Raw genomic sequence first — 57,671 nt, forward strand, 5'->3', positions numbered from 1 at the left:
GCTACTGTTGCCATAGGCGAGGGGTTGGCTACCGCTACGCCGAGTTTCAGGAACAGGAATATACCGGTAAAGCCAATCAGCAAGCCGCTGATGATGTATTTATTAGAAAAATATCGCGACCAGTTTGCCCTATCTAATATTAAAAATATAAGTGGCTCTGTTGCAACCAATATGGCTGCCTGGCCGGAACTGATGTATTGCTCGGCCCAGGCTATCATGCCCGTGCCGCCAACCAGCATTAGGGTGCCGCTTATGGCGTGGCGAATTACCAATTTTTTTTCTGGAAATTTCTCTCGTTTGATCTTACACCAGGCCAGCATTAGTAACCCCGCGCTTAAATACCGCAAACCAACTAATATAAATGGCGGGAAGCTTTTTAGCCCGTAAGCCACCGCCAGGTAGGTTGAGCCCCATATGATGTATATGTTGAAGAACGCGAAGGCAACCAGTAGGGGCGAAGCAAGTTTCTTAGTCATTGCGTATTGCAGCTTAAGTGTTTAACAAAAAAGGCGCACCGTTGTGGTGCGCCTTTGTATAATTTATCGGGTTAGATTGTTACAAACCGAAGGCGCTTTTTACTTTATCTACATAGTCCAATTTTTCCCATGTAAACAATTCTACTTCACGGGTGATGGTGCTGCCATCGTGCGCGTTGAATGATTTGGTAACAACCTCGCTTGGGCGGCCAAAGTGGCCGTAAGCAGCGGTTTCGCTATAAATAGGGTTACGCAATTTAAAGCGGGTTTCAATAGCGTATGGCGTCATGTTGAAGATCTCTTCTACCTTTTTAGCTATCTCGCCATCGTTTAAGCCAACCTTAGCGGTACCGTAAGTATTTACATAGATGCCCATTGGTTTTGCAACACCAATAGCGTAAGATACCTGTACCAAAACTTCGGTACAAACACCTGCAGCTACCAGGTTTTTAGCGATGTGGCGGGTTGCGTAAGCAGCAGAGCGGTCAACCTTTGATGGATCTTTACCTGAGAATGCACCGCCACCGTGGGCGCCTTTACCACCGTAAGTATCCACAATAATCTTGCGGCCGGTTAAGCCGGTATCGCCATGCGGGCCACCAATTACAAATTTACCGGTTGGGTTAATATGGTAAGTAATCTCATTGTTAAAGAAGTGGGCGTATTTTGGATATTTAGCCTTAACACGCGGAATCAGGACCTCCACAATGTCTTTGCTGATCTTTGATAGCATCGCTTCTTCCTCAGCAAAATCATCGTGCTGGGTAGAGATCACAATCGCATCGATACGGGTTGGCACGTTATCATCACTGTACTCTAAAGTAACCTGGGATTTTGCATCCGGGCGAAGGTACTTAATGTCAGTATTTTCGCGGCGGATAACGGCAAGCTCGCGTAACAAAGCGTGGGCAATATCTAAAGCCAAAGGCATATAGTTATCAGTTTCGATGGTGGCGTAACCAAACATCATACCCTGGTCGCCTGCGCCCTGCTCTTCTTTCGCCTTACGGTCTACACCCTGGTTAATATCCGGCGATTGCTCGTGGATGGCCGATAGCACACCACAAGAGCTGCCGTCAAACATATATTCGCCTTTGGTATAACCAATACGGTTAATAACATCGCGGGCAATTTTTTGTACGTCTAAATAAGCTTTTGATTTTACCTCGCCCGCTAAAAAAACCTGGCCTGTTGTAACCAAAGTTTCACAAGCTACCTTCGACTCGGGGTCGAATGCTAAAAAGTTATCAATTAACGCGTCCGATATCTGGTCGGCAACTTTATCCGGGTGCCCTTCAGACACGGATTCCGATGTAAATAAGTATGGCATATTATTATTTGTAATAAACGTTAAAACCGAAAGGCAAAGATTTACTTTGAACGTTGTAAAAGGGGCAGGGTTTAGCACTTTTTTACGTGGTTGCAATCCAGTCCCGTTGTATGTTTATCAACAATGGGGCATTAAATCAGTCCACTTTCGGGAAGCGAAAATAAAACAATTTTTCACAAAGCCGAAAATACATTTACTTTTGCCCCCTGTAAACTTATATAGTTGAAAAGGAAAGCGTTATTTATAATAAACCCGGTATCGGGAGGGAAGAATAAGGACGGTGTGCCGGAGCTAGTACAGAAATACGTTGACACAACTATTTTTGATTACGACATTGAATTTACCACCGGTATTTTTCACGCGAACGGTTTAGCTAAGGCAGCGGTAGGCGAGTACGATATTGTTGTTGCCGTAGGCGGCGATGGTACCGTTAACGAGGTAGCATCGGGCATTGTAAATAGCGATACCACGCTGGGTGTTATCCCTTATGGCTCGGGCAATGGCTTATCTAGGTTCTTGAACATCCCGATGAATGCAGAGGACGCCTTTAAGACGCTTAACCTGGCAAGGGCAATTACCATTGACGCCGGTAAAATGAACGGGCAATGGTTTTTTAACATGGCCGGGATGGGTTTTGACGCCCACATCAGCCATGTGTTTGCACACGGTAGCGACAAGCGCGGCTTTGTAAGCTACTTTAAATCGTCTATTAAAGAGATCTCTACCTATCAATCCAAAAACTACCATATCGAAATTGACGGTGTGCCTTATGACCGCGAAGCATTTATGCTGAGTATGGCCAACTCCTCGCAATACGGCAACAACGCGCACGTATCGCCAACGGCGTCTGTGCAGGATGGTTTGCTGGATGTTTGTATCATAAAACCTTTCCCGCTATGGCGTTTCCCGGAGATGGGCTTGAGGATGTTCACCAAAACGGCAGATAGTTCTAAATACGTAGAGATTATCAAAGGAAAGCATATCCATATCACCCGGCATCAGGAGGGCCCTATCCACCTGGATGGCGAACCGCAGGTGGCAGGCACAAATATTGATATAGAAGTAGTGCCAAACGCGCTGAATGTGATTGTTGGCGCATCATATAAAGAATAGGCTTCGCCCCAACCCCCTCTCCGGGGGGAAAGGGGCTTTTAATATTAAGGGAGCAAATAAAATTCAAAACAAAAAAACAAAAGCCTCCCCTACCGGGGGAGATTTAAAGGGGACTTATGGCAAAGAAAAACTTCACCGGCATTATGTACTCTACCGACCCTGATTTTGAATACCGGGAAGAGGGTGGAAACGAGCAGCAAACCCTACCGCCACAGCAGCAAAACTTAAAGATCTACCTCGACAGGATAAAAGGCAACAAACTGGTAACCCGCGTAAGCGGCTTTATTGGGTTAGATACCGACCTGGAAGCTATTGGCAAAAAAATGAAAACCAAATGCGGCGTAGGCGGCTCGGTTAAGGATGGCGAAGTGCTTTTACAGGGCGATTTTAGGGATAAGGTGCTTACCATGCTGCAAACAGATGGCTACAAGGCAAAAAAGGCCGGAGGATAGTGTATCGAAATTAATAATACTAACTCTATTTAGTTATTGATAATCAATTACTTAAATGGTGTGTATAATGTACATTATGTAAATAAATACTTAAAAACGCTTGGTTCTTAGTGTATCAAAAAGGTAGTTTTGTAGCAACCAATTATAAAATATCTTCCTGATGAACACCACTGCTAACCGGATACCCAATTTAGGGTACCTAAACCTGGCTAATAGCCCCGCTATTTACTACCAGTTAACCCCGGCACAACTTGTTGAGGCTGCAATTAAACGTAACGAAGGTGTACTGAGTGATACCGGCGCCCTCGCTATTGACACCGGCAAATTTACAGGCCGATCGCCAAAAGACCGCTTTATTGTTGATGACCACATAACCCATGATGCGGTATGGTGGGGTAGCATCAATTATAAGTTTGATGGCGCGAAATTTAACGCCTTATATAATAAGGTAGCAAAATACCTTGCCGGCAAGGAGATCTTTGTGCGCGACTCCTGCGCCTGCGCCAACGAAAAATATCATATCGACATCCGCGTGGTCACCGAAACAGCTTACCAGAACCTGTTCGTGCACCACCTGTTCATCCGCCCCGAAGTGCTGAACCCCGGGGGTGAGCCGGAGTGGACCATTATTGCAGCGCCCGGATTTATGGCCGAACCGGAGAAGGACGGTACCCGCCAGCCCAATTTCTCTATCATCAACTTCAGTAAAAAAATAATACTGATAGGGGGTACTGGTTATACAGGCGAGATCAAAAAGGCCATCTTCTCGGTGCTGAACTTTATACTGCCGCATGATAAGCAGGTGCTGTCGATGCATTGCTCGGCCAATACCGGAGCCAAAGGCGATACCGCTATATTCTTTGGCTTATCCGGCACGGGCAAAACTACCCTCTCTGCCGACCCGGAGCGCAGCCTTATCGGCGATGATGAACACGGCTGGAGTGATTATACCATATTCAACTTTGAAGGGGGGTGCTACGCCAAATGCACCGGCCTTACTGCCGAGAAGGAGCCACAGATCTTTAATGCTATTAAATATGGTGCGCTTTTAGAAAATGTGAACTTTAACCCCGGTACGCGCTGCGTTAATTTTAATAATATAGATAAAACGGAAAATACCCGTGTGGCTTATCCTTTATATAATGTAAGCAACGCGGTAATTCCATCTATAGGCGCATCGCCTAAAAACATATTCTTTTTAACCGCAGATGCCTTTGGGATATTGCCGCCAATAGCAAAGCTTACGCCAGAGCAGGCTATGTATCACTTCATCTCCGGCTACACCGCCAAGATTGCAGGTACCGAGGCAGGTATCACCGAGCCAACCACCACGTTTTCGGCATGTTTTGGTGAGGCTTTTTTGCCATTGCACCCGGTAGCTTATGCTACACTGCTGGGTGAAAAGATAAAACAGCACCAGGTTAATGTATGGTTGGTTAACACCGGGTGGACAGGCGGAGCGCATGGTGTAGGCCAGCGCATGAAGCTATCGCATACCCGTGCAATGATAACCGCAGCCATTAACGGAGGGTTGGATAATGTAGATTATCACCGCCACCCTATATTTAATATAGCTATACCATACAGTTGCCCTAATGTGCCCGATGAAATTTTAGATCCTAAAAACACCTGGGCCAGCGCCGATAATTATGAAGATAGCGCAAACAAGCTGGCAGCGGCCTTTGTTAAAAACTTCGATAAATACGCCGCTTACAGCACTCCGGAGATAATAAATGCAGGGCCTAACGTAGCTTTAGAGGTATAATTAGACGCTACTATATCAGTTTAGTTACATACTTTTTATGTGTTATAACTTGCTATTCCAAAAAAAAATGGGTTGTATTGTAAAAAATTGTCTGCATCGCAGACAATTTTTGTGTTTCTAAGCGTTATGTAAACACCAATTTTATAATGGTTTAGCATCCGTACATTAAATAATTATAAAGAATTACATAAAAAGTTTTTTTATTTCATTTAAATTCTATTTTTGTTATTCGCTTAAAAGGCACACATTTTATTAACTTATATTATAAACAAAACGAAAACTAAAAATTAAAAAGTAATGGCAAACGCACCAACAAAACCAACTACTCCTGTTAAAGAAAGCTCAAGTGCATCGGGCGCATTTGCAACTTTGACCATCCCTATCTGTATAGTAGTGGCAATTTTGATATTTGTATTCATCTTAGGTCACCCAAGTCACTACAAAGGTGGCGATCCTGCAAACGAACCAAACCCAGGCGATTTATTCGGTACCGTACACAAAGGTGGCGTTATTGTGCCTCTGATCATGTCATACCTGTTAATGGTTATCGTGTTTTCAATTGAAAGGTTTGTAGTTATTGGCAAAGCATCTGGTACAGGTAATGTTGACACTTTCGTTAGAAAGATCCAATCTTTATTAAATTCAGGTAACATCGACGGCGCAAGTGCTGAGTGCGACAAACAAAAAGGTTCGGTAGCAAACGTTATCAAATCTGGTTTGAAAAAATACAAAGAGATGGAATTTGATCAAACTTTAGACGTTGAGCAAAAAGCTTTAGCTATCCAAAAAGACATCGAAGAAGCAACAGCTTTAGAAATGCCAATGTTAGAGCAAAACTTAACCATCATCGCTACTTTGGTATCAATCGGTACATTAACCGGTTTGTTAGGTACAGTAATCGGTATGATCAAGGCCTTTGGTGAGTTAGCTGCGGCTGGTGCTCCAAATCAATCAGCGTTATCAAACAGTATCTCTGAGGCACTTATCAACACTGCGTTAGGTATCGGTACTTCAGCTGTATCAATTGTAATGTACAACTTGTTTACTTCTAAAATTGATAAACTGACTTACGCGATTGACGAAACTGGTTTTAGCATCGTTCAAACATTCGCTGCATCACACAAAAAATAATTTTTGTAAAATATTAGTGCGCAAATATCTATTATAACAAAATATAATTCTGACAACTGCGTTAATTAACTATCTTTACATTATTATATTAAAAAAGGAATAAGATGCCAAGAGTAAAAGTCCAGAGAAAGAGCACCTCGATAGATATGACCGCCATGTGCGACGTAGCCTTCCTTTTGCTTACTTTCTTTATATTAACAGCAAAACCCCGTACAGAAGACCCTGTACCGGTAGATATACCTGCATCATCAACCACTCAGCCAATACCTGATGATAATGTGTTGATGCTAACAATAGCTGAGCAAAAAGTTTTCTTTACTGTAGATGGTAACGACATTCGTATTCAAACGCTTAAACAAATGGGTGAGAAATACAATGTACAATTCACTCCGGAAGAGCAAAAAAAATTCTCAGGTACACCAATATTTGGGGTGCCGATGAATCAGCTTAAAAGCTTCCTTTCCTTAGACGCCGCGCAGAAAAAGGAGTTCAAACAACCAGGTATCCCAGCGGATACGACAGCTAATAACGAACTTTCCGACTGGATCCGCGAAGCGCGCAAAGCTGATGTGGCCTTACACAACAAAGCCTTAAGGATATCTATCAAAGGAGATAATAAAGAAGAGTACCCGACCATTAAAATGGTTATTGGGATACTTCAAAAACAAAAACTTGACAAATTTAGTCTAATTACTACAATTAGAGCTGCACCTAAAACAAATTAAACATGGCAGAATTAGACACCTCCGGCGGGGGTAAAAAAGGCGGGAAAGTAAGAAGTAAAAAAGCCTCAACGCGTGTGGATTTAACCGCGATGGTGGATTTGGCCTTCTTGTTAATAACCTTCTTCATGCTTACCACTACGCTTTCTAAACCGAAAGCAATGGATGTAACCATGCCCAATAAGGACGAGAAAACCAAAGAGCAGTTACCAGTAGCCGCTTCACGATCTATGACAATTTTGTTAGGTGCTAACAATAAATTGGAATGGTTTATTGGCGAGCCGGGTAAATTGCAGCCTACTACCGAAGGGTACGGCAAAGATGGTATCCGTAAAACGCTTATTGAAAAAGGCAAAGAAATTCAGGCAAGTTTTGGTAACTATATGGTTGTGTTGATCAAACCAAGCGACAAATCAAACTATAAAAATTTGGTTGACATTTTGGATGAAATGAAAATAACAAACGTACAATCTTACGCGATTGTAGATATACTACCGGTTGAAGTAGAATTGCTTAAGCGCGATGGCAATTATTAATGAAAAAATTACAGTAATTTAACGTTATAACATAATGTTTGGATCAAAATTAGACATACTAAACAAGCAGTGGATTGACGTTGTTTTTTCAGGCCGTAACAAAGCTTATGGTGCTTACGAACTTAGAAGGGACAATCCTCGTAATACAAACAAGGCCCTTATAATTGGTGTAGCAGCATTTGTTTTACTTATATCTTTTAAAACAATCCTCAATGCAATAGAGGGATTTATCCCCAAAGCTGATGAAAAGGTGAAGGTTACCGAAGTGTTACTGCCTCCACCTCCCGTAAATGAAGCGGTTAAAACACCGCCACCGCCACCAGAACCACCTAAACCAAAGGTTGACCAGGTGCGTTTCCCTCCTCCTGTTGTAAAACCGGATAATGAGGTACGCGAAAAAGACCCGCCAACCGTAGAGGAATTGAAAGTTGCTGATCCGGGCCAGAAAGATCAAAAGGGTGACCCTAACCAAGCTATCACAATTGATGAGCCGGTTGGTAACTCTGATGTTAAGCAGGTAGTAGAAGAAAACCCTAACCAGATCTTTGCCGCGGTAGAGCAATCTCCAACGTTTCCTGGTGGTGAATCTAAATTCTACTCATACTTGGGTAACAACATTAAATATCCTTCTATCGCGAAAGAGAACAACGTTCAAGGACGTGTAATTTGTACATTCGTTGTAGAAAAAGACGGCTCGTTAACAGATATTAAAGTTGTGCGTGGTATTGGTAGCGGGTGTGACGAAGAAGCAATTCGTGTATTGAAAAAGTCACCCAGGTGGAGACCAGGTATACAAAACGGTCGCCCGGTTCGTGTACAATACAGTATCCCGGTAAACTTTACACTGACGTCAGAATAAAAATTAATGTTATCAAATAACAATGAGAAGCAAAAATCGCCCAAAAGGCGGTTTTTGCTTATTTTAGGAGTTACTGCATTTATTTGCTTTATAGCTTTAGGGCTCATGATCATCTTTTGGGATAGTTTTTTGAGCCAGCTACCAAAGCCGCAAAAAACCATTTTTGGTTGTATTATAATTATTTATGCAGTTTTACGCTTTTCGCGTTATTTAAGAAAGGACCCCAATGAAGCTTAGTACTAAATTGTTTTTGGGTGTAGCCTTTTTGGCTGTATTACAAAGCTGCCAGCAAAACACAGCCAAAAAGGCACCACTGGACGGGTTTACTTTTGGTACAGCGCAATTTTATGGGGACGAGTCTTTTTCGCCCATAGTGGACGAAGAGTTGTATGTTTTTAAGTCAAGTTACCCCCAGGCTAACCCTGTAATTACTTATAAACCCGAAAGCGAGGTTGTAAATAATTTAATGAATGATAAAGCAAGGGTAGTTATTATGGCGCGCACCCTGGATACTGCCGAACTTGGCGTATTAAAAAGGCGCTCATTGATACCAAACGTTAATAAATTTGCGATAGACGCTGTTGCGCTTATCGTAAATAATGTGTCAAATGATACCACGATCTCGGTAAATGAGATCAAAAGCATGCTGAACGGAAAGTCGAAAACAGATAAAAGTATAGTGTTTGATAACCCTAACTCAAGTTTGGTAAGGTATTTGAAGACCTTATCTGGCAATAAAGCGTTAAAGCAAAAAAATATTTATGCGTTAAGTTCAAGTAAAGAGGTTATAAAGTACGTAAGTACACACCCTAATTCGATAGGGATAACGGGCTTTGCATGGCTAAACGACCCTGATAAGGACTATGCGGATGCTGTTGGTAAGGTTAAAATTGTAGGCGTTAAGGACGAAAGCAGTAAAACTGCACCCAACGAGTACTTTAAACCTTCGCAAACAACTCTTGTCCAACATACGTATCCGTTAAGCAGGTCGTTATATATAATAGATTGCACAGGCAGGAAGGGTTTAGGCTCGGGCTTTGCATCGTTTTTAGCAAGCGAACGCGGACAACGAATAATACTAAGATCGGGCTTACTCCCTGATTCTATCCCGCAACGGGAATTACATATAACACACTAACTATATACATAACAAACTAAGGATGAAAATGATCAGTAAGATAAGTAAGATAGTATTAGCCCTGACACTTGTTGGCTCTTCAGTTTTTGCGCAGAGCATAGCCGATGCAAAAAAAGCGATAGATGCAGAACAGTATCAGAAAGCAAAATCGATGCTTAAGAATTTAACCGTAACCCAGCCTACTAAGGACGAGAACTTCTTTTATCTTGGTTGGGTGTATATTCTTCAGGAATATCCCGATTCAGCAAAAACCAATTTCCAGAAAGGTATTGCTGTAAATCCAAAATCGGCATTAAACTATGCAGGTTTAGGTGCTGCCGCGTTCTTAGATAAAGACAAAGCAACCGCTATAACAAATTTTAACCAGGCAGTAGCTTTGGCAGGTAAAGACAGTAAACCATATTTATACGTGGGCAAAGCTTACTTGTTAAATAATGTTGACGGTAAAGTACCTGCTGCAGATGCAAATGCTGCTATTGCAGTATTAACAAAGGGTAAAATTGTTAACGCTAAAGACGCCGAAATTTTGGTTGCCTTAGGTGATGCATTGCGCACCCAAACAAAAAACACCGAAGCATTGGGTAACTACCAATCGGCTTTAGACCTTGACCCTAAATTGGCTCATGCTAAAGTAGCAACCGGTGTTATTTGGAAATATGCTAATAACTTCGAGAGTTCAGAAACGGAATTCAAAGCAGCTTTAGCTATAGATCCTAACTACGGCCCTGCTTACCGCGAATGGGCAGAAACCGACGTGCGTTGGGCATTTGCCGATCCAAAAATGGCTTCAGCAAAAATTAAAGAAGCTACTGAGCAGTATAAAAAATACCTGTCGTTAACCGACTTGTCTTTAGAATCACGCTTACGTTATGCCGACTTCTTGTTACTATCGGGTGATTTTAAAACCTTACAAACAGAGGCCGCTGCTTTATCAAGCGCAGCTAACAGCAACTTGAAAATTTATCGTTACCTGGCGTATTCTGCCTATGAGAATAAAGATTATCCTGCAGGTTTAACTGCAATGAATACCTGGATTACTAAGGCCGACCCTAAACGTGTGATACCTCGTGATTATGTTTACCTGGGCCGTTTGCAAATTGCTTCTAAGCAAGATTCATTAGGTGTTGCTTCATTGCGTAAAGCTATCGCGATTGATACCACACAGGTAGATGTTTATCCGGAAATTGCGAAAGCGCTTTACGGGCAAAAGAAATACGCTGAGGCTGGTGATGCTTATCACGTTTATACTCAAAAAGGCAGGAATGTGAAATTATTAGATCATTTCTATGAAGGAGTTAGTTACTACTTCTCTTACAACGAGAAAAGCCCTGATGCAGAAGCTACTATTGCAAAAGCAGATTCTGCATTTAGCTATGTAACGCAAAAAGCACCAACCGACCCTAACGCGTATTTATTCCGTGCCCGTGTAAACGAGTTAAAGGATAAAGACCGTAATAATATTGTGGGTTATTCTAAGCCTTTTTATGAAAAATATATTGAGACAACTACCGCTAAAGGTGGTACACCTACCGATAAAGTAAAGAAAGAATTAGCTGAAGCTTATGTTTATATAGCAACCTTTGCTGAGTTTAAAGAAAAAGACATGGCCAAGGCTACTGAGAACTATACAAAAGCAAGAGATAATGACCCTACTAATAAACAGGTAGTAGCGTTTTTCTCCCGCAAAGGCGGCGCATCTAGCAGAGGTAAATAATCATATTGTTTTATAAATAAATTAAAAAAGTCTCCGTTAACTAACGGGGGCTTTTTTATTATGTACTCATTTGTATATTTGCACCATGGAATTAAAAAGTTTACCTGTCAACTATCTGCCCATCATATTCCAGATGATGGTGGCTATGGGGTTTGTTGTTACAACCATGGTTGTAACCCACAAAATTGGCCCTAAGCGTAAAACTAAAGATAAACTTACCCCATTCGAGTCGGGTATCGAAGTGGTAGGTAACGCCCGTTCACCAATGTCAATCAAATACTTCCTGGTAGCTATACTGTTTGTGTTGTTTGATGTAGAGGTGATATTTATGTACCCCTGGGCGGTAAACTTCCGCGATCTTGGTTCCACCGGGATGATAGAGATGTTCATTTTTATGGGCACGTTACTTGCCGGTTTCTTCTACATCATAAAAAAAGGCGCTTTAAACTGGGATTAAAGAAGTTCCACCTAAGCCCTCTGCGGTATGGAGTGCTTATATAAAAAGTCTCTCCAGCAAGGGGAGATATAGAGGGGGTTACAGGTCATTAGTTTAGACTGATTCTAAATATATTCCCGGGGCTTCATAGTGTATCTGTTACATCGTAATTATTGTAAATTTGCACGTCAGTTATAACTGAGCATTTAATATTATTTGATAAGGAATATAATGAGCGATATTCAAATAGTTGAAGCCCCTGCGGGTGTTGAAGGATCGGGGTTTTTTGCCACCAAGCTTGATCAGGCAGTGGGTTTGGCACGTTCACACTCTTTATGGCCGTTACCATTCGCAACATCTTGCTGCGGCATCGAGTTTATGGCTACCATGGGTTCGCATTACGATTTAAGCCGTTTTGGCGCCGAAAGGCTTAGTTTTTCGCCCCGCCAAGCCGATCTTTTGATGGTAATGGGTACTATATCTAAAAAAATGGGCCCGGTATTACGCCAGGTTTACCTGCAAATGGCCGAACCACGTTGGGTGATGGCTGTAGGCGCTTGTGCATCAAGCGGTGGTATATTTGATACATACTCTGTACTGCAGGGTATTGATGAAGTTATCCCGGTGGATGTTTACGTGCCTGGTTGCCCTCCGCGCCCCGAGGCTATTATTGATGGTTTTATGGCAATCCAAAAACTGGTACAAACCGAAACTTTGCGCAGGCGCGAGGAGCCTAAGTACCAAGAATTGATGGCTAAATATGGTATCCAATAATGGCTAAAATATCTAACGAAGAATTACTACAAAGGCTTAATGATAATTTTGCCGGCCAGGTTACCCAAACAGGTGCCGATTTTGGCTTGCTTACTGTTGAGGCCAATAAAGAAAATATTAACGAAGTATTAAGTTTTCTGAAAACAGATGATGTATTACAGTTCATCTATTTAACAGACCTTACCGCAGTACATTACCCCGAGCTGGAGAAACAGATCGTGGTAGTTTACCATTTACATAGCTTAACAACAAATACACGCATTCGCATAAAAGTGGGTCTTACTTTAGAAGACTTGCATATCCCTACGGCATCCGCCATTTGGGATGGCGCCAACTGGATGGAGCGTGAAACATACGACTTTTTTGGGGTGATATTTGACGGCCACCCGGACCTGCGCAGGATACTTAATGTTGATGACATGACGGTATTCCCGATGAGGAAAGAATTCCCGCTGGAAGATCCAAACCGTGTTGATAAAAAAGATTACTTTTTCGGGAGATAATATAAATGCAGAACCACCCGGTATATACTGATAACGATCCGCAAACGGAGTATTCCACGCTAAATCTGGGCCCAACACACCCTGCAACACACGGTGTGTTCCAGAATGTATTGCAGATGGATGGCGAACGCATTGTAAGCGGCGTATCAACCATAGGCTACATACACCGTGCGTTTGAAAAAATTGCCGAGCACCGCCCATTTTACCAGATAACCCCACTTACGGATAGGCTTAACTACTGTTCATCACCCATAAACAACATGGGCTGGCACATGACGGTTGAAAAACTGCTGGACATACAAATGCCAAAACGTGTTGATTACATGCGTGTAATTATCATGGAACTGGCCCGTATTGCCGATCATATTATTTGTAACGGTGTGTTGGGTGTTGATACCGGCGCTTTTACAGGCTTCCTGTACATGATGGAGCATCGCGAAGAAATTTACGAGATCTATGAAGAAATTTGCGGCTCGCGTTTAACAACAAATATTGGCCGTATAGGCGGTTTCGAACGTAACTTCAATCCTATAGCATTCGCCAAGATTAAAAAGTTTTTGGTTAGGTTCCCGGTGGTACTGCGAGAATTTGAAGCCTTGTTTAACCGTAACCGCATCTTTGTTGATCGTACTAAAGATGTTGCGGCCGTTACCGCAGCCGATGCATTAAGCTACAGCTGGAGCGGCCCAATCTTGCGTGCTACAGGTGTTGATTATGATGTGCGCGCCATGGAGCCGTACTCATCTTATGAAGATTTTGACTTTGAAGTACCAGTTGGCGAGAACGGCGACGTTTACAGCCGCTTTTTGGTACGTAACGAAGAAATGTGGCAAAGCCTGCGCATTATAGAGCAAGCGCTTGCCAAAATAGAAAAAGAACCAACCGATATATTCCACGCGGATGTACCGGCGTTTTACCTGCCTCCAAAAGAGGAAGTATATAATAACATGGAAGCTTTGATCTATCACTTTAAAATTGTGATGGGAGAGGTAGATACCCCTAATGCCGAGGTTTACCACGCGGTAGAAGGTGCAAACGGCGAATTAGGCTTTTACCTCATCAATGATGGTGGCCGCTCGCCGTACCGCTTACATTTCCGCAGGCCAAGTTTCATCAATTACCAGATGTATGCGCCAATGAGCAAGGGGATGTTATTATCTGATGCTATTATTAACATGAGTAGTTTAAACGTTATAGCCGGAGAGTTAGATGCTTAGTGTACAGGATACCAATACCCCGGTAACATTTTCGCCGGAATTGCTCAGCAAGTTTGCTGATGTAGTTAGCCGTTACCCTGCGGGGAAACAAAAATCGGCCCTGTTGCCTATTCTGCATTTAGTGCAGGCCGGGTTTGGCTGGACCAGCATACCCGCAATGGATAAAGTTGCCGAGTACCTGGATATTCAACCGATAGAGGTTTATGAGGTGGCATCATTTTATACCATGTACTTTTTAAAGCCGCAAGGCAAGTACATGTTAGAGGTTTGCCGTACCGGCCCTTGCGAAATTGTAGGCGCAACGCCAATAATGGAACATATTGAAAAAACGCTTGGTGTACCCGAAGGCGACGTTACCCCCGATGGCTTATTTAGCTGGAGAGGCGTAGAGTGCCTTGCTGCATGTGGCTTTGGCCCGGTGCTGCAAATTGGCCCCGAGTATACTTTTTACGAAAACTTAACTACCGAATCTGTTGATAAACTGATTGGTGACCTAAGGCAAAAAGTTAATAATTAACATGAAGGACAGAACAAGGCTTATTACCTGGGACATTACATTATTAGCAGGCATCCTGCTTTATATATTGGTGCAAATGCCCGAGCGATACAGCCTGATAATTGGCCTATCAACGGTTATGATACTTACAAACTGTATTAAAAATCATATAGTTGCTTATAAATTTAGTAATAAAATATATTAGTAATGGCACGTAAATTACTTTTAGAACATATAAACGTACCGGGCATAAATACATTTGATGTTTACCGCTCAAAAGGCGGTTACGCGGCTGTTGAAAAAGCCCTGAAAACCTTAACACCCGATGAAGTGGTGGAAGAGGTTAAAAAATCGGGCTTGCGCGGCCGTGGTGGTGCAGGTTTCCCTACCGGGATGAAATGGAGCTTTTTGGCTAAACCCGAAGGTGTTGAGCGTTACCTGGTTTGTAACGCCGATGAATCTGAACCCGGTACTTTTAAAGACCGTTATTTAATGACCCATATCCCTCACTTGTTAATTGAGGGGATGATAGTAGCCAGTTTTGCGCTGGGTGCAAAAACATCATACATATACGTACGCGGCGAAATGATGCCGCAGATCCGGATCCTGGAAAAGGCAATTGCCGAAGCAAAAGCAAAAGGATTTTTAGGTAAAAATATTTTAGGTACCGATTACAGCCTGGAGCTTTATGTACAACCGGGTGGTGGTGCTTACATCTGTGGTGAAGAAACCGCTTTGTTAGAATCATTAGAAGGTAAACGTGGTAACCCAAGAATAAAACCTCCGTTCCCGGCTATTGCGGGTTTGTATGGCTGCCCAACGGTAGTAAATAACGTAGAGTCAATAGCAGCTGTTGTGCCTATTATTAACGAAGGTGGCGACGAGTATGCGAAATTAGGTATTGGCCGTAGTACCGGTACAAAACTAATCTCTGCAGGTGGTAACTTACGTAAGCCCGGTGTTTATGAAATTGACCTCGGCCTGCCGGCTGAAGAATTTTTATATAGCGACGAATATTGCGGTGGTATTGCCAACGGCAAACGTTTAAAAGCGGTTGTTGCAGGTGGTTCATCTGTACCTATCCTGCCTGCTAGCCTGTTCCTGAAAACCATTAATAACGAACCACGCCTGATGAGCTATGAATCATTAGCTGATGGTGGTTTTGTTAGTGGCACCATGATGGGTTCTGGTGGGTTTATAGCTTACGATGAAGACCAATGTATTGTACGTAACACATGGAACTTCGCTCGTTTTTATCACCATGAAAGCTGCGGACAATGTTCGCCTTGCCGAGAAGGTACCGGTTGGATGGAAAAAGTTTTACATCGCCTGGAATATGGCCACGGTAAAATGAGCGATATGGACCTGTTGATTGATGTATCAAAGAAAATTGAAGGTAATACTATTTGTCCGCTTGGTGACGCGGCAGCATGGCCTGTAGCCAGCGCGATCCGCCACTTTAGGGATGAGTTTGAATGGCATGTAACTAACCCGTCGGCAGCGTTGAGCGGTAATTATGGAATTGCGCATTACGCAGACCCATTACCTAAATTGGAAGTAGCAACGAGTTAAGTAGTCTAATAAACTATGTTATTGCGAGAAACGAAGCAATCTCATAGTACAAGCGGATATGCTGAGATTGCCACGCTACGCTCGCAAGGACATACTGAATAATAATTGCCGCAGGGTGACAAAAATATAAAAAGACGAAAGTCAAATGAAGGTAACGATAGACGGATTTCCTATTGAAGTAGAAGCCGGGACAAGCATCCTGAACGCCGCGAGGCTGATTGGGGGTGATATTGTTCCGCCTGCTATGTGCTATTACTCCAAGCTGGAAGGCACCGGCGGTAAATGCCGTACCTGTTTGGTGCAGGTAACTAAAGGGTCTGAAAAAGACCCTCGCCCTATGCCAAAGCTGGTAGCAAGCTGCCGCACAACCGTAATGGATGGTATGGAAGTGAAAAACATCACTTCGCCGGAGGTTATTGAGGCGCGCAAGGGCGTGGTAGAGATGTTATTGATCAACCACCCGTTAGATTGCCCTGTGTGCGACCAGGCAGGTGAGTGCCACCTTCAAGATTTGGCTTACGAACACGGCGCGGCTAAAACCCGCTACGAGTTTGACCGCCGTACATTCGAAAAAATAGACATTGGCGATAAAATTCAACTGCACATGACGCGCTGCATCCTTTGCTACCGTTGTGTTTTTGTAGCTGACCAGATCACCGATCACCGCATCCATGGTATTTTAAACCGTGGCGATCATTCAGAAATTTCCACTTACATCCAAAAAGCAGTTGATAACGATTTCTCAGGAAACGTAATTGACGTTTGCCCTGTAGGTGCTTTAACCGATAAAACTTTCCGTTTTAAAAATCGTGTTTGGTTTACCAAGCCGGTTGAGGCACATCGCGAATGCGAGAACCCAAAATGCTGTGGCAAGGTTACCTTATGGTATAAAGGCGAGGATGTTATTCGTGTAACTGCGCGTAAAGATGAGTACGGCGAAGCAGAAGAATTTATTTGCAATACCTGCCGTTTTGATAAAAAGAAAACCAGCGACTGGGTGATAGAAGGCCCGCGTAAAGTTTCTCACAAATCTGTTATCAACTCAAACCACTACGATACGCTTCACCCGCTGCCGGTTGTTAAAACCAACCCTGTATTGATGGAAGCGAATAAAGAACAATTTGAAAGGGAGACACGCCTGTAATGGAATTAGCAGACATTGCCATAAAATTTGGCCTCATCATTATTATATTCTTGATAAGCCTGGTAGTAGCCATGTATTCTACCTATGCCGAGCGCAAAATTGCGGCTTTTTTCCAGGACAGGATTGGTCCTAACCGCGCAGGCCCGTTTGGTATTTTACAGCCACTGGCTGATGGTGCCAAAATGTTCATGAAGGAAGAGATCATCCCTACGAATGCAACACCATTCCTGTTCATAGTTGGCCCTTCGTTAGCTATCCTTACCGCATGTATTGGTTCGGCAGTTATTCCTTGGGGACAAGATCTTGTTATCGGCGGTAAAGTTATCCCGTTACAGGTTACAGATATTAACGTAGGTATCCTTTATATATTTGGTGTAGTATCATTAGGCGTTTACGGCGTAATGATAGGCGGCTGGGCATCAAACAATAAATACTCTTTATTAGGCGCTATCCGCGCGGCCTCGCAAAACATCAGCTACGAAATTTCGATGGGGCTTTCTATCATTGCCCTGTTATTGGTTACCGGTACATTAAGCCTTGGCGAAATTGCCCAGCAACAACATGGCTGGCACTGGAACGTGATCTACCAACCGGTAGGTTTTATCCTGTTCCTGGTTTGTGCTTTTGCTGAAACTAACCGTACACCTTTCGATTTACCGGAGTGTGAAACTGAGCTTGTTGGTGGCTACCATACCGAGTATTCGTCGATGAAACTTGGTTTTTACCTGTTTGCCGAATATATCAACATGTTCATTTCATCGGCAGTGATGGCAACTCTTTACTGGGGGGGGTATAACTACCCGGGGATGGATTGGGTTACCGCGCATGTTGGCCCGGTTATAGGCCCGCTAATTGGTACAGCTGTATTTTTTGTCAAGATCTTCGGGTTCATCTTCTTCTTTATGTGGGTACGCTGGACAATCCCGCGTTTCCGTTACGATCAGTTGATGGACCTGGGCTGGAAGATATTGATCCCTTTAGCCATCGCTAATATTGTTGTTACCGGTATTGTTATTACTTTATTTAATTAGAGAGAGGTTATTTTCAATGGAATCATTAAGTAATAAAAAGAAGCAATTAAAAGTTAAGCCGCTCAATTTTTGGGAGAGGGCTTACCTGCCTGCTATAGTGAGCGGCTTAGCCATCACCATGAAGCACTTCTTTAAAAAACCGGTTACTATAGCCTATCCTGATGTAAAACGCGAATTTTCTGAAAACTATCGTGGCCTGCACTCGCTTAAGCGCGATGAAAATGGTGCCGAACGTTGTACCGCTTGTGGCCTTTGTGCGCTATCGTGCCCTGCCGAAGCGATCACGATGCAAGCTGCAGAGCGCCAGAAGGGTGAGGAGAACTTATACCGCGAAGAAAAATACGCTGCCGTTTACGAGATAAACATGTTGCGTTGTATTTTCTGCGGATTATGTGAAGAGGCCTGCCCTAAAGAAGCAATATACCTGGACGGCGACATTGTACAATCAGATTACCTGCGTAAAGACTTTATTTACGGCAAAGATAAATTAGTAGAGGCACCTTTAAATCAATAACAGAAGTTTTATACCTTTGCCCAGCTATTTAAGCAAGCAAAAGTATATTGTAAAATATAAACATGAGTACATTTTACTTCATCGCGTTTTTATCCATATTCTTTTCAATACTGGTTATTTCTGCAAAAAACCCGGTGCATAGCATATTGTACCTTATACTTACCTTTTTTACCTTCACCATCCATTATATATTAATGAATGCCCAGTTCCTGGCTATCGTAAACTTTATTGTTTATATGGGTGCGATACTGGTATTGTTCTTATACACGCTGATGCTGATAAACCTGAATAAGGAGAGCGAGCCCGTTAAGCCATTTATGGTGAAGATAGCCGCGGTATTTGGTGGTGGCATACTGGCAGTAGCATTGGTATCTTCATTAAAATCATTAGGCGTGTCAGACCCGGTGGTATTAAAGAACCCCGAGCTTGGCCTGGTGAAAAACCTAGGTAAAGTATTATTCCACGAATTTTTGTTGCCATTTGAGGTATCGTCGGTATTGCTGTTATCGGCAATGGTAGGCGCTGTATTGCTGGCCACAAAAGACCCTAAAGAACCAAAAGCAACCATCTGATGGAAAGTTTAACCCAAACCATTCAAGCGGTACCGCTTAACCACTACATTTTATTAAGCACTATCATATTTTCGATAGGCGTGATGGGTGTTTTATTACGCCGTAACGCCATCGTTATATTTATGTCGGTTGAGCTAATGCTTAACTCGGTTAACCTGCTGCTTACCGCTTTTTCGGTTTACCGTGGCGATGCAGCCGGCCAAGTATTTGTATTTTTTATTATGGCCCTGGCCGCTGCAGAGGTTGCAGTAGGGCTAGCTATAATCGTAATGATATACCGCAATACCAACAGTATCGATATTAACGTACTGAACAGGTTGAAGTGGTAGGCCCCACCCAAACCCTCCACGGAAGGGAGGGCCTTAGAAAAGGCAAGCGATTTTTAAAACGAGTATTATACAATTTAAAAAATAAAAAGTCTCTCCGCTAACCAGCGGAGGAGATTTAGAAGGGGCTTATGGACAATTTGATCTGGCTTATTCCTGTACTACCCTTAGCCGGTTTTGTTATTAACGGACTGGGGCGCAATACCCTGTCTAAAGGTATTATCGGTGCTATCGGTAGCTTATTGGTATTGATTGCATTTGGTTTAAGTGTTGCTGCTTTCTTCCAGATAAAAAACTCGGGCGTGCCTATAGAGGTAAACCTGTTCGATTGGATCTCGGTTGGTAGCTTCCACATTCCTTTTGCATTCCTGGTAGATCAGCTAAGCTCCATTATGCTGCTAATCATTACAGGTGTGGGGTTCCTGATCCACCTGTATTCAATTGGCTATATGCATGATGATAATGGCTTCGGTAAGTTTTTTGCTTACTTAAACCTGTTCGTTTTCTTTATGCTGCTGCTTGTAATGGGTAGCAACTATGTGGTGATGTTTATTGGTTGGGAAGGTGTAGGCTTATGCTCGTACCTGCTTATCGGGTTCTGGTATACCAACCCAAGTTATGCGGATGCTGCTAAGAAAGCATTTGTGATGAACCGTATTGGTGACCTTGGCTTTTTGCTGGGCATTTTCTTACTGGTAAACACATTCGGCAGCACAAACTTCGCTGACATTTTCCCTAAAGCACCGGTTGCGGTTGCTGCAGGCGCACCAATAGTATTAATTACCTTATTGTTATTTGTAGGTGCGGTTGGTAAATCGGCACAGTTACCTTTGTTTACCTGGTTGCCCGATGCGATGGCCGGCCCAACCCCGGTATCGGCCTTGATCCATGCGGCAACAATGGTTACAGCAGGTATCTACATGATAGCCCGCTCAAACATCCTGTTTACGCTTGCGCCACATACCATGGAAGTTATCGCCATCATCGGCTTGGCCACCGCGGCGTTTGCAGCATTGATCGCCTTAACCCAGACTGATATAAAGAAAGTACTGGCCTATTCAACCGTATCGCAATTAGGTTATATGTTTTTGGGTTTAGGCGTTGGCGCTTACACCGGTGCATTCTTCCACGTGTTAACGCACGCGTTCTTTAAAGCACTACTGTTCCTGGGTGCGGGTTCTGTTATCCACGCCATGAGCGGTGAGCAGGACATGCGCAAAATGGGCGGCTTAAAAAGCAAGATAGGTATTACCTTTTGGACCATGCTGGTTGGTACTATTGCTATCGCGGGTATCCCTCCATTCTCGGGTTTCTTTTCAAAGGACGAAATTTTGGCCGCGGCCTTTGCGCATAGCACAACGTTTTATGTAGTAGGTGTTATTACTGCGGGTTTAACCTCGTTCTACATGTTTAGGATGATGTACTTAACCTTTTGGGGTAAATTCCGCGGCACACATGAGCAGGAACATCACTTGCACGAGTCACCTGCAAACATGACCATCCCATTGATCGTGTTGGCTATACTATCTGCCGTTGCAGGTATGATAGGCGTACCGGCAGTTATGGGTGGCCACCACGAATTAGGCGCTTACCTTGCACCTGTATTTGAGGCATCACACAAAATACTTGGCGAACACGAACTAAGCCACAGCACCGAATGGATTCTGATGGCAGTATCTGTAGGCATTGCGTTGGTAGCCTTAGGTTATGCCTACAGCAAATACGTTAGGGGCGCGCATGTGCCGGTATCTGATGAAGAAGAACGCCCTACATTGGGAAACCTGTCCTACCATAAATTCTATATAGACGAATTATACGATAAGATCATTCGCAAGCCATTGGATGCCATTTCGGTATTCTTTTATAAAGTGGTTGAGCTTTTGGGTATAGATGGCTTTGTGAACGGCTTGGGTAAAGGAACATTAGAAACGAGTAAAGGCCTGCGCCTGTTGCAAACAGGTAATGTAGGTTTCTACATATTTATGATGGTGGTGGGTATTATTGCTATTTTGTTGTACAGTTTAATTAAAATATAAGCGCTTAGCGTTTACCATATAAAATGACGGTTAGTATTTTACTTTTTTTACCGGTTTTGGCAGCACTATTAGTGCTGTTAGTTAAGAACGAGGCTGCAAAGCACGCGGCATTATTTTTCGCTGTAATAGAGCTTGGCCTGGCCGGCTATTTCCTTGCTGGGTTTGTGCCCGATGCATCTGTACAGTATGGCCTTGACCTACCGTGGATTCCTCAAATGGGTGTTTACTTTAAGGCGGGTATAGATGGCATTAGCATGGTAATGGTTTTATTGACCACTTTGCTTGTCCCGCTAATTATCCTTACTACCTACAAACACGAATACAAGAACGCTAAAGCATTTTACGCGCTTATCCTGTTTATGCAAGCCGGTTTGTTAACCGTATTTACCGCGTTAGATGGTTTCTTATTTTATGTGGGCTGGGAAGCAGCGTTGATTCCTATTTACTTTATTTGTGCATTGTGGGGCGGCGAGAACCGTATCCGAATCAACATCAAGTTCTTCATTTACACCTTTGCCGGTTCGTTGTTTATGCTGTTGGGTATCATTTACCTGTACCTGCAAACGCCAAATAAGCTTTATGACATAAACGGCTTTTACAATTTAAGCTTAACACTAACACAACAATCCTGGGTATTTTGGGCGTTCTTTATAGCTTTCGCTATCAAAATGCCTTTGTTCCCGTTCCATACCTGGCAGCCCGATACATATACCGAAGCACCATCGGCTGGTACCATGATGTTGTCTGGTATCATGCTAAAAATGGGGATCTATGGTGTTATCCGCTGGTTAATTCCGAATGCACCCGCAGGCTTCCTGCAATGGCAAAATCTGGTAATGATACTTTCGGTTATTGGTGTTGTTTACGCATCACTGATCGCATTTAAGCAAACCGACGGTAAGCGTTTGGTAGCTTATTCATCTATTGCGCACGTTGGCTTAATAGCCGCCGGTATCTTCGCCTGGACAACACAGGGTGTGCAAGGTGCGATGATTCAAATGCTTAGTCACGGTATTAATGTTGTGGGGATGTTCTTTATCTGGGATATCATCAGCCGCCGTTTAAATACCCGTGACATTAGCCAGATGGGTGGCATCGCTAAAGTGGCGCCAAATTTTTCCATCGCATTTTTAATTATTCTTTTAGGAACTGTTGCCTTGCCATTAACCAATGGTTTTGTAGGCGAGTTTTTATTATTGAAAGGTGTATTTAACTATAACATTTGGTTTGCGGCGATTGCAGGTTTAACCATCATATTTGGCGCGGTTTACATGCTGCGTATGTACAAGAATGTAATGCAGGGCGAAGCCAACGAGCTAACGCTAACGTTTACCGACATAGCCGGTTCAGAGAAACTGGTGCTGGGTATCATCTGTGTGCTAATCATCGCCATTGGCGTGTATCCGCAACCTATCCTGCATATATCAGAAGCTGCGGTAACCAATTTGGTGAACACCGTAAGTGCTAAATTTAACAACGGAGGCTTTTAGAATTTATATATGACTACGCTAATAATCATATCTGTTTTACCCATTATATTATTGTACCTGGGTTTATATAAAGTTCAGAAAGCTTTATTGCCGGTAACCATTATTGGTTTGCTGATAGCTTTAGGTGCAGCAGTTGCACAATGGAATGACAACGCTGTACCAATTTACAGCGGCATGATGTTGTTCAACAACTTCTCGGTTGCATTTTCTGTGGTAAGCATCGTGTCCACTATCCTGATCCTTTTATTATCTAAAGGATACTTCGAAAAAATAAGCAACCATATTGCGGAATATTACGCCATCATCTTGTTCTCATTAGCAGGAATTATCGTCATGGTATCGTACCACAACCTGGTGATGATGTTCATCGGTATCGAGATTATGTCGGTAAGCTTATATATCCTCGCAGGTATTCGTAAGAGCGATTTTGCGTCAAACGAGGCCGCTTTAAAGTACTTTTTGATGGGTGCATTTTCAACAGGTTTCCTGTTGTTTGGTATTGCGTTGATCTACGGTTCATCAGGCTCGTTTGACCTGGATACCATTCGTGAATGGGTTGTTACCCATCCCCGTAACATCGACCCAATGTTTTACACTGGTATATTATTGATCATTGTTGGCCTTTGCTTTAAGGTGGGTGCGGCACCGTTCCATTTCTGGACGCCGGATGTTTACGAAGGCGCACCTTCGCTGATTACCTTGTTCATGTCTACCGTGGTTAAAGTGGCTGGTTTTGCGGCATTCCTGCGCCTATTCGCGGCTTGCTTTTCAACCATCGCCGCATTTTGGACGCCGGTATTATTGGCTATCACTATCGCTACGTTATTCATCGGTAACATCACCGCACTATATCAACAAAGCTTTAAACGGATGATGGCTTTTTCGAGCATATCACACGCGGGTTACCTATTGTTCGCTATTGTGGCCTTAGGTGCAGGTTCGGCTAATTCGATATTTGTTTACGCTACGGCTTATTCTATCGCATCTATTATCGCCTTTGGCGCATTAATACTGGTGAGGCAACAAACCGGCAGCGATAACTTTGAAGGCTTTAACGGCCTGGCTAAGAAAAACCCTTTCCTGGCATTGGTACTTACCGTAAGTATGCTATCATTAGCGGGGATCCCGTTAACGGCTGGTTTTATTGGTAAGTTCTTTATGTTTAGCGGTGTTTTGGCACAATACAATACCTGGTTGGTAATAGTTGCGGTTGTAAATGCTATCATTAGTATCTTCTATTATTTCAGGGTTATAATAGCCATGTACTTCCGTACTGCCGAGCGTGCCGAGGTTGAAGTGCCTGCTTACTACAAATTTGTATTAGGCTTTTCTGCTATCGCGACCATAGTTATAGGCATTTACCCGTCGTTTATATCCACCCTAATTTAATTGAGAAAGCCTCACCCCGGCCCTCTCCGAAGGAAAGGGAGGTGAAAAAGAAATTAAAGCCCTCTTTTTTTGAGAGGATTTAGGTGAGGCTAATTTGATTTAATATTTGTAGTTTTACGGATATAGTTAATGGAAAACCTTTGGGAATACCTTCAAAATTTAACCGACGCACAGTCTATTTTGAGCAGTGGTGGGTTTTACCTGTTGCTTATAGTAGTATATGCTGAAACCGGTTTGTTTTTTGGTTTCTTTTTACCCGGCGATTATTTGCTGTTCTTGGCAGGTTTGTTAAGCGCCGCGGGTATCATCCATGTCCCTATTTATACACTGGTACTTTCGCTTATAGGTGCGGGTATTTTGGGTAATTATACAGGCTATTGGTTTGGTTATCGAACGGGGCCGGTACTATTCAGCAAGAACGATTCGTTCTTTTTTAAGAAGCGTTACATAGCTGTTGCTGAAGAGTTTTATGCTAAATATGGAGGCATGGCTTTGATTTTAGGCAGATTTTTCCCTATAGTTAGGACTTTTGCCCCTATATTTGCAGGTGTTGTTAAAGTAGATATTAAAAAATTTACTGTTTACAACATAATTGGCAGCGTTGCCTGGGTAACAACTCTAACATTAGCCGGGTATTTTTTGGGCAAGCGCTTCCCCGAGTTAAAAGACTATCTGCAGTACATTGTACTCGGATTAATAATAATTACAACAATTCCGCTGATTATTGCTTTTGTGAAAAGACAATACGCAAAATCAAAAGATGAATAGAATTTTAAATAGATATACATGAGCACACAACACCCCTGGCATCAGGTTTCACCGGGTGATAATATTCCTGAGATAGTAAACGCGATAATTGAGATACCAAAAGGTTCTAAAGCAAAATACGAAATAGATAAAGATTCGGGCCTGTTAAAGTTAGACAGGGTTTTATTTTCATCGGTAATGTACCCGGCCAACTATGGCTTTATCCCGCAAACCTATTGCGATGATAATGACCCTTTGGATATCCTTGTACTTTGTTCTATAGATGTTTTCCCGATGTCGATCATCGAGGCAAAAGTAGTAGGCGTTATGCATATGGTTGATAACGGCGAGCAGGATGACAAGATCATCGCGGTAGCAAAAAACGACATGTCGGTTAACTACATTAACGACCTTGCCGAATTGCCGCCACACGCTATGAAAGAGATTGTACGCTTTTTTAGCGATTATAAAGTGCTGGAAGGTAAGAACGTAACCATTGAGCATTTGCTGGGTGTACGTTATGCACACAAAGTAATTCAAGAAGGTTTAGATCTTTATAAGTCTACCTTCCCCGATCACAAATAAATCAATAAATGGACCCCGGACCTTACGATATTAGTGCCTTCTATATTTTCCTTACCATATTCCTGGTATTGCTAAACGGATTTTTCGTGGCAGCAGAATTTGCCATTGTGAGGGTACGAGGCTCGCAAATTGAATTAAAGGCTAAATCCGGAAGCGGTGTAGCTAAAGTTGCAAGGGGCATTTTACATAATTTAGATGGTTACCTGGCTGCCACGCAGTTGGGTATTACCATTGCATCACTGGGGCTTGGTGTTGTGGGCGAGGGTGTGGTCACAAACATCGTATTGCGTGCATTCCTGGGCATGGGTATTACGCTTACCCCGGGCTTTATTACTGCCAGTCACGTTTTGTCATTCGTGGCTATTACCGTCTTACATATTGTATTCGGCGAGCTTGCACCAAAATCATTAGCTATTCAAAAATCGGTACGCACAACATTGGCGGTATCATTGCCATTGAGGTTTTTCTTCGTGGTGTTTCGCCCGTTCATCTGGTTGCTTAACGGTTTTGCCAACTTCATCCTGAAACTATTTGGAATAACCACCTTAGAAGGTGGCGAGGCGCATCACTCATCAGAAGAGTTGCAGTTTTTGCTTGACCAGGGTAAAGAAACCGGCGCATTGGATTCTAACGAGCATGAGCTGATCCAGAACGTATTTGATTTTAACGAACGTGTGGTGAAGAACATCATGGTGCCCCGTACCAAAATATCTGGTATTGAATTGGATACCAGTAAGGAAGTTCTTTTAGAAATATTAATAACTGAAGGTTACTCCAGGATGCCGGTGTATGATGAGGTGATAGATAAGATTGTAGGTATTGTACACGCGAAAGATATTTTACCGTTGCTTGCCCGTGGCGAACAGATTGTATTGAAAGACATTATTCGCAAGCCATACTTTATCCCAGAAACCAAAAAGATCAATGATCTGATGGCTGAACTGCAGCAAAAGCGCATCCAGATAGCCATTGTATCTGATGAGTTTGGCGGTACTGCCGGCATGGTTACGTTGGAAGACATTGTTGAAGAATTAGTCGGCGAGATCCAGGATGAGTTCGACGAAGAGAAACCTATTGTTGAAAAACTGAACGACCGCGAGTTTGTGGTTAATGCGCTTGCGCCGATCTACGACGTAAACGAGCATCTGCCGCATGACCTGCCAGAGGATGGCGATTTTGATACCGTATCTGGCTGGTTAGGCCATATCTTTGGTAAGATCCCTGACGTGGGCGAGCAAAAAGAGAGCAACGGATACAATATTACGGTACTAAAAAAATCTGACCAGAACATCGAATCTGTAAAGCTTGAGCTACTTATCAACGAAGAGGACGCTGTAGATTTACATTAGTATCGAGTATCAAGTAGTTAGTATCATGATACTACTTCTAAAAAATCATGATACCTGATACTAAATACTTGATATTAAAAAAGAAAAATGCAGCTTTTTTATACACCAGATATCGACCCAACTTTATCCCAATACTTTTTAAGCGAAGAAGAAAGCAAGCATGCCGTGCGCGTGTTACGCCTTAATATTGGCGATGCGGTTACCCTGATTGATGGCAAAGGCGGTTTGTACAAAGCCGAGATAAAAGATGCGCACCCAAAGCGCACCATCCTGCAAATAAATTCGGTTACTGCCAAATTTAACAAACGCAATCATTACCTGCACATCGCTATAGCGCCAACCAAAAATTTAGATAGGATAGAGTGGTTTTTAGAAAAAGCTACCGAGATAGGTATCGATGAGATCTCGCTTATTATCTGCCAGCGCTCGGAGCGTAAGGAGGCCAAGGTAGAACGCTTGGATAAGATTATCACATCTGCAATTAAACAATCTATCAAGGCATATCACCCAATACTAAATGCCCTGGTTAATTTCAACCAATTTTTAAAGCAACCGTTTGACGGGCAAAAGTTTATTGCCCATTGTGATGATGGTGAAAAAGCGGAGCTTGCACAATCTGTAGTGAAGCAAAACCGTTACTTGATACTGATTGGCCCGGAAGGTGATTTTAGTCCGGCGGAAGTGGATGCCGCTTTGCAGAATGGATATAAAGCCATAACTTTAGGTGAAAGCCGCCTACGTACCGAAACGGCAGCGCTTGAAGCTTGCTTTGAGGTGAATTTTTTAAACCGATAAATGAGAAGATCTATTTTTGTTGTCGCGGCCTTTACCATGATGTTTTGCATCAGCAGCTTTACCGCGCCGTCATATAAAATGGGTAGGCTTAAATACAACGGCGGTGGCGATTGGTATGGTGACCGCACCGCACTCATAAACCTCATTAAATTTTGTAACGATAACCTGAAGACCAACTTCCAGCCGGAAGAAGAAGTGGTTGAGGTAGGCAGCGACCAGATCTATAACTATCCATTTATATTTATGACCGGCCACGGTAACGTGATTTTTAATGATCAGGAAGCCCGCAATCTGCGCCAGTATTTAACCGGCGGAGGGTTTTTGCATATTGATGATAACTACGGGTTCGATAAATTTATCCGCCCGCAAATGAAGAAGGTGTTTCCCGAACTGGAATTTGTGGAACTGCCAATCAATTATGCCATCTATCAGCAAAAATATAGCTTTCCCAATGGCTTACCAAAGATTCACGAACATGATGGAAAACGCCCGCAAGGCTTCGGGCTAGTCTACAAAGGCCGCCTGGTGTGTTTTTACACTTTTGAGTGCGACCTAGGCAACGGTTGGGAGGATTATGGAACTTACGCCGGCGATAGCCACGAGGCGCGTTTAAAAGCCCTTAAGATGGGGGCAAATCTTATTCAATATATTTTCACCAAATAGCATAAGGCATTCTATAAATTCTTAAATCCTGAAAATTCTGATCACATGTACAAAATAAAGGTTAATTCGAAGCACGATTTTGAGGTAGATAGAAAAGCTGATTCGCTTACCGTTAATGGCGAAACCATTAACGCGGATATAAAGCAATTGAATAATCTGCTGTATCATGTTATTAACGAGAACGGATCATATAACGCAGAGGTAGTAAGCTTTGATCGCAAAGCAAAAACCGCCGAGATAAAGGTGAATAACAATACCTATACCGTTTCCGCTAAAGATCAGTTTGATGTATTGCTGGACAAGATGGGATTAAGCAATTTAATGACCGCTAAAGTAAGCGACATAAAAGCCCCTATGCCCGGCCTGGTATTAAAGGTACTGGTAGAAGAAGGCGCCGAAATTAAAAAGGGCGATAACCTATTTATATTGGAAGCTATGAAGATGGAAAACATTATTAAAGCCCCCGCTGATGTTACCATTAAAACCATCAAAATAAAACCGGGTGATAAAGTTGAAAAAGGACAGATATTAATGATGTTCTAACTATTACAATTCGCCCAATTTCATTAAAGCATAAAATAGCCCGGTACAATGCAGTGCCTGGGCTATTTTATTATCTGCCAAAAGCTGTTTAACCTCGGCTATAGTATACTCTTCTACTACTATACGTTCGTGTTCGTCAAGCTGTTGTTCCTGTACTTTTTTGCCGCCTTTGGCCAGGTAACAAAAGGTTTTATTATTAGCGGTTGATGGATTGGCATACACAGTGCTGATCAGTTCAACCTCGTTAAACTGGTATCCCGTTTCTTCCAGTAACTCGCGGCGTATCCCCTCTTCCGGGTTCTCGCCACCTTCTATAACACCGCCGGGAATTTCCAGCGATACGATGTTAGCAGCATGCCTGTATTGGCGCACCATCAAAATCTTATTATCCTCGGTAAGCGCTACGGCATTGGCCCAGTTAGGGTATTCTAAAACGTAGTAATCGTCTACTACTGTACCATCGGGCATTTCGCATTTATCGCTACGCAGTGTAGCCCAGGTGCCTTTATGTATATAGGTGGATGAGAGGATCGTCCAGTTAAGTTTGCTCATGAGGATATAAAAATGCCAATTGGAATTACTCCGAGTCAATAAATTGTTGCTTTTGTTAGAATTTAGAATTTGTTTTTAGTTTTTTAAACTCTACCAGCTACCACTGCTTCCGCCACCGCCGCCGCTTCCGCCGCCAAAGCCACCGAAACCACCGCCGCCGCCTCCACCCCAATCGCTACCGCTGCTACGGCCACCACCGCTACCGCCAAGTAAATTACCTGCCAGGAACCACCAAAATGGGCTTGCGCCGCCGCGGCCACCAATAATACGGCCGCCGCCACCACCGCCGCGTTTGCTGAATATAAAGATGAGTATTACCACAACGATGATTATGATGAACCCAATAGGGCTGCCATCGCCTTTTGTTTTTATTTTGTGGGTGTCGGCTTTGTATTCGCCTTTCATGGCTTTCATGATATCATCCGTAGCGGCATCCAACCCACCGTAATAGTCTGCCGATTTAAAACGCGGTTTCATATCATTCTGGATGATCTGCTGAGTGGTGATATCGGGCAAGGCCCCTTCCGCGCCATAGCCGGTCTGGATGGCCATCTTGCGGTCGTTCAAGGCAACTAACACTAAAATGCCGTTGTTTTTTTCTTTTGTACCGATACCCCATTTCCGCAATAGCTCAACGCCATATTGGTTAATGTCGTAATCGCCGGTAGATTTGATGATCACTACCGCTATTTGTGTGCTGGTAGAATCATTATAGGCATTCAGTTTGTTTTCAAGTTTTATCTTGTCGGATGCTGATAGTGTGTTGGTATAATCGGTAACCAGGGTTCCCGATTTTTCCGGGATATCTTGCGAAAAGGCTGTTGCGATGCATAGCATCAGCCCCAGCCATAATATTGTTTTTTTTAACATCATTTGTTGTTAATTACCATCCATAAAGGCAATATCATCGGGCAGTTCGTTCTTATCATTAAGCAAATGCGGGAAGTATTTTTGCAGGTGCTCGCCTGCTTCTTTTATCCCCGTAATAATGCCTTCTACCAAGTTGCCGTACTTAAAATGGTTTAGCATGTTTTCTTTTGTGGTATCCCAAAAATCGCCAGGAACCACGCTGTTTATACCGGCATCGCCAATGATGGCAAACTTACGATCGACCGTGGCTACGTAAATAAGCACACCATTACGCAGCTTGGTTTTATGCATTTCCAGTTGGGCAAAATACTTAACGGCACGGTCAAGCGGGTCGTCGCTACAGGTTTTTTCTATGCAAACGCGCACTTCGCCGCTGGTGTTTTTTTCGGCATCGGCAACAGCCTGTTGTATGCGTTGCTGCTCCTCTTCGGTAAATACGGCCATATTGATTTGTGATTACTCAGATTATTGGTTGCAATTACGCGGATTATAAAAATGATTACACCGCTTAATAAGCAATCGGTGTAATCATCCTCAATCGGTGAAATCTTAGAAAGAAACTTTTGGCGCTTTATCAGAACCTGCTTCGCTTTGGAAATACCCTTTTTCTGAAAAACCGAATAATTTAGCAGTAATGTTAGCCGGGAACGTACGAACCTTGCTGTTGTATGTTTGTACCGACTCGTTAAAATCGCGGCGTGCTACACTAATTCGGTTCTCAGTGCCTTCTAATTGCACCTGTAAGCCCCTAAAAGCATCGTTAGCCCTAAGGGTAGGATAGTTTTCTGATGCAACCAGTAAACGGCCTAAAGCAGTGCTTAACTGGCCTTGTGCCTGTTGGTATTGCTGAATAGCTTCCGGTGTAAGTTTAGTAGGATCAACCTGGATAGAGGTAGCCCTTGCGCGTGCATTGGTTACTTCAGTTAAGGTCCCTTTTTCAAAATTGGCTTCGCCCTTTACGGTTGATACCAGGTTAGGTATAAGGTCGCTGCGGCGTTGGTACTGGGTTTGCACTTGGCCCCATTTGCCCTTAACGTTCTCGTCAGATTTTACCATGCCGTTGTAACTGCAGCCACCCATAAGGGCTAATACTACAACAACAGCTATTACGATCAGTAGATTTTTCATTGTGTGTGTTTGTTTATTTATGGTGATGTGAATTTACAAATTAGATTACAAAACCCATACCGTTGTTACAAAACGTAACATTTACGCCATAATGGCAATATTTGGCTTTGTAAATGTAATTAAATAGCGCTAACAAGCTTTATGATTTTATATTTGACAGCGTTAACGCATTACTGATCACGCATTATCATCCCAGCAATAAATGAAAAAGATATTTTCTGCTTTTTTAATTTGTACAGGCCTGCATGCAGGGGCTCAAAATACTCACGAAAGTTTAGTGCAATATGTAAAGCCCATCATCGGCACGCAACGTATGGGCCATACATACCCGGGTGCTACCGTTCCGTTTGGCATGGTGCAGCTTAGCCCCGAAACAGATACCGCCAGCTACGAATTGAAGGGTAAATACAACCCCAAAGTTTACGAATACTGCGCAGGTTACCAATACGAAGATAAAACCATTGTAGGCTTTAGCCATACCCACTTTAGCGGTACAGGACACTCAGATCTTGGCGATTTTTTAATAATGCCAACTGTTGGGGCTTTAAAGCTTAACCCCGGTGTTGCCGATAAACCGGGCAGCGGTTACCGCTCCGCTTTCTCGCATGCAAATGAGGTAAGCTCGGCCAACTATTACAAAGTAAAGCTTGATGCTTCAAACATCACTGCCGAGATGACAACCAGCACACGCGTTGGTTTCCACCAATACACTTTCCCGAAATCAGATCAGTCGCATATTATATTGGACCTGATGGCGGGTATTTATAACTATCCCGACAAAACCGTTTGGACGTATGTAAAGATTTTGAACGATAGCACGCTGGTAGGTTACCGCCAAACTAATGGCTGGGCACGCACCCGCAATTTATACTTTGCTATGGCTTTCAATAAAAAATTCATTCAGCATGGGTTTAAGAAATATGATAAGCGTGAAGTATACGGCGGTTTCTGGGGTAAATTCAATCAAAGCAAAAACTTCCCTGAGATAGCGGGTAAGCAAATCCGTGCGTATTTTGACTTTAAAACCGAAGAAGGCGAGAAGATCAAGATCAAATTTGCCCTGTCACCAGTAAGTATGGATGGCGCGATGGCCAATATGCAAGCAGAAGTACCGGGCTGGGATTTTGATAAAGTTAAAAATGACGGACAAGCCCAGTGGGAAAAGGAACTGGAGAAAATTACGGTTAACGCATCGGTAGAGCGTAAGCAGGATTTTTATACCGCCATGTACCACACCATGATCAACCCGACCATTTATATGGATGTTGACGGGCAGTACAAAGGTCTCGATCAAAATATTCATAAGGCAGATGGTTTTATCAACTACACCACTTTTTCGTTATGGGATACTTACCGCGCATTGCACCCGCTGTTTAACATTATACAGCCGCAACGCAATGCCGACATGGTAAAATCGATGATGGTGCACTTTGACCAAAGCCCTGAAGGGATGTTACCGGTTTGGAGCAATTCGGCCAACGAAAACTGGTGTATGAGCGGCTACCACAGCGTGTCTGTAATTGGCGATGCTGTTGTTAAGGGCAATGCGCCGTTTGATGCTGAAAAAGCTTTAACGGCTTGTGTGGCTACCGCGCGCCACCGCAGTTACGAGGGTATTGGCGAGTATATGGATAAAGGCTACATCCCCGATGAAAAAACAGGCGTATCGGTATCAAATACTTTAGAATATGCTTATGATGACTGGGCGATAGCGCAAATGGCTAAGAAATTAGGCAAGACCGACATCTACAATGAATTTATTAAACGCAGCGAAAACTATAAAAATGTGTATGACAGCAAATCGGGATTTATGAGGCCGAGGCTGGCTGATGGGACTTTTCGCGCTAAGTTTGATCCGCTAAGTACCATTAACGAAGGTTTTATTGAGGGTAACGCCTGGAACTATACGCTATTTGCACCACAAGACCCTGCCGGCTTAATCAAATTAATGGGCGGTAACAAACGCTTTGTAGGTTACCTGGATTCGTTATTTACCATGAACCTGCCGGATAAATACTTTGCCGAGACAGAGGATATCACCCGCGATGGTATCATCGGTAATTATGTACATGGTAACGAACCATCGCACCACGTGGCCTACCTGTATAACTGGACAAACCAGCCATGGAAAACACAGGAACGCATCCGGATGATCCTACCACGCATGTACAAACCAACCCCGGATGGTTTAGGTGGTAATGATGATACCGGCCAAATGAGTGCCTGGTACATCTTTAGCTCGATGGGTTTTTACCCGGTAGCCCCAGGCTCGGTTGATTATTCTATCGGCAGCCCATCAGTAAATAACGCTAAAATACAGGTTGGCAACGGCAAAATGTTTAACATCGTTGTGAAAAATCAAAGCGAGAAAAACGTTTATGTACAAAAAATGACCCTTAACGGTAAACCATATACAGCTTTAACCTTAACCCATCAGGATATTATGAACGGCGGCGAAATGGTGTTTTATATGAGTGCGAAGCACAAATAGGTATCTATGTAATATCGTTTATTAAATTACGAATATTGAATGATAATTGAAAGGTGGGGAGCGAGGACTTGCTCACCTTTTGACTTATTGATTAACCTGGCGGGCTTGCCGGATGGTAATCAATAAATCATTGTGAACTAGGCGGGTATTAGGTAATTTATCCAGCCAGGCAGTGGCGCTCTCTTACAGCTAAGCTGGTCAATTTTTCTTTCAGGATGGTACGTGCACGGTGTAAGGTAGTGCGGGATAATAATTCGCTCATGCCCAATTTGCTGCCAATTTCCTGGTGAGAAAACCCCTCGATAGCGTACATGTTAAATACCGAACGGTAAGTATCCGGTAATTGCTGCACCATGTTCATCAAATCGCGGGCTTCTAAACCATTATCGTTATAGCTGGTACTAACCGGGATGCCTTGTTCGGCAAAATCCTCAACCAATACCACATTTTTAGCTTTACGGTAACGTGAGATAGCGCTGTGTACCATAATGCGGCGGATCCATCCTTCAAGGCTTCCTTCGCCACGGTAGTTGCCCATATTTTTAAACATTTTTATAAAGCCTTCCTGTAGTATATCCTGGGCTTCGTCTTTATCTTTAGCATAGCGCAGGCAAACTACAAGCATTTTTGGCGCTAACACCTTATATAACATTTCTTGTTGCTTTCTGTTGTTACGCAGGCAACCATCCCAAAGGGTTTGTAAGCGGTTATCAACGGTAGTCATCATCTTATTGTTGTTTAATATACAATGCCCTATGCCAAAATAGAACCGATTTTGTAACTGTCTTATTTTCAAATAAATAAGATTTCAAATATTTTTTAGGTGTACGATAGCGTACGGTTGGTGTTACGTACCCGAACGATAAACAGTTATTTTGTTTGATTGCGAACAAGTATGGATAAACCACAAAGGTGAACAGCCAACTAAAAACAGCTGATTGAATAACTATCTTTGCATCAATCCGGGATAAAAACCCGGCATATAGCATGATAAAAGAAGTAGAAATTGTATGCCCTCCCGGGCAGCAGGAAGATGAAGCAGTTTTAATAAGCCTCGCTTCGGCAGCAACAAAAATTCCGCAAGAGAAAATTAGTGGGATAAAGATCCTGAAGCGGTCTATCGATGCCCGCGGCCGTAAGGTATTATACCGGATGCAGGTACGTGTTTTTGTGGACGAGCCTGTACAAACCGAGATCTACAACCCTCAATATAAAAATGTAAAAGATGCCAAGCGGGTTATTATCGTAGGTGCTGGGCCAGCCGGGATCTTTGCCGCATTGCAATGTATAGAACAAGGCTTAAAACCCATGATATTGGAACGTGGCAAAGATGTTAAGCAACGCCGCCGCGATCTGGCGAACATCAACAAACAAGGCCTGGTAAACCCCGAAAGTAATTATTGCTTTGGCGAAGGCGGGGCAGGTACCTATTCTGATGGTAAGCTTTATACCCGCAGTACCAAACGCGGCGACGTGAATGGAGTACTAAAAACCTTTGTAGCCCACGGCGCAATTGATGATATTTTGGTGGATGCCCGCCCCCATATTGGTACTAATAAACTGCCCCAAATTATAACCGCCATGCGCGAAAGTATTTTGGACGCAGGCGGCGAGGTTTTGTTTGATACAAAGGTAACCAGCCTTTTGGTGGAGTTTGGCAAAATAAAAGGCGTACAATTAGCCAACGGCGAAAAGCTTTTGGCAGATGCCGTAATACTGGCTACAGGCCACTCTGCCCATGATGTTTTCCGAATGCTGCACAGCCAGGATATTTTGATTGAGGCCAAGCCTTTTGCATTAGGTGTTCGAATTGAGCATCCGCAGGAAATTATTGACCGTGCCCAGTACCATTGCGAATACCGCGGGCCAGATCTGCCGCCATCTTATTATAATTTAGTGGAACAGGTGGAAGACCGCGGTGTATTCTCTTTTTGTATGTGCCCCGGTGGTATTATTGCCCCCTGTGCAACAGCACAGGATGAGATCGTAGTGAACGGCTGGAGCCCAAGCAAACGGAACAATCCATTTGCTAACTCGGGGACCGTGGTGCAGATAAATATGGAAGACGTAAAAGGGGATATGAACGACCCTTTTCGGATGCTAAATTTTCAGCAGCATGTAGAACACCTGGCTTTTAAAGCAGGCGGCGGTAACTTAGTCGCCCCCGGACAGCGCATGGTTGATTTTGTGGAAGGCCGTGTATCTATCGATCTGCCGGAGAACTCGTACCTGCCCGGCTGCAAAAGTGTTGATCTGAAAGAGGTGTTGCCCGATTGGATCCATAACCGCCTGCGCAAGGCATTGCCCGCCTTTGGGCGTAAAATGAAAGGTTATTATACTAACGAAGCGATATTAGTGGGTGTGGAGTCGCGCACATCATCACCCGTAAAGGTCCCTCGTGATAGGGAAACTTTTCAGCATCCGCAGGTAGCGGGCCTATTTCCATGCGGAGAAGGTGCAGGTTATGCCGGTGGTATAATATCTGCCGCTATCGATGGCGTGAATTGCGCGGATGGGGTTGTGAAGTATTTTAATTAATTTTTGATGGCGCGAGTTTTCAACTCGTGCCGCGCACAAAGTCAGCTTTCAGCTAACGAAAGCTGAAGGCTTAGGCCATGCTATACCACGAGCTGAAAGCTCGCGGCAGCCAACTTAATAAGGCAGTTCCTCACACGTAAACCCTGCAATTTGCAGCATGTGGTTAATGGTTTGTGGTTCTACACCGCTGCTCACCACACGCAATATGTTATCGCAATCTTCCAGATCAAAGTTATATTGACGGATCTCGGTTAGCGAAGTTAACAACGGGTGGATTTGGTTTATTTCCTGCTTGTTGGCAACACTTGTTTTAAATATCAGCACATCCATGGTAGAGGGGTTTTTGTTATTGTGATTTGGTGCGGGAATCTGATACGAAAAGCGGGTTAAATTTAATATTTCCGATCTTCTATCCTGAAATTTATTCTTTGGTTTCTTTCTCAGCTATCGGCGCTTCTTCCCACGCATCGCGCCAGTCATTAGGGCCATTACGGGGCTTGCACCAGGCAAAACGGCTTTTCATTTGTTCTTTAAAGCGCTCGCGTTCTTCCGGCGTCATGCCGGCAAGGCGCTCCTGCATCATTTGTTTACGGCGCATCCAGGGCGCGCCACCACCCCGACCTCCTTTTGGGCCAAAGCCAAACAAGATCTTGCAAAGCACAAATATGCCCATGGCCTGCCAGTACGTAACGGTGCCTACGTGTAAAATATCGGGTAGCAGGTTGTTCCAAAGCTGCATTACTACATAACTTACCAGTGCTAAAATGGCTATAACGCCTATCGGGATAAAAATGAACCTGCATTCATAAAATAACTTTTTCATTGTGTTTCTTTCTTTTAATATTCTGTAATTTCTTTATACAATTGTTTTAACCGCTTGCGCAGATGTAACACCGCGTACCGCTTACGCGATACCAGGGTATTGATGTTTTCGCCGGTTTTTTGAGCGATCTCCTCAAACGGCATATCATCAAGTTCCTGCCAAATAAATACCTGGCGCTGGTTTTCGGGTAGCTCGTCAAGCGCTACAAAAAGCTGCTCCCAAAAAAGGTTGCGTAGGTATTCGGTCTCAGGCGTTTTTGGCTCGGTTAGCAGTATCGATTGAAAATCGAAGTTGTCTTCCTCGTCGTCACCCGTGGCCGGCAATATATCATCCAACAAGGTTTCTGAATGTTTTTTATGCTTGTCGATGATCCTGTTTTTAGCCACCCGGTATAACCACGCGCTGGTTTGCTCAATAGGCCCGGCATTTACCACATTGCTAAACTGGTACCAAACATCCTGCAGGATGTCTTCGGCATCGGCATCATTTTTTACCCGCTTGCGGATAAACCCTAACAAGCTTTTACCATACGACGCAATGGTTTGTATGATATGGCTGTTTTTATCCTGGGGCATTGATGCGGCTGTCAATTTATATATGTTTAAATATAAAGACGAGCCACCCTTAAAAACATTTTAAATTATTTTTAATTTTTGAAGAGTGATGGAAAGGCAAATAAAAAGCCCTCTTTTCATTATCGAAAAGGGGGCTTGATTTTTATATCAAAAATGTGCTTAAGGCAACGTTATGGCCATAGTTGGGGTACGGTCGCTTTCGTTTTTGAGCCTATCTAAGGCCGTTATTATGTAAAAATAGGTCTGGCCTTTTTGCACGTTGCTATCCATATAAAGCGGCACATTATCGTATTGGATGTGCAGGATGTTTTTCGGGTCGCCAAGGTCAAATTTCTCATTCCCCTGGAAACGGTAGATGACATAACCATAAACAGGTTCGTTATCTGCAGCAGGTAATGGCGGCTGCCATTTAAGCATTACACCCTTGCCCTCATATTTTAACGTAAACGCCTGCGGGATATTAGGCGGGATGGAGTCGCGCCAAAGCATTGGCGGAGGCAGGGCGGGGTAGCGGTAAAAATCTTTCTTTAAGGTATCTACCAAATGATTTGCATTAGCCATTAAGGATTGCGACCTAAAGTAAACACTTCCCTGTACCCGCGGGTTAGCCCGTATCAAACGTAGTTGGTTAGGTATCTCTGATGGGTTTTTAAACGCCGGGCTGCGTAATTCATAAAAGCGGTATGGCCCCTGTCCAATGTATAAATGCCTGTTGTAGGTATTATTGCTCCACCAGTTCAGCAGCGTATCAAATGCGGCGGCACGGTTGCCAATTTGCCAATAAATTTGTGGGTTAATATAATCTATCCACCCCTCATGCATCCATTTGCGGGTATCGGCAAAGTTTTCGATGTATGACGAGCCTCCATTAGTAGCAGATCCATCCGGATGCTGGCTTTTGTTTGCCCAAATGCCGAACGGACTGATCCCAAACTTCATATTCGGTTTATATTTATGGATGCTATCTGCAAGCATGTGTACCAATTGATCTACATTGTTACGGCGCCAGTCTTTTATATTATCATACCCGTTACCGTATCGGGCAAAGGTTTCCAGGTCGTTTATAACCTGTCCCCTAACCGGGTATGGGTAAAAGTAATCGTCCATATGTATGCCATCTACATCGTAATTCTTTACCACATCCAATATTACCTGAATAATATATTCGCGCACTTCGGGCAGGCCGGGGTTAAATAATTTTATTCCTTCATAAATAAAAAACCACTCGGGTTTGGTGCGGGTGATATGCTCAGGCGCAAGGGTTGAAAACTTGTTATCAAAGGTTGCACGATAGGGATTGAACCAGGCGTGCAGCTCCATGCCGCGTTTGTGCGCTTCGGTAGTGGCAAATTCTAAGGGGTCGTAACCGGGTTCCTGGCCTTGTTTACCGGTTAAGTATTTTGACCATGGCTCGCGGCTTTTAGCATAAAACGCATCGGCGGCAGGTCTCACTTGAAACATGATCGCATTTATGCCCGCCTGCTGGTGGAAATTAAGTTGGTTAAGGAGGTCTATTTTTTGGGCTTCGGCAGTAGCGCGTGCATTGGTAGGCCAGTCCAGGTTGACTACGGTGGCTATCCAAACTCCCCTAAATTCGCGCTTAGGCTCGGTTTGGGTAACCGCTTCTGGTGTAACGCTTTGTGCAATTGACAGGGAACATATAATTGAAAAGAAAATAGCAGTAAATAAGTATCTGTAGAATTGCATTAAGCGAATGTTTTATTTTTAAAGCCTCAAAGATATAAACTCACAACTACGCTGTTTTAGTATTAGTATAATATTAACGCCTATTTTGTGTTTTAATGATATTGTATTTATTTTAGCCCGGCCCTGTATATGTATAAACAAAACGGGTTTTGCGACGTTTTATAGTTTTTTACCTATATTTATAAATATGAATTAAGATATACCTTAGTGGGTTACCAGCCTGTTAAGCTATCATAACCTTTAACAACTTACTATGGAGTATAAATCAGCATATAATGAGCCTAACCCGGCACCAAAGAAAAATTCAAACGTGATTTACTTTTTGATAGCGGTTGTGGTTGCATTATTAGGTACGGACGTTTACCTGTACACCCAAAAAAACAAGTCTGATACAAAAATTGTTTATCAGAATGATGAGAAAACAAGGCTGCAAACCGAACTGGACAGCCTTGAGGCGCAAATAGAACAGGTTAACGCGGGCCGGTCTAAAATGACGGCAATCATGCAAGCAAAGAATGATTCGTTACGTGTAAAGATCAGGGTCTTAAGAAGCGAACTTGCTAAAGGTAAACTTACTGTTGCAGAAATTAACAAAGCCCAGGAGGATATTAAGCAACTTAGGTATTTTGTTACTAAGTACACTGCAGATATAGAGGAATTGAAAAAGGAAAACAGCACATTAGCTACCGAGCGGGATACCTTAAAAACCAATTTAGCAACCGTTAGCCAAAAAGCTACCGCGCTTGAGCAAAAGAACCAGGAACTGGATACCAAGGTTAAAGTAGCATCGGCCATTAAGGTTGCCACTGTAGATGTTGTTGCTTATAAAGTAAAAAACAGTGGTAAAGAAAGTGATGTTACCAAAGCTAAACAGGCTCAAAAAATCAAGATAAACTTTACAGTTGCCACTAATGCTGTAGCCGAAAAGGGCCTGCATGATGTATACGTGCGCATTATAGATCCAACTGGAAACCTTATCATTCAAAACGATTCGGGTACATTTAATGCCGATAGCCAGGACCTGCAATTTACTTACAAAACATCTATTGATTTTAGGGATGACGGCAGCGGTTATACTATAGACTGGATAAACCCATCTCCATTCCAAAAGGGCACCTACACCGTGCTTTTATATGCAGATGGTTATAGCATGGGTAAAACCAGCATTACGTTAAAGTAAGAGATATTTAAATATTGGAAATGCCCGGTTACCTTTGTAATCGGGCATTTTTTTGTGATCGTAAATTTTGCCGTCCTGAGCGAAAGCGAAAGATCTATTAATCCAAGCTGATAATCCATTTACTGACTTTCTTTCTGATGTTCGGGTAAGCAGCAAGACAAAGGAGAAGGTTATTATTGAACTCTTTTATTCGAGTTGCTAAACGGCTATTGATGCTTCGCTATTGGCGCAGTAAGGGAAGGGGATTAAACAGTTGCCGAACTATCCAAAGGGAAGCTTAAATAGAAGGTAGTGCCCACATCGATGGTAGTCTCGAACCATACCTTACCGCTCGCGTTTTCGATAGAGTTTTTAACAAAGGCAAGTCCCAATCCCGTTCCCGAACTTTTGGTGGTAAAGTTTGGCTCAAATATCTTTTCGCGCATACCCTCGGGGATACCGTTGCCATTATCTTTTATGGTGAGCAGTATGTTTTTGTTAGTAACCAAGTAGTGGATATCAATAATACAGGCTCGATCTGCGGGCGTTGCCTCTATAGCGTTTTTAAGCAGGTTGTTAAAGCAACGCAGTATCTGGTCGCGGTCGGCACCAATAAAGAACGGGGCTGTCGGCGGGTCCATATTAATGGTTACGTTATCCATTTGTTTAAAAATGGTTACAGCTTTGCCAAATACTTCAAAAATATCCATACGTTCTATTCGCGTATCAGGCATCTTGGCGAACGCCGAAAACTCCGATGCTATAGACGACAAGCTTTCTATCTGCTCCACAAATGACTTACTGAAACGCTCAAACTTTTGATCGAACTTAGGGTCTTTATCTTTCCACGATTTATCAAGCAGTTGCAAGCCCAGTTTAAGCGGCGTAAGCGGGTTTTTAATTTCGTGTGCAACCTGCTTCGCCATTTCGCGCCAGGCGGTCTCACGTTCGGATTGTGCCAGCTTTTGGGCGCTGTTCTCCAGCGCGGCTATCATGTTATTATACTCTTTCACCAGCGCACCTATCTCATCATCGCGGTCCCATTTAATAGGCTCGTTCTTTTTCCCGTAAATGGTTTTACTTAAGTTATACTGTATAAAGTTTAGCGGCGCGGTTATCTGGCGGGCAATAATCACTGCAAACAAGCCGATAGCTATAAATATAAGCGCGTAAACATTTATCATGATGTTTAACAGCGAGCCAATTCGCTCGGTATAATCTGCTTCATTTGCAAAATACGGTAACTGCAGGTAAGCTATAGTTTGGTGTTTTACATTACGAATGGGTGTATAAGCAGCGGTGTATTTTAGTAAGCCTATTTTTTCCTCGCTAACTACCTCAGATTTTTGCATGCCGTTTAACGCGATAAATGCACGGCCATTGATTTGCCGGCAAAGTAATCCGTAATCGTAAATTTTGGGTTGGGTGGTTATCAGTAAATTGCCGTTAAGCCCAAAAAGGGTAAGATCGGCAGAGTAAGTATTCGCCAGGTCATCAAATTTGATCTTGCTGTCCTCTGTAATATTACCGGTGTAATTTGTTATCGGCCCGGCCTCTAAAGCCGCAGATATCTGTATTATTTTTGACCGGATGAGTTTCTCCTGCTGCGCCTGATATTGCGTACTAATAGATACGAATGTTATTATCCCTACCAGTATCAGTGTTATAACCACCGCGAATATCATTGAGAACTGGATGCGTGTTTTGTATAATATCCTGTCGAAAGTTAGTTTAAATGTCCACTTAATGCGGTCGTTACTAACGTTAAAGATCTTCAGTCTGATCCATATAGCACGTGTAAGCAATATGATGGTGCCAAATGCAAGCAGCACAACAAAAAAGAAAGTTAACGCCGTAGTGGTAGATAACAGGATGTTATTTTCTTGTGTAACAACAATTAAGTTACGATTGGCCGGCTTGTACAGCAAATGGTTATAGGTTGTAAATTTATCTGCAAAACCTGCCTTATTGCTTTGTGTGGTTTGTGTGGTGTATTTTTTAAGTTCGCCATTAAACTCACTGTTGCGGATGCTATAAACATACGTGCCACTTTGCCCAATAAGTATGTTATCGGTATAAAAAGCAAATGAATAATTTTTAAACTCCTCTGTACTGCCTTTTACTTCCTTGTCAATCAACAGATCGGGAAAGGTGCCTGCAGATAGCAAGGGTTTCGATTTTAGCTCGACTACAATAGTGCCCAGTTTTTTTGTGCCGTCCATCACGGGCAATATGGCAAAATAGCTTTGAAAGCCAAATGATTCGTTTTGGCGATAAAAGTAGTTGGATACCTTGAATGAGCTGTACACCACCATATCCTTAAAAACATCAAGCGAATAATTCTTTTCGACAGATATGGGCTGATCTAAATTATTATACTCGTGCACCTCAAAATCGTACTTGGATAAGTACCTGTCGAAATACAATTTTTGTAGGCGTGTTTCCAGGTAATCTGCTGTATGGTCGGTGTTTTTGTAATAGTTTATCAGTAATGGGTCTACAATTATCTCTTTCTCTATTGTTTTGAACAGGGCATCTGCAGTTGTATCATCTGGTACTTCCAGGCGCTGTATCAATACTCTGCGCAGGTCCTGCTCCTTTATCTTTTCGAAATAACTAAGCTTTATGGATGAGATTACAGAACATATCAATACAATGCTGATAAAAGAGGTTACCGTAAATTTTTTGTCATTGTACAAATAGGAGTAGCCCCTTATAATAACCATCATCATCCAAAGCAGGTAAAATAAGCTAAACCCCCAGTAATAAGTTACGATTGCCGTTGTTGCAATTACACTGGTTACAAAAATGAGCAGCTGCTGTAGAATAGGGATATCCAGCGTAAAGGAAATGGTTAATATAACCTCGTTTAGTAAATAAAACATCAGGAAGCTGAAGCACAGCATAAGCACCCCAATTAAACTAAAGCTCGAAAGATTGAGCACATTAGTTACATCAAAAATGATTTTGGAGTTTATAATTAGCCCGTAGTAAACCTTTAAAAGATTTGTGGAGGTGATGATAAGTAACAAGATACTGCCCAATAAAATGGCATAACTTAACAGTTTATTGGGTACACGTGTAATAAGTTTTAACCGGCAGGTGTAAGCAAAAACAACCACCCAGCACATTAATAATATATTAATGCAAAAATCGCCAAGGGAGCGGAATATAGGCGAAGATGCATAGAGCTTTGGGCTAAACAGCGGTAGTTCCTGCGTAAAATTTGGCCAGCCATAATATAGGTTTACAAACCTGAATAGTATTGCAAATGCAGCCATAAATAACAGGGCCGGGTAAACATATCCCTTCCCGGCTAAATAAAGTGCTATATTATTTACCAGTATAAGTAGCGTAAGGATGGCTAATAACCAAAAACCTACAACAAAATAAAAAAAGCGATGGTTAACGCCTTTAATAAGTTTTAATGAAAACAGGTATACATTGTTAATATCGTGTACAGCATAAATATTCTTGTCGGTAAAATCGGCTATCGCGATATTGTCATCAATTGTAAGATCTTTGGCGAAGATGTTTTCGAGGTATTCGTTTGTGAACGGATAACTGGTTCTTACCGGGATAAAAAAGATAACCGATGTATCTCCTTCGGTTTTACGGATGGTTTCGTAATATCCGTTAGGTTGTTTAATAAATGAGCAGCCGTCTTTTATATTACTCAGTTTAGACGGGATGATCTTAGGTCCACTCCAAAAATCAAGCTCGCCATTTTTGTAAACAAGGATCCAGATAGCGTTATTTATTGTATACTCGTTAATATACTCCAAGCCTTTTGCAGGGGTAGTGCTCAACTGCTTTATCTCGTTAAAAATCTGCTTGTTTTTTATCGAATTGTAAACAAGCGCTTCCTTATCGTGCAAGTTGTTTTCTAATAGCTTTGCCGTTTGTATCAGGTTATTATCAGGCGTGTAAGTGCTCTCGACAACTATTGCTGTAAACAATAAAGTTGCGAATAACAATCCCAGTAATACCCGTATTTTTCCTGCGGTGCTCAAGCTTTAAATGTATTTTAAAATGGTTGGTAAAAATAAAGCCACCTGTTAATTAACAGATGGCTTTATTGTAATTATTCTATTACAGCGCTTGCCGTAGCAACCTCGCGGTTTACCTTTTTAACAAGGCCTTGTAAAACCTTGCCGGGCCCAACCTCAGTAAACGATGTAGCGCCATCCTCCAGCATATGCACAACAGTTTGTGTCCAGCGCACAGGGCCTGTTAGCTGTGCTATCAGGTTATGTTTTATGTGCTCAATATCAGTATATGGTTTAGCATCTATGTTTTGATACACCGGGCAAATTGGCTCTTTAAATTCGGTGTTAACAATGGCTGCTTCCAATTCTACACGGGCAGCTTCCATTAAAGGCGAGTGGAATGCACCACCAACGTTTAATTTTAAAGCACGTTTAGCACCGGCTTGGGTCATTTTAATACAGGCGGCATCCACACCGGCTTCCGTACCGGATATTACGAGCTGACCGGGGCAGTTATAATTTGCTGGTACAACTACATCTGTTAAGCGTTGGCAAATGTCTTCTACCGTAAAATCATCAAGGGCTAAAATTGCAGCCATGGCTCCGGGTTGAATTTCGCAGGCTTTTTGCATAGCGTTTGCACGGGCAGCAACTAATCGCAATCCATCGGCAAATGATAACGCGTTAGCGGCTACCAATGACGAAAATTCGCCCAAAGAATGACCTGCAACCATCTCGGGTGTAAAATTATCATCCAAAACTTTAGCCAGTATTACCGAATGCAGGAATATAGCCGGTTGGGTTACATTGGTTTGTTTCAAATCATCTTCGGTACCGTTAAACATTATATCGGTAATGCGGAAGCCAAGTATCTCGTTAGCTTGCTCAAATAATTCACGGGCTTGTTCGCTTTGTTCGTAAAGGTCTTTGCCCATACCCGGGAATTGGGCACCTTGCCCCGGAAAAATATATGCTTTCATTTGTTATGGTTTATTGGTTCATTAGTTCTAATTCAAAGCTTTTGCCTATGAACTAATGAACTAACTTAATTTCGAAGAAATCAGGTTTAAAAATTCTGTCCTGGTTTGGCCTTTCAAAAACTCGCCGGTAAATGCCGATGTGGTGGTTACCGAGTTTTGTTTTTGTACGCCGCGCATGCTCATGCACAGGTGCCTGCACTCAATTACCACACCTACTCCTATTGGGTTAAGTGTTTCCTGGATACAATCGCGGATCTCGTTTGTCAATCGTTCCTGCACCTGCAGTCGGCGGGCGAAAACATCTACTATCCTCGGGATCTTGCTGAGGCCTACCACATATCCATTAGGTATGTAAGCAATGTGCGCTTTGCCAAAGAAAGGCAGCATGTGATGCTCGCACATCGAATACACCTCAATATCTTTTACAATTACCATTTGGCTGTACTCTTCCTTAAACATAGCCGAATTGAGGATCTCTTTAGCATCCAGATCATACCCGTGGGTGAGGTAAAGCATGGCTTTGGCAACACGTTCGGGGGTTTTTAATAAGCCTTCGCGCTCGGGGTTTTCACCTATCTGTTTTAAAACGTCGAGGTAATTTGTTGATAGGTTTTTGATCAGCTGCGGGTTATAACGATCTATCTTTTGGTAGCCGTTTATGCCCTCGTCCCTGTCAGGAATGTTATCGTGGTCAGTCATGGGTTTGGGTTATCCGCCAAAGTATTCGGCAGAGTTGTTTTCTGTTTCGTACAATTTTACCGAGTGCAGAAATACGCCCGGATAAGCCTCGATGGGGCCCTTAAGCTGGTTGAATATGCCAATGGTTAGCAGCTCGGTAGATGCCATCATGCCCTTCATAAATTCAACATCTAAATTGATGTTTTTATGATCCAGCTTTTCAATCACATACTCGTTTATAATCACCTTAAGGTCTTTAAGATCCATCAGGTAACCTGTAGCGTGGGTAACTTCGCCCTTTACGGTTACAAACAAGTTGTAGTTGTGGCCATGCCAGTTTGGGTTGGCACATTTGCCAAAAACCTCATTGTTTTTCTCTGCGCTCCATTCCTCGCGGTACATGCGGTGTGCTGCGTTAAAATGTTCTTTGCGCGTTATGTGTATCATCATAGTAATTAATGGTGCAAATATACAAAACAAAAACAGGCGAGTTGTTTTATCTTAGCTGTCAAAAAACAGCATTTATGCGCATATTATTTGTAGCGGCGACTTCTTTTGAGGTTGGAAGTTTGTTTGAGAGCGGAGATATTGGAGAGAAGAACGAAAAGAAAACCCACCGCACACATCTCTCCCCGCACCAATCAGTATTAATAACCGGCGTTGGCATGGTTGCTACTGCTTATGCACTTGGCCTCGAACTGGCAAAAAACCAATACGACCTGGCTATAAACCTGGGTATTGCCGGTTGCTTTGACCGCGGCATAGCCCTTGGTGATCTGGTTGAGATCACTCATGATACCATAGCCGAACTTGGTGCGCAGGACGACGAATCCTTTTTGCCGATAGCAGATATGGGCTTTGGCGAAAGCGTTTTTAAAGCGAGTAAACCATTGTCGGATATTTACCCGGATGCTGGTTTAAAGCAAGCTACAGCCATTACCGTAAACACAGTGCACGGACACAAGGCATCTATCCAAAAAATACAAAAACGGCTCAATCCACAAATAGAAAGTATGGAAGGCGCGGCTTTCTTTTACGCCTGCCGCGAAGCCGGGGTGCATTGTATGCAGATCAGGGCTGTGTCAAATTATGTAGAAAAACGTAACCGGGATGCATGGCAGATAGGTTTAGCCGTTAAAAATCTAAATACATTTGCTGTGAATTTATTAAACAACTTAAAATAATGGGTGCTTTTAAATTTGACAAGAACATAGGATTGGGCATAACCCTCGTGATTGTATTGTTCAATGTTATTTTAGACCGTTATTATGCACCGGCAGGTATTACGCTTACACCTGTTGTAATAGTGGCAATAGCAACTTTGGTAAGCTTAAATAAAGATAAATATAGCCCGTTTTTGCATGTGGCAATTGTGTATTTGCTTATAGCATTAAACGATATCGGAATAAAACTATACGGCGGTGGTATACATGACTGGGAGGGTTTAGGTTGGATACATATGATGCTTTTTATAGGTTTACTTCCTTGTTTTATATTATTGGCGATTGGAATTAAAGCAACAAATTTTATTGATCGACTTCCCCTTTTACTTTTTATTGCGCTCATTATATTCCACCTAACTGCTTTTGGCAAACTGGGTTTAGGAAGATTTTATATATGATACTATGAAACTTACCATCGGCTTTTCGCCCTGCCCTAACGATACTTTTATATTCGACGCGCTTATTCACCATAAAATAGATACTGAAGGCCTATACTTTGAAGTGTTTTATGATGATGTGGAAACCCTTAACCAAAAGGCTTTTCGCGGCGAACTTGATATTACCAAATTAAGTTATCATGCCTTTGCTTATGCGGCAGATAAATATGTGTTGCTGGATGCCGGTAGTGCTTTAGGTTTTGGCGTAGGCCCGATGCTGATTTGCAAAGGGAGCGCTGAAGAATTAAAAGAACGACTTGAAACGGGGGATAGAACCCTTAAAATAGGCACCCCCGGCAAATATACCACTGCCAACTTTTTACTTAGCCTGGCTTATCCGGATGCCATCAATAAGCAAGAACTGGTTTTCTCGGATATTGAGAACGCCGTATTAGAAGGCCGTGTTGATATTGGGTTGATCATCCACGAAAACCGGTTTACTTACCAGGATAAAGGCCTGTACAAAATAATAGACTTGGGCGACTACTGGGAAAAACGCACCGGCTGCGCTATTCCACTTGGCGGCATAGTAACTAACCGTAACTTGCCATCAGATATTCAGCATAAAATAAACAAGGTGATAAAACGCTCAGTCGAGTTTGCTTTTGCCAACCCAAAATCAGGCTTAGAATACATCCGTTCGCACGCGCAGGAAATGAGCGAAGAAGTGATGTACAAACACATTGGCCTTTATGTAAATAAGTTCTCTGTTGATTTGGGTGTGGAGGGTAAAAAAGCCGTAAAGCTACTTTTTGATACAGCACTGGAGAAAGGTATTATTCCCGAGGTGAGTGAGGGCTTGTTTCTAAACCCTTAATATTTGTCGTCCCGAACGTAGTGAAGGATCTATTATTTAACTTTACAACTGCCAACGGATATCTGTTATTTGATACTTCCTTATTGCTAGCCATAACAATACAACTTTGGCTTCCTCTCCTTTGGAAAGGGCCGGGGAGAAGTTATTCCGCCAACAAATCATCCGTCAACTTTTCAAACTCGCTGATGAAATTCGTATAATGGTCGCCTGTACCCGGGCCGCTAAAGCCGGTGTGGATTTTGCGGACATCGCCCTTTTTATCAATAATGATAGTAGTTGGGAAGCCTACAACTTTGGTAAGCATCGGCAGGCTTTTGGCTGTTTCTACTTTGTTATTGGTGTAGCCGGTTATTAGGATAGGGTATTTAATATCAAACCTGTTATTCAACTGTGCCAAAGATTTTTGCGATTTGGCAAAATCTGTTGTACGCTCATATGCCAGGCCAATAACTTCTACATTGCGGGGCTGATACTTTTTATAGTAGTTGACCATGTAGGCTGTTTCATCCATACAGTTAGGGCACCACGACCCCATGATCTGCACAATAACCACCTTGTTTTTAAAACGCTCATCATCCAATGAAACCGTTTTGCCGGTTAAATCTTTGAAGCTAAACGCCAGTTTTTTGTAACCCGGTTTTAATGCGGATAGGGAGTAAGCATCAGGTAGTTTGGCGTTCTCGTTGCGTACAGCTGTCCAAACATCTTTTCCAGTTAGGCCAGAAAAGAATTTACCATCGGTTAAGGTATTATCATCTTCGATATTTGCGGTGAACAGGAATGCATGCCCGCCATCAAAGCAGGAAAGGTAGAGGCTATCGCCGCTTACGGTGCCTTCTAAAAAGCGGTAATCGCCTGTAGTGGTCAGGAAGGTTCCAGTAACTTTTTGGCCAACCTGTTTAAATTCGCCAATTGTTGTATCGCGGGCTGTGCTATCGCCAATTAAGGCGGTCCAGCGGCCGCTAACATTGTAGTTAGTTTTGGCAGGAGTTTTAAAAAAGCGCCATGGTGTACCGGCCGTCGCGGTAAAGCCCATTGGTACATCACGGTCGCCTAAGTGCCTTATATAATGGCCGGTTAATTTGCTGTCGGCTTGCTTCAACCTAAATTCCGAATCAAACAACGGCATTTTTATGAATACCGAATCGCCTTTGCCAGTAACATTCGTTACCTTAAAGTGCTCTGTACTATTTATAATAGCCAGTGTTTGCTTACCGCCGGCATTGGTCACTTCAAAGTTAAAAGCAATCTCTTTTTTCGCCGTAGTTTTCAAAACACCTCGCCAAATACCTGTTTGTAATTTGGTTTGTGCCGGTGCTATATGGATAAGCGAGGTAACAAGCACCGCGCTAAATAATATCTTTTTTATCATGGCAGAAAAATAGTCTACTAATTTTATATACTTTTTTCAAAAGTAATAAATGTAGCCAAACTATTTCAACACCCCGCGCGATATGACAATGCGCTGAATTTCGGAAGTACCCTCGTAGATCTGCGTAATTTTAGCATCGCGCATCAATCGCTCCACATGGTATTCTTTCACAAAACCGTAACCGCCGTGAATCTGTACTGCCTCGACCGTAGTACGCATTGCGGTTTCTGATGCAAACAGTTTAGCCATTGATGCTGCTTGCGCATAAGGTTGGTCATTATCTTTTAACCAGGCAGCGCGGTAGCAAAGTAAGCGGGCGGCCTCAATTTCGGTAGCCATATCAGCCAGTTTAAATTGAATGGCCTGCAAATCAGCCAGTGTTTTATTAAAGGCTTTTCGCTGTTTAGCGTACTGTACCGATAGCTCGTAAGCCCCTGATGCAATACCTAATGCCTGCGAGGCGATACCTATACGGCCACCTTCAAGCGTAGCCATCGCAAACTTGAAGCCGAAGCCATCTTCGCCAATACGGTTCTCTTTGGGTACTTTAACATCTGTAAACATTAGCGAATGCGTATCAGACCCACGGATGCCCAGTTTATTTTCTTTGTTGCCAACGGTAAAGCCCTCCATACCTTTTTCAACGATAAGGGCGTTAATACCACGGTGCTTTTTACTGGAATCTGTTTGAGCCATTACGATATAGGTAGATGCCGTGCTGCCGTTGGTGATCCAGTTTTTGGTGCCGTTAAGCAGGTAATGGTCTCCCATATCAATGGCGGTAGTGTGTTGCGATGTAGCGTCAGAACCGGCCTCGGGTTCGCTAAGGCAAAACGCGCCTATTACCTGGCCTTGCGCCAAAGGCTTTAAATATTTTTGTTTTTGCGCTTCGTTACCATACTTTTCTAACCCGTAACAAACCAGCGAATTGTTTACCGATACCACTACTGATGCTGATGCATCAACTTTAGAAAGTTCTTCCATTACAATAGCGTAAGATATGGCATCCATCCCACTACCGCCATACTCAGGTGATACCATCATGCCTAAAAAGCCCAGCTCTCCCAACTTTTTAATTTGTTCGGCAGGGAATTTCTGGTGTTCATCACGTTCTATCACGCCGGGCTTTAGTTCGGTTTGTGCAAAGTCGCGCGCCGCCTGGCGTATCATTAAGTGTTCTTCGGTTAGTTCAAAATGCATACTGTAAATGTAAAACAAATTTATATTAATACTATGCACGCATAGTATTAATATAAACACAAAAAAAGGGAGCTCTTTTGAAGCTCCCTTTTCCCCTAATTAATTTAAACTATTGATTAAACCCAAAATAAAAGAACATATTCATCTCAACTTGGGCAACTGAGAATTCACTTAAACCTTATTAACAAATTGAAAAATTTTTCATAGGTAGATGATATATTTTTCGAAGATGTATGCAGGACCGCTTAGAATTTAACAAAAGCTAAGCCATAATTTAAAAACGATAAAAATATTTGAATAAGCCGCTATTAAAAATATTCCAAACAGGAAGATTGCACAATAGTGTAAAATCTACTAATATTATAGGATTTTATTTTATATTCTGATTGTTAAGTGTTTATGTTGAATTATGGAGTTTAAACATCATTTATTTCTATCCTAAATAACGTAGAAATACGTGTTTTTCCGTTTTTGTAAAAAGATTAATAATTTTTTGCTTTAATGCTTCATTAACCCCACTTTTAATGAAAATTACTTAAAAATTGGTGTATAGTATATTACAATATTCTGTTTTTATATACACACGCTGTATTTATTTTTAGACAAATAATCGAAATGACCATAAAAAAGAACAAGATTTTTGCCATTTTGGCTTTTGTTGTTGGCGCAATATTGCTATGCGCTTGTAAAGACAAGAATAAGATCTACACCGAGCAGGATGTGCTGATCCATAACATCGATAAAAGTGTTAAGCCCGGCGATGACTTTTTTCAATATGCAAACGGTGCCTGGTTGGAAAAGAACCCTATACCCGGTGCGTACTCTTCATGGGGTATTGGCAACGTGGTGCAGGAAGATTTGCGCAATAAGCTAAAAAAAATAAACGAAGATGCTCTAAAAGAAAAGGCAGTAAAAGGCACCAATACGCAAAAGATAGGTGATTTTTATTTTAGCGGTTTAGATACGGTTATCATTAACAAGCAAGGCTTAAGCGCCTTAAGAGATGAGCTGGCTAAAATTGATCGGGTAACCGATGTGAAAACCTTATTAGCCGAGTTTGCCCATTTGGGAAATATTGGCGTAACTACGCCTATAGGTGCCTACGCCGGGCAGGACGAACGCAATAGCGAAAAGGTAATGATGCAGCTTTACCAGGGCGGTATCGGGCTACCAAACCGCGATTATTATTTTAATACCGATGAACATAGCGTTGCTATACGGAACGATTACCAGCAAAAGCACCTTCCTGCCTTATATAAGCTGTTAGGCTTAACGCCCGATGCTGCTTTGGCTGCAACTAAAAAAACTTATGCTTTAGAAAAGTTTTTAGCCGATAGCTCCCGTAAGCTGGAAGACCTGCGCGACCCATATCACAACTATAACAAAATGCCGTTAGCTGGTTTAAGTAAACTCGCCCCGGTTATCGACTGGAAAATAATTTTTGACCAAATGGATTACAAAAAGGTTGATACTGTTATTGTTGGCCAGCCAGAATACTACTGCGCGGTAAACAAAGCACTTGCGGTTTATAGTATTGATGACTGGAAAAATTACCTGCGTAAAAACCTGGCAGACGATTTCGGCGCGTATTTGAGCAAGCCCTTCGAGGATGAGAACTTTCGCTTTTACGGCACTGTGATCTCGGGTAAAAAAGAGAAATTGCCCCGCTGGAAACGTGTACTGGATACCGAAAGCGGACTGATGGGCGAAGTGCTTGGGCAGATATTTGTAAAAGAATACTTCCCCGAGAAAACCAAGAAACGTTATGTAGATATGGTTGAGGCCGTACGCACTTCCTTTGGCGAGCACATTGATAAACTGGACTGGATGAGCGATGCAACCAAAGCTAAAGCACATACCAAGCTGGCTAAAGTATATCCTAAAGTTGGGTTTCCTGATAAATGGAAAGATTTTTCCTCGTTGGAGATCGACCGTAACTCGTACGTGCAAAACGTTATCCGCGGCAATATCTACTGGCATAAGCTTAATGCGGATAAATTGGGCAAACCGGTTGACCGTACCGAATGGGGGATGACGCCACAAACCTATAACGCATACTACAATCCATCAAACAATGAAATTGTATTGCCTGCCGCCATATTTATGTTGCCTTGGGCCCTGGACGAAAATATAGACGACGCGGTAGTTTACGGTTACGGCGCAGCATCAACTATCGGGCACGAAATTACCCACGGCTTTGACGACCAGGGCCGCCAGTACGATGAAAAAGGGAACTTGAAAGCTTGGTGGACGCCGCAAGATTCAACCAAGTTTGCACAGCGTGCAAAAATGCTTGCCGACCAGTTTAGTGGCTACACCGTTTACGGGTTGCACATTAACGGCAAAGCTACCCTTGGAGAAAATATTGCAGATCTGGGTGGTATCGTTATCGGCCTGGATGCTTTCAAAAAAACAGACCAGTATAAAAACGGCAAAGCTATAAATGGCTTTACCCCGGTACAGCGCTACTTTTTAGGATATGCGTTGGGTTGGTTAGGGCAAGACAGAAAGGAATCCCTCTCAAGCCAAGTCCTTACTAATGAACACTCACCCGGCTTTATGCGTGTAAACGGTCCGTTTACCGATGTGCCCGAATTTTACCAGGCATTCGGTATAAAAAAAGGCGATAAAATGTGGCTGGATCCCGATAAGCGGGTGAAGATTTGGTAGAAGCCCCACCCAAACACTCCCCTTAAATAAGTGATTTAACTGTTACAGAATAATAAAATCTCCCCTTCTGGGGGAGATTTAGAGGGGGCTTATTATATTTACATCATGCAAATCATCTACACCTTGCAACAATGGTGGCAGCATCAAACCTGGCAAGAACTTACCGGGGTTGTAACAGGGCTTGCATGTGTGTACCTGGCTGCAAAAAATAATATTTTAAACTGGCCCGTCGCCATTATCAGCACAGTATTATACATTTACATTTATCATAAAGCTGCTCTTTATGCCGATATGCTGCAGTACGTTTACTTATGCCTTACCAGCATGTACGGCTGGTATAACTGGAGCCGCCACCCCGAGGTTGAGGACAAAACGCCAATCGTATCCATCACCCCCAAACAAATGTTATACGCGGCGGTGTTTGTATTAATACTTACACCAGTGCTGGGTTATACGTTGATCACTTTCACACAAAAACTGAATTATCGCCCGCCGGCTTATCCTTATATAGATAGCTTTTGCACGGCATGTAGTCTTATAGCCCAATTTTTTTTAACGCGTAAAATTATACAGAACTGGCTGATATGGGTTTTTGTTGATATTATATATACTGTTATCTATTTTAAAAAGGACTTACAGATAACTGCATTCATGTTTTTTATATTAATTATAATTGCAGCCCTTGGCTACCGCGACTGGAAACGGGAATATAAAAAGCAGCTTTATTAACATTATCTGATGACTAAATCTGAAACAGAACATTCAACTCCCGATATAATTAAAATAGCTGTTGTTGGTCCCGAATCTACAGGCAAATCTACCATGTCGGCATTTTTGGCGGAGCATTACCATACCGTTTGGGTACCCGAATATGCCCGTGGCTATTGCGAAAAACTAACCGAACCACCCACATGGCAGGACGAGATCAATATGTTTCACGGTCAGCTGGCCTTAGAAGCAGCGATATTGCCAAAGGCGAATAAGCTGCTAATCTGCGATACCACTTTTATCACTGTAAAGATCTGGAGCGAAGAGATCTTCGGCAAAGCACCGCAGGAGGTTATTGATGAGTTACCCAAACACCTATACGACTTATACCTGCTATTAGATATCGATTTGCCCTGGCAGGATGACCCCTTGCGCGATTTCCCCCATATGCGCGAACACTTTATGGATATATGGACCAAGGAATTAAATGCCCTTAACGCAAATTATATTACCATATCTGGCACAGGCGAAGATAGATATGCAAAAGCCGTTGAGGCGATAGACAGTTATCTGAATCAGAATTTACGTAATTAAATAATTTTTAAAATATCCATATAACATCCTGTAAATTCTGATCTTTTTTCAGCCCTCCGTGCAACGTTACCAAATACCCTGCGTCATTTAACTTGAAACCTGTCAATATTTTGGAAGCCGTATACGTAGATAAACATTACAACCTGGTGGTTGAGTGTAAGCAGGGCAGTAAAAAAGCCTGTTATGAGTTGTACAAGCTACACTCAAAAGCGATGTTAAACGTCGCCTTTAGGATAGTGGGCAACATTGCCGAGGCGGAAGATGTTTTGCAGGAATCTTTTACAGATGCTTTTCATAAGCTTAAGGATTTTAGGCAGGAAACCACTTTTGGGTTGTGGCTTAAACAAATTGTGGTGCACCGCGCTATAAACCTTTTACGCAAACGTAAAATAGAGTTTGTTGAGGTTGAAGACGGTCATCTGGATAATGTACCCGATGAAGAACCATGGGACGACGAAAATGTACAATACCAGGTAGTACAGGTTAAAGAAGCAATGAAAGAGTTGCCCGAAGGTTACAGGATGATACTATCGCTCTACTTATTAGAAGGGTATGATCACGAGGAGATAGGCCAGGTACTAAACATATCAGAAAATACATCAAGAACACAGTTTTTGAGAGCTAAGAGGAAACTAAGCGACATATTAATAAGAAAGGGAATTAAGAAATGAGCAAGCGGTTAGAAGATTTAATGAAAAACAATAGGGCGGAATTTGACGACCTGGAACCACGTGCCGATATATGGAATAAAATTGCCATAGAGCTCGACGCATGGGAGGAACAACAGCCAACCATAAAAAAGCGCGAAGCAAAAACTTTTTCGCTGGGCTTTGTGCTAAAGGTAGCCGCAACGGTTATTGTAGTGATGGGTTTAGGGTTTGGCCTGTATTTAAAAAATCAAAAACCGGCAGGGATAGACCTCGCCGATATTAACCCCACCTATGCCAAACAACAGGTACACTACGCCTCGTTGATAGAGAGCAAACGTACCCGGCTAAAATTGGTTGCCAAATTTGACCCGCAGCTATACAACGAGTTTAACGCGGAACTTTTAAAGATGGACGCCAACTACAAAAAATTGAATATTGATTTAGCAACCAGCCCAAACCAAGAGCGTGTTTTACGTGCAATGATCCGGAACTTGCAAATACAAACCGAGGTGCTAAATCAGCAATTGAGCGTTATTGAACAGTTTAATCAAAGTAAAAAGGATCATGAAAATAAAAAAAAAGATATTTAAGCAAGGCCTGCTTGCTGCTATCGCAGTGTTGGCTATTTGCAGCACCGTTGTTGCACAGGAAACTCCTGTACAACCACCTTCGCTACCACAAGCACCCGAGGTAACCACTCCTAAGATCGACTCGAAAGAGTTTAACAAAAAGATGGACGATCTTAAAGTTAAAATGCGCGATCTTAAACAAAAGATGAAGCAGAAAAACTTTAATGCGAACAAGGATATGGCCTTCGCTTTTAAAGATTTTGACAAGAATTTTAGTGAAAGCTTTAAAGTGTTTGACAAAACGTTTACTGAAAGCTTTAAAGATCTCGGCAAAAACTTCGCCGGCAACTTTAGTGATATGGCCCCAAAATTTTCTGGAGCGTTCAAAAACTTTAATGGGGTAAGATATAGTAATAGTAACAACCTTAACAGCGACGAATACAAAGAGAAGCTTGCCAATGGCCAGATAATCGAAAAGATTAAAAACTACAGCAAAACTTACAGCGTTGATGGCAACGATGTG

General features: G+C 42.7%; 59 protein-coding genes (2 of these 59 cut by a window edge). 42 read left to right on the forward strand and 17 right to left on the reverse strand.

The annotated features are described in order from the left end of the window. Positions 1 to 476, reverse strand: the 5' portion of a protein-coding gene (locus tag NAF17_RS15605; RefSeq protein WP_252758939.1) for an EamA family transporter. The gene continues 454 nt to the left of window position 1, outside the view; the window shows 476 of its 930 coding nt (coding positions 1-476); the start codon lies at positions 474 to 476; its stop codon lies beyond the left edge, outside the window. A gap of 79 nt (positions 477 to 555) precedes the next feature. After that, the gene (gene metK, locus NAF17_RS15610) at positions 556 to 1,806 is read right to left on the reverse strand and encodes a methionine adenosyltransferase (protein ID WP_252758940.1); all 1,251 of its coding nucleotides are present in this window, start codon (positions 1,804 to 1,806) and stop codon (positions 556 to 558) included. A gap of 222 nt (positions 1,807 to 2,028) precedes the next feature. On the opposite strand from metK, the gene NAF17_RS15615 reads away from it, so the two are divergent. From NAF17_RS15615 to NAF17_RS15760, 30 genes are all read left to right on the forward strand, one after another. Continuing rightward, positions 2,029 to 2,919: a diacylglycerol/lipid kinase family protein gene (locus NAF17_RS15615; protein ID WP_252758941.1), complete on the forward strand. Its 891-nt coding sequence runs from the start codon at positions 2,029 to 2,031 to the stop codon at positions 2,917 to 2,919. Between the two features lie 116 nt (positions 2,920 to 3,035). Next, positions 3,036 to 3,371 carry a translation initiation factor gene (locus NAF17_RS15620; protein ID WP_252758942.1) on the forward strand — a complete coding sequence of 112 codons (336 nt, stop codon included), beginning with the start codon at positions 3,036 to 3,038 and terminating at the stop codon, positions 3,369 to 3,371. A gap of 160 nt (positions 3,372 to 3,531) precedes the next feature. Next, positions 3,532 to 5,136 carry a phosphoenolpyruvate carboxykinase (ATP) gene (pckA, locus tag NAF17_RS15625; protein ID WP_252758943.1) on the forward strand — a complete coding sequence of 535 codons (1,605 nt, stop codon included), beginning with the start codon at positions 3,532 to 3,534 and terminating at the stop codon, positions 5,134 to 5,136. A 297-nt stretch (positions 5,137 to 5,433) separates the two neighbouring features. Next, positions 5,434 to 6,267 (forward strand): MotA/TolQ/ExbB proton channel family protein, encoded by an 834-nt coding sequence (locus NAF17_RS15630; RefSeq protein ID WP_252758944.1) that lies wholly within the window; start codon positions 5,434 to 5,436, stop codon positions 6,265 to 6,267. Positions 6,268 to 6,371: 104 nt separating this feature from the next. Further along, positions 6,372 to 6,992 (forward strand): ExbD/TolR family protein, encoded by a 621-nt coding sequence (locus tag NAF17_RS15635; protein ID WP_252758945.1) that lies wholly within the window; start codon positions 6,372 to 6,374, stop codon positions 6,990 to 6,992. 2 nt (positions 6,993 to 6,994) lie between these two features. Further along, positions 6,995 to 7,525 (forward strand): ExbD/TolR family protein, encoded by a 531-nt coding sequence (locus NAF17_RS15640; protein WP_252758946.1) that lies wholly within the window; start codon positions 6,995 to 6,997, stop codon positions 7,523 to 7,525. Positions 7,526 to 7,559: 34 nt separating this feature from the next. Further along, positions 7,560 to 8,384, forward strand: a complete 825-nt coding sequence (locus NAF17_RS15645; protein WP_252758947.1) for an energy transducer TonB — start codon at positions 7,560 to 7,562, stop codon at positions 8,382 to 8,384. A 226-nt stretch (positions 8,385 to 8,610) separates the two neighbouring features. After that, positions 8,611 to 9,522: a PstS family phosphate ABC transporter substrate-binding protein gene (locus NAF17_RS15650; protein WP_252758948.1), complete on the forward strand. Its 912-nt coding sequence runs from the start codon at positions 8,611 to 8,613 to the stop codon at positions 9,520 to 9,522. Between the two features lie 28 nt (positions 9,523 to 9,550). Then, on the forward strand, positions 9,551 to 11,236 hold the full coding sequence (locus NAF17_RS15655) for a tetratricopeptide repeat protein (protein WP_252758949.1): 1,686 nt from the start codon (positions 9,551 to 9,553) through the stop codon (positions 11,234 to 11,236). Between the two features lie 85 nt (positions 11,237 to 11,321). Beyond that, a complete protein-coding gene (locus tag NAF17_RS15660) occupies positions 11,322 to 11,693 on the forward strand; it encodes an NADH-quinone oxidoreductase subunit A (RefSeq protein WP_252758950.1) in 372 nt (123 codons plus the stop codon). A gap of 210 nt (positions 11,694 to 11,903) precedes the next feature. Then, positions 11,904 to 12,446 (forward strand): NADH-quinone oxidoreductase subunit B, encoded by a 543-nt coding sequence (locus NAF17_RS15665; RefSeq protein ID WP_252758951.1) that lies wholly within the window; start codon positions 11,904 to 11,906, stop codon positions 12,444 to 12,446. Beyond that, positions 12,446 to 12,949, forward strand: coding sequence for an NADH-quinone oxidoreductase subunit C (locus NAF17_RS15670; protein WP_252758952.1), 504 nt, complete (start codon positions 12,446 to 12,448; stop codon positions 12,947 to 12,949). Before NAF17_RS15665 ends, NAF17_RS15670 begins: the two co-directional genes overlap by 1 nt. A gap of 5 nt (positions 12,950 to 12,954) precedes the next feature. Continuing rightward, positions 12,955 to 14,166, forward strand: coding sequence for an NADH-quinone oxidoreductase subunit D (locus NAF17_RS15675; RefSeq protein WP_252758953.1), 1,212 nt, complete (start codon positions 12,955 to 12,957; stop codon positions 14,164 to 14,166). After that, positions 14,159 to 14,683: an NADH-quinone oxidoreductase subunit NuoE family protein gene (locus NAF17_RS15680; RefSeq protein WP_252758954.1), complete on the forward strand. Its 525-nt coding sequence runs from the start codon at positions 14,159 to 14,161 to the stop codon at positions 14,681 to 14,683. Before NAF17_RS15675 ends, NAF17_RS15680 begins: the two co-directional genes overlap by 8 nt. Before the next feature lies 1 nt (position 14,684). Continuing rightward, positions 14,685 to 14,867: a hypothetical protein gene (locus NAF17_RS15685; RefSeq protein ID WP_252758955.1), complete on the forward strand. Its 183-nt coding sequence runs from the start codon at positions 14,685 to 14,687 to the stop codon at positions 14,865 to 14,867. A gap of 2 nt (positions 14,868 to 14,869) precedes the next feature. After that, entirely contained in the window at positions 14,870 to 16,234 is a 1,365-nt protein-coding gene (gene nuoF / locus NAF17_RS15690) for an NADH-quinone oxidoreductase subunit NuoF (protein ID WP_252758956.1), read from the forward strand. A 145-nt stretch (positions 16,235 to 16,379) separates the two neighbouring features. Then, positions 16,380 to 17,378, forward strand: a complete 999-nt coding sequence (locus tag NAF17_RS15695) for an NADH-quinone oxidoreductase subunit G (RefSeq protein ID WP_252758957.1) — start codon at positions 16,380 to 16,382, stop codon at positions 17,376 to 17,378. Next, on the forward strand, positions 17,378 to 18,409 hold the full coding sequence (gene nuoH / locus NAF17_RS15700) for an NADH-quinone oxidoreductase subunit NuoH (protein WP_252758958.1): 1,032 nt from the start codon (positions 17,378 to 17,380) through the stop codon (positions 18,407 to 18,409). The genes NAF17_RS15695 and nuoH overlap by 1 nt, the downstream gene beginning before the upstream one ends. 16 nt (positions 18,410 to 18,425) lie before the next feature. Continuing rightward, on the forward strand, positions 18,426 to 18,923 hold the full coding sequence (locus tag NAF17_RS15705; protein ID WP_252758959.1) for a NuoI/complex I 23 kDa subunit family protein: 498 nt from the start codon (positions 18,426 to 18,428) through the stop codon (positions 18,921 to 18,923). A 62-nt stretch (positions 18,924 to 18,985) separates the two neighbouring features. Beyond that, entirely contained in the window at positions 18,986 to 19,495 is a 510-nt protein-coding gene (locus NAF17_RS15710; protein ID WP_252758960.1) for an NADH-quinone oxidoreductase subunit J family protein, read from the forward strand. Continuing rightward, positions 19,495 to 19,824, forward strand: a complete 330-nt coding sequence (gene nuoK / locus NAF17_RS15715; protein ID WP_252758961.1) for an NADH-quinone oxidoreductase subunit NuoK — start codon at positions 19,495 to 19,497, stop codon at positions 19,822 to 19,824. Before NAF17_RS15710 ends, nuoK begins: the two co-directional genes overlap by 1 nt. Positions 19,825 to 19,952: 128 nt before the next feature. Continuing rightward, the gene (nuoL, locus tag NAF17_RS15720) at positions 19,953 to 21,857 is read left to right on the forward strand and encodes an NADH-quinone oxidoreductase subunit L (RefSeq protein WP_252758962.1); all 1,905 of its coding nucleotides are present in this window, start codon (positions 19,953 to 19,955) and stop codon (positions 21,855 to 21,857) included. 23 nt (positions 21,858 to 21,880) lie between these two features. Further along, complete coding sequence (locus NAF17_RS15725) at positions 21,881 to 23,347, forward strand: complex I subunit 4 family protein (RefSeq protein ID WP_252758963.1); 1,467 nt, start codon at positions 21,881 to 21,883, stop codon at positions 23,345 to 23,347. A 9-nt stretch (positions 23,348 to 23,356) separates the two neighbouring features. Further along, positions 23,357 to 24,736, forward strand: coding sequence for an NADH-quinone oxidoreductase subunit N (locus NAF17_RS15730; RefSeq protein WP_252758964.1), 1,380 nt, complete (start codon positions 23,357 to 23,359; stop codon positions 24,734 to 24,736). Positions 24,737 to 24,865: 129 nt separating this feature from the next. Next, entirely contained in the window at positions 24,866 to 25,504 is a 639-nt protein-coding gene (locus NAF17_RS15735; protein WP_252758965.1) for a DedA family protein, read from the forward strand. Between the two features lie 18 nt (positions 25,505 to 25,522). After that, positions 25,523 to 26,068 (forward strand): inorganic diphosphatase, encoded by a 546-nt coding sequence (locus NAF17_RS15740; protein ID WP_252758966.1) that lies wholly within the window; start codon positions 25,523 to 25,525, stop codon positions 26,066 to 26,068. Positions 26,069 to 26,076: 8 nt separating this feature from the next. Beyond that, positions 26,077 to 27,417, forward strand: a complete 1,341-nt coding sequence (locus tag NAF17_RS15745) for a hemolysin family protein (protein WP_252758967.1) — start codon at positions 26,077 to 26,079, stop codon at positions 27,415 to 27,417. An 87-nt stretch (positions 27,418 to 27,504) separates the two neighbouring features. Further along, positions 27,505 to 28,212, forward strand: coding sequence for a 16S rRNA (uracil(1498)-N(3))-methyltransferase (locus NAF17_RS15750; RefSeq protein WP_252758968.1), 708 nt, complete (start codon positions 27,505 to 27,507; stop codon positions 28,210 to 28,212). Beyond that, positions 28,213 to 28,875 carry a DUF4159 domain-containing protein gene (locus NAF17_RS15755; RefSeq protein WP_252758969.1) on the forward strand — a complete coding sequence of 221 codons (663 nt, stop codon included), beginning with the start codon at positions 28,213 to 28,215 and terminating at the stop codon, positions 28,873 to 28,875. It abuts the gene before it with no gap. Positions 28,876 to 28,920: 45 nt separating this feature from the next. After that, the gene (locus NAF17_RS15760) at positions 28,921 to 29,418 is read left to right on the forward strand and encodes an acyl-CoA carboxylase biotin carboxyl carrier protein subunit (RefSeq protein ID WP_252758970.1); all 498 of its coding nucleotides are present in this window, start codon (positions 28,921 to 28,923) and stop codon (positions 29,416 to 29,418) included. Positions 29,419 to 29,421: 3 nt separating this feature from the next. Here NAF17_RS15760 and NAF17_RS15765 read toward each other — a convergent pair whose 3' ends face one another. The 4 genes from NAF17_RS15765 to NAF17_RS15780 all read right to left on the reverse strand — a co-directional run bounded on the left by NAF17_RS15765 (position 29,422) and on the right by NAF17_RS15780 (position 31,968). Further along, positions 29,422 to 29,970, reverse strand: a complete 549-nt coding sequence (locus NAF17_RS15765) for an NUDIX hydrolase (RefSeq protein WP_252758971.1) — start codon at positions 29,968 to 29,970, stop codon at positions 29,422 to 29,424. A 90-nt stretch (positions 29,971 to 30,060) separates the two neighbouring features. Next, a complete protein-coding gene (locus NAF17_RS15770; RefSeq protein WP_370341319.1) occupies positions 30,061 to 30,843 on the reverse strand; it encodes a TPM domain-containing protein in 783 nt (260 codons plus the stop codon). Positions 30,844 to 30,849: 6 nt separating this feature from the next. After that, positions 30,850 to 31,284 (reverse strand): TPM domain-containing protein, encoded by a 435-nt coding sequence (locus NAF17_RS15775; protein WP_252758972.1) that lies wholly within the window; start codon positions 31,282 to 31,284, stop codon positions 30,850 to 30,852. A gap of 105 nt (positions 31,285 to 31,389) precedes the next feature. Further along, positions 31,390 to 31,968: a LemA family protein gene (locus NAF17_RS15780; protein WP_252758973.1), complete on the reverse strand. Its 579-nt coding sequence runs from the start codon at positions 31,966 to 31,968 to the stop codon at positions 31,390 to 31,392. A 202-nt stretch (positions 31,969 to 32,170) separates the two neighbouring features. On the opposite strand from NAF17_RS15780, the gene NAF17_RS15785 reads away from it, so the two are divergent. Then, positions 32,171 to 34,459 carry a GH92 family glycosyl hydrolase gene (locus tag NAF17_RS15785; protein ID WP_252758974.1) on the forward strand — a complete coding sequence of 763 codons (2,289 nt, stop codon included), beginning with the start codon at positions 32,171 to 32,173 and terminating at the stop codon, positions 34,457 to 34,459. A gap of 157 nt (positions 34,460 to 34,616) precedes the next feature. Here the strand turns inward: NAF17_RS15785 and NAF17_RS15790 are convergent, their stop codons facing one another. Continuing rightward, positions 34,617 to 35,186, reverse strand: coding sequence for an RNA polymerase sigma factor (locus NAF17_RS15790; RefSeq protein ID WP_252758975.1), 570 nt, complete (start codon positions 35,184 to 35,186; stop codon positions 34,617 to 34,619). Positions 35,187 to 35,446: 260 nt separating this feature from the next. Here NAF17_RS15790 and NAF17_RS15795 point away from each other — a divergent pair, with 260 nt between their 5' ends. Beyond that, positions 35,447 to 36,997 (forward strand): NAD(P)/FAD-dependent oxidoreductase, encoded by a 1,551-nt coding sequence (locus NAF17_RS15795; RefSeq protein WP_252758976.1) that lies wholly within the window; start codon positions 35,447 to 35,449, stop codon positions 36,995 to 36,997. A gap of 114 nt (positions 36,998 to 37,111) precedes the next feature. Here the strand turns inward: NAF17_RS15795 and NAF17_RS15800 are convergent, their stop codons facing one another. The 4 genes from NAF17_RS15800 to NAF17_RS15815 all read right to left on the reverse strand — a co-directional run bounded on the left by NAF17_RS15800 (position 37,112) and on the right by NAF17_RS15815 (position 40,102). Next, entirely contained in the window at positions 37,112 to 37,327 is a 216-nt protein-coding gene (locus NAF17_RS15800) for a hypothetical protein (protein WP_252758977.1), read from the reverse strand. A gap of 91 nt (positions 37,328 to 37,418) precedes the next feature. Further along, entirely contained in the window at positions 37,419 to 37,820 is a 402-nt protein-coding gene (locus NAF17_RS15805; protein ID WP_252758978.1) for a hypothetical protein, read from the reverse strand. 14 nt (positions 37,821 to 37,834) lie between these two features. Continuing rightward, positions 37,835 to 38,410, reverse strand: coding sequence for an RNA polymerase sigma factor (locus NAF17_RS15810; RefSeq protein ID WP_252758979.1), 576 nt, complete (start codon positions 38,408 to 38,410; stop codon positions 37,835 to 37,837). Between the two features lie 144 nt (positions 38,411 to 38,554). Then, on the reverse strand, positions 38,555 to 40,102 hold the full coding sequence (locus tag NAF17_RS15815) for a glycoside hydrolase family 10-like protein (protein ID WP_252758980.1): 1,548 nt from the start codon (positions 40,100 to 40,102) through the stop codon (positions 38,555 to 38,557). A 253-nt stretch (positions 40,103 to 40,355) separates the two neighbouring features. Between NAF17_RS15815 and NAF17_RS15820 the strand changes: the two genes are divergently transcribed. Then, entirely contained in the window at positions 40,356 to 41,282 is a 927-nt protein-coding gene (locus NAF17_RS15820) for a DUF8428 domain-containing protein (RefSeq protein WP_252758981.1), read from the forward strand. Positions 41,283 to 41,527: 245 nt separating this feature from the next. Here the strand turns inward: NAF17_RS15820 and NAF17_RS15825 are convergent, their stop codons facing one another. The 4 genes from NAF17_RS15825 to NAF17_RS15840 all read right to left on the reverse strand — a co-directional run bounded on the left by NAF17_RS15825 (position 41,528) and on the right by NAF17_RS15840 (position 47,355). After that, the gene (locus NAF17_RS15825) at positions 41,528 to 45,274 is read right to left on the reverse strand and encodes a sensor histidine kinase (protein ID WP_252758982.1); all 3,747 of its coding nucleotides are present in this window, start codon (positions 45,272 to 45,274) and stop codon (positions 41,528 to 41,530) included. Between the two features lie 71 nt (positions 45,275 to 45,345). After that, on the reverse strand, positions 45,346 to 46,230 hold the full coding sequence (gene fabD / locus NAF17_RS15830; protein WP_252758983.1) for an ACP S-malonyltransferase: 885 nt from the start codon (positions 46,228 to 46,230) through the stop codon (positions 45,346 to 45,348). 60 nt (positions 46,231 to 46,290) lie between these two features. Next, the gene (gene folE, locus NAF17_RS15835; RefSeq protein ID WP_252758984.1) at positions 46,291 to 46,929 is read right to left on the reverse strand and encodes a GTP cyclohydrolase I FolE; all 639 of its coding nucleotides are present in this window, start codon (positions 46,927 to 46,929) and stop codon (positions 46,291 to 46,293) included. A 9-nt stretch (positions 46,930 to 46,938) separates the two neighbouring features. Further along, positions 46,939 to 47,355: a 6-pyruvoyl trahydropterin synthase family protein gene (locus tag NAF17_RS15840; protein WP_252759016.1), complete on the reverse strand. Its 417-nt coding sequence runs from the start codon at positions 47,353 to 47,355 to the stop codon at positions 46,939 to 46,941. A 77-nt stretch (positions 47,356 to 47,432) separates the two neighbouring features. Here NAF17_RS15840 and mqnB point away from each other — a divergent pair, with 77 nt between their 5' ends. The 3 genes from mqnB to NAF17_RS15855 are packed head-to-tail and all read left to right on the forward strand — an operon-like array spanning position 47,433 to position 49,385. Beyond that, positions 47,433 to 48,092, forward strand: a complete 660-nt coding sequence (mqnB, locus tag NAF17_RS15845) for a futalosine hydrolase (protein ID WP_252758985.1) — start codon at positions 47,433 to 47,435, stop codon at positions 48,090 to 48,092. Next, positions 48,092 to 48,529, forward strand: a complete 438-nt coding sequence (locus tag NAF17_RS15850) for a hypothetical protein (RefSeq protein ID WP_252758986.1) — start codon at positions 48,092 to 48,094, stop codon at positions 48,527 to 48,529. Before mqnB ends, NAF17_RS15850 begins: the two co-directional genes overlap by 1 nt. Positions 48,530 to 48,533: 4 nt before the next feature. After that, positions 48,534 to 49,385, forward strand: a complete 852-nt coding sequence (locus tag NAF17_RS15855) for a menaquinone biosynthesis family protein (RefSeq protein ID WP_252758987.1) — start codon at positions 48,534 to 48,536, stop codon at positions 49,383 to 49,385. Positions 49,386 to 49,527: 142 nt separating this feature from the next. On the opposite strand, the gene NAF17_RS15860 is transcribed toward NAF17_RS15855, so the two are convergent. Next, a complete protein-coding gene (locus tag NAF17_RS15860) occupies positions 49,528 to 50,757 on the reverse strand; it encodes a TlpA disulfide reductase family protein (protein WP_252758988.1) in 1,230 nt (409 codons plus the stop codon). 60 nt (positions 50,758 to 50,817) lie between these two features. Next, complete coding sequence (locus NAF17_RS15865; RefSeq protein WP_252758989.1) at positions 50,818 to 51,957, reverse strand: acyl-CoA dehydrogenase; 1,140 nt, start codon at positions 51,955 to 51,957, stop codon at positions 50,818 to 50,820. Positions 51,958 to 52,572: 615 nt separating this feature from the next. On the opposite strand from NAF17_RS15865, the gene NAF17_RS15870 reads away from it, so the two are divergent. The 6 genes from NAF17_RS15870 to NAF17_RS15895 form a co-directional block, all read left to right on the forward strand. Continuing rightward, positions 52,573 to 54,627, forward strand: coding sequence for a M13 family metallopeptidase (locus tag NAF17_RS15870; protein WP_252758990.1), 2,055 nt, complete (start codon positions 52,573 to 52,575; stop codon positions 54,625 to 54,627). A 105-nt stretch (positions 54,628 to 54,732) separates the two neighbouring features. After that, positions 54,733 to 55,356: a nicotinamide riboside transporter PnuC gene (gene pnuC, locus NAF17_RS15875; RefSeq protein WP_252758991.1), complete on the forward strand. Its 624-nt coding sequence runs from the start codon at positions 54,733 to 54,735 to the stop codon at positions 55,354 to 55,356. 9 nt (positions 55,357 to 55,365) lie between these two features. Continuing rightward, positions 55,366 to 55,929, forward strand: a complete 564-nt coding sequence (locus NAF17_RS15880; protein WP_252758992.1) for an AAA family ATPase — start codon at positions 55,366 to 55,368, stop codon at positions 55,927 to 55,929. Positions 55,930 to 56,039: 110 nt separating this feature from the next. Further along, positions 56,040 to 56,600 (forward strand): RNA polymerase sigma factor, encoded by a 561-nt coding sequence (locus NAF17_RS15885; protein WP_252758993.1) that lies wholly within the window; start codon positions 56,040 to 56,042, stop codon positions 56,598 to 56,600. Then, positions 56,597 to 57,169 (forward strand): hypothetical protein, encoded by a 573-nt coding sequence (locus NAF17_RS15890; protein ID WP_252758994.1) that lies wholly within the window; start codon positions 56,597 to 56,599, stop codon positions 57,167 to 57,169. Before NAF17_RS15885 ends, NAF17_RS15890 begins: the two co-directional genes overlap by 4 nt. Continuing rightward, positions 57,144 to 57,671, forward strand: partial view of a hypothetical protein gene (locus tag NAF17_RS15895; protein WP_252758995.1) — the start only. It continues 840 nt past the right edge of the window; the window shows 528 of its 1,368 coding nt (coding positions 1-528); its start codon is at positions 57,144 to 57,146; the stop codon falls past the right edge of the window. Before NAF17_RS15890 ends, NAF17_RS15895 begins: the two co-directional genes overlap by 26 nt.

Source organism: Mucilaginibacter aurantiaciroseus (genome assembly GCF_024055595.1).
In the GTDB taxonomy this organism is placed as follows: Bacteria; Bacteroidota; Bacteroidia; order Sphingobacteriales; family Sphingobacteriaceae; genus Mucilaginibacter; species Mucilaginibacter aurantiaciroseus.

What these genes read in the sequence shown, in the direction of transcription:
- NAF17_RS15645 (WP_252758947.1), top strand. Translation starts at nt 7,560, where the DNA reads ATGTTTGGATCAAAATTAGACATACTAAACAAGCAGTGGATTGACGTT.
- NAF17_RS15630 (WP_252758944.1), top strand. Translation starts at nt 5,434, where the DNA reads ATGGCAAACGCACCAACAAAACCAACTACTCCTGTTAAAGAAAGCTCA.
- NAF17_RS15860 (WP_252758988.1), bottom strand. Translation starts at nt 50,757, where the DNA reads ATGATAAAAAAGATATTATTTAGCGCGGTGCTTGTTACCTCGCTTATC.
- NAF17_RS15735 (WP_252758965.1), top strand. Translation starts at nt 24,866, where the DNA reads ATGGAAAACCTTTGGGAATACCTTCAAAATTTAACCGACGCACAGTCT.
- nuoH (WP_252758958.1), top strand. Translation starts at nt 17,378, where the DNA reads ATGGAATTAGCAGACATTGCCATAAAATTTGGCCTCATCATTATTATA.
- NAF17_RS15740 (WP_252758966.1), top strand. Translation starts at nt 25,523, where the DNA reads ATGAGCACACAACACCCCTGGCATCAGGTTTCACCGGGTGATAATATT.
- NAF17_RS15855 (WP_252758987.1), top strand. Translation starts at nt 48,534, where the DNA reads ATGAAACTTACCATCGGCTTTTCGCCCTGCCCTAACGATACTTTTATA.
- pnuC (WP_252758991.1), top strand. Translation starts at nt 54,733, where the DNA reads ATGCAAATCATCTACACCTTGCAACAATGGTGGCAGCATCAAACCTGG.
- pckA (WP_252758943.1), top strand. Translation starts at nt 3,532, where the DNA reads ATGAACACCACTGCTAACCGGATACCCAATTTAGGGTACCTAAACCTG.
- NAF17_RS15655 (WP_252758949.1), top strand. Translation starts at nt 9,551, where the DNA reads ATGATCAGTAAGATAAGTAAGATAGTATTAGCCCTGACACTTGTTGGC.
- NAF17_RS15870 (WP_252758990.1), top strand. Translation starts at nt 52,573, where the DNA reads ATGACCATAAAAAAGAACAAGATTTTTGCCATTTTGGCTTTTGTTGTT.
- NAF17_RS15730 (WP_252758964.1), top strand. Translation starts at nt 23,357, where the DNA reads ATGACTACGCTAATAATCATATCTGTTTTACCCATTATATTATTGTAC.
- NAF17_RS15705 (WP_252758959.1), top strand. Translation starts at nt 18,426, where the DNA reads ATGGAATCATTAAGTAATAAAAAGAAGCAATTAAAAGTTAAGCCGCTC.
- NAF17_RS15675 (WP_252758953.1), top strand. Translation starts at nt 12,955, where the DNA reads ATGCAGAACCACCCGGTATATACTGATAACGATCCGCAAACGGAGTAT.
- NAF17_RS15640 (WP_252758946.1), top strand. Translation starts at nt 6,995, where the DNA reads ATGGCAGAATTAGACACCTCCGGCGGGGGTAAAAAAGGCGGGAAAGTA.
- NAF17_RS15650 (WP_252758948.1), top strand. Translation starts at nt 8,611, where the DNA reads ATGAAGCTTAGTACTAAATTGTTTTTGGGTGTAGCCTTTTTGGCTGTA.
- NAF17_RS15785 (WP_252758974.1), top strand. Translation starts at nt 32,171, where the DNA reads ATGAAAAAGATATTTTCTGCTTTTTTAATTTGTACAGGCCTGCATGCA.
- nuoF (WP_252758956.1), top strand. Translation starts at nt 14,870, where the DNA reads ATGGCACGTAAATTACTTTTAGAACATATAAACGTACCGGGCATAAAT.
- nuoL (WP_252758962.1), top strand. Translation starts at nt 19,953, where the DNA reads ATGGACAATTTGATCTGGCTTATTCCTGTACTACCCTTAGCCGGTTTT.
- NAF17_RS15680 (WP_252758954.1), top strand. Translation starts at nt 14,159, where the DNA reads ATGCTTAGTGTACAGGATACCAATACCCCGGTAACATTTTCGCCGGAA.
- NAF17_RS15840 (WP_252759016.1), bottom strand. Translation starts at nt 47,355, where the DNA reads ATGATACACATAACGCGCAAAGAACATTTTAACGCAGCACACCGCATG.
- NAF17_RS15815 (WP_252758980.1), bottom strand. Translation starts at nt 40,102, where the DNA reads ATGCAATTCTACAGATACTTATTTACTGCTATTTTCTTTTCAATTATA.
- NAF17_RS15770 (WP_370341319.1), bottom strand. Translation starts at nt 30,843, where the DNA reads ATGATGTTAAAAAAAACAATATTATGGCTGGGGCTGATGCTATGCATC.
- NAF17_RS15880 (WP_252758992.1), top strand. Translation starts at nt 55,366, where the DNA reads ATGACTAAATCTGAAACAGAACATTCAACTCCCGATATAATTAAAATA.
- NAF17_RS15760 (WP_252758970.1), top strand. Translation starts at nt 28,921, where the DNA reads ATGTACAAAATAAAGGTTAATTCGAAGCACGATTTTGAGGTAGATAGA.
- NAF17_RS15660 (WP_252758950.1), top strand. Translation starts at nt 11,322, where the DNA reads ATGGAATTAAAAAGTTTACCTGTCAACTATCTGCCCATCATATTCCAG.
- NAF17_RS15890 (WP_252758994.1), top strand. Translation starts at nt 56,597, where the DNA reads ATGAGCAAGCGGTTAGAAGATTTAATGAAAAACAATAGGGCGGAATTT.
- folE (WP_252758984.1), bottom strand. Translation starts at nt 46,929, where the DNA reads ATGACTGACCACGATAACATTCCTGACAGGGACGAGGGCATAAACGGC.
- NAF17_RS15755 (WP_252758969.1), top strand. Translation starts at nt 28,213, where the DNA reads ATGAGAAGATCTATTTTTGTTGTCGCGGCCTTTACCATGATGTTTTGC.
- NAF17_RS15670 (WP_252758952.1), top strand. Translation starts at nt 12,446, where the DNA reads ATGGCTAAAATATCTAACGAAGAATTACTACAAAGGCTTAATGATAAT.
- NAF17_RS15725 (WP_252758963.1), top strand. Translation starts at nt 21,881, where the DNA reads ATGACGGTTAGTATTTTACTTTTTTTACCGGTTTTGGCAGCACTATTA.
- NAF17_RS15710 (WP_252758960.1), top strand. Translation starts at nt 18,986, where the DNA reads ATGAGTACATTTTACTTCATCGCGTTTTTATCCATATTCTTTTCAATA.
- NAF17_RS15635 (WP_252758945.1), top strand. Translation starts at nt 6,372, where the DNA reads ATGCCAAGAGTAAAAGTCCAGAGAAAGAGCACCTCGATAGATATGACC.
- mqnB (WP_252758985.1), top strand. Translation starts at nt 47,433, where the DNA reads ATGCGCATATTATTTGTAGCGGCGACTTCTTTTGAGGTTGGAAGTTTG.
- NAF17_RS15750 (WP_252758968.1), top strand. Translation starts at nt 27,505, where the DNA reads ATGCAGCTTTTTTATACACCAGATATCGACCCAACTTTATCCCAATAC.
- NAF17_RS15795 (WP_252758976.1), top strand. Translation starts at nt 35,447, where the DNA reads ATGATAAAAGAAGTAGAAATTGTATGCCCTCCCGGGCAGCAGGAAGAT.
- NAF17_RS15765 (WP_252758971.1), bottom strand. Translation starts at nt 29,970, where the DNA reads ATGAGCAAACTTAACTGGACGATCCTCTCATCCACCTATATACATAAA.
- NAF17_RS15850 (WP_252758986.1), top strand. Translation starts at nt 48,092, where the DNA reads ATGGGTGCTTTTAAATTTGACAAGAACATAGGATTGGGCATAACCCTC.
- NAF17_RS15745 (WP_252758967.1), top strand. Translation starts at nt 26,077, where the DNA reads ATGGACCCCGGACCTTACGATATTAGTGCCTTCTATATTTTCCTTACC.
- NAF17_RS15620 (WP_252758942.1), top strand. Translation starts at nt 3,036, where the DNA reads ATGGCAAAGAAAAACTTCACCGGCATTATGTACTCTACCGACCCTGAT.
- NAF17_RS15865 (WP_252758989.1), bottom strand. Translation starts at nt 51,957, where the DNA reads ATGCATTTTGAACTAACCGAAGAACACTTAATGATACGCCAGGCGGCG.
- nuoK (WP_252758961.1), top strand. Translation starts at nt 19,495, where the DNA reads ATGGAAAGTTTAACCCAAACCATTCAAGCGGTACCGCTTAACCACTAC.
- NAF17_RS15790 (WP_252758975.1), bottom strand. Translation starts at nt 35,186, where the DNA reads ATGATGACTACCGTTGATAACCGCTTACAAACCCTTTGGGATGGTTGC.
- NAF17_RS15685 (WP_252758955.1), top strand. Translation starts at nt 14,685, where the DNA reads ATGAAGGACAGAACAAGGCTTATTACCTGGGACATTACATTATTAGCA.
- NAF17_RS15780 (WP_252758973.1), bottom strand. Translation starts at nt 31,968, where the DNA reads ATGAAAAATCTACTGATCGTAATAGCTGTTGTTGTAGTATTAGCCCTT.
- NAF17_RS15800 (WP_252758977.1), bottom strand. Translation starts at nt 37,327, where the DNA reads ATGGATGTGCTGATATTTAAAACAAGTGTTGCCAACAAGCAGGAAATA.
- NAF17_RS15665 (WP_252758951.1), top strand. Translation starts at nt 11,904, where the DNA reads ATGAGCGATATTCAAATAGTTGAAGCCCCTGCGGGTGTTGAAGGATCG.
- fabD (WP_252758983.1), bottom strand. Translation starts at nt 46,230, where the DNA reads ATGAAAGCATATATTTTTCCGGGGCAAGGTGCCCAATTCCCGGGTATG.
- NAF17_RS15805 (WP_252758978.1), bottom strand. Translation starts at nt 37,820, where the DNA reads ATGAAAAAGTTATTTTATGAATGCAGGTTCATTTTTATCCCGATAGGC.
- metK (WP_252758940.1), bottom strand. Translation starts at nt 1,806, where the DNA reads ATGCCATACTTATTTACATCGGAATCCGTGTCTGAAGGGCACCCGGAT.
- NAF17_RS15695 (WP_252758957.1), top strand. Translation starts at nt 16,380, where the DNA reads ATGAAGGTAACGATAGACGGATTTCCTATTGAAGTAGAAGCCGGGACA.
- NAF17_RS15775 (WP_252758972.1), bottom strand. Translation starts at nt 31,284, where the DNA reads ATGGCCGTATTTACCGAAGAGGAGCAGCAACGCATACAACAGGCTGTT.
- NAF17_RS15820 (WP_252758981.1), top strand. Translation starts at nt 40,356, where the DNA reads ATGGAGTATAAATCAGCATATAATGAGCCTAACCCGGCACCAAAGAAA.